This window comes from Flavobacterium cheongpyeongense (assembly GCF_003202435.1).
Taxonomy (GTDB): domain Bacteria; phylum Bacteroidota; class Bacteroidia; order Flavobacteriales; family Flavobacteriaceae; genus Flavobacterium; species Flavobacterium cheongpyeongense.
Genome location: NZ_QJHK01000009.1, coordinates 115,343 through 173,013 on the forward strand (window position 1 = coordinate 115,343; position 57,671 = coordinate 173,013).

Consider the following 57,671-nt stretch of genomic DNA (forward strand, 5'->3'; position numbering starts at 1 on the left):
GTATTTCATTGACCAGAACAGATCCATCAGGATTAAAAACTAGTATAGAACTTTCTTTTATCTGAAGGTAAGAAAATGTTTTTTGAACATTTAATTGGAAATTGCCTTCAAATTGAGAAATTACCGTTGGATTAAATGGTAGACATAATATTCGGATTAAATACCTTTTTTCTGTCTCTGAATCTTTATATTCTATTAAGCTAAATAAATTATTAGCATCAAATTCTTTAAATTCAATTACGATGTTATATCCGCTACTGGTTACATTAATGTTTTTTGATCCTTGCTTGATATTTAGATCTTCCTTTTTTATAAACTGATCATATCTTACATTTACTTTAAAAGGATACTCCAATGAAGCATTAAAAACAATTAGGTTTACATTTCGTTTTTTGGAAGCGGAATCACCATCTGTTTTATACCATAAGGTTTGTAGTAAGTTATCTCCCTTAATTGTTTGAAAGACTGGAGGAGCTTTTTCTTTCTCTTTATCCATCCACTTAACTATTTCAGAATAGTCAAATTCATGCCAATCATTTTTAATAAGCTTTGAAATAGCATCATTTGGTAAATCTTGTTCTAAATCAGAAGCCGGATTTCCATTTAAAAAAATATTTTCAAATTTTTCATAAAGGGCAAAATTACTATTCAAATCTTTAGAGAGGTCACCATTTTTACTGCTTAGTTCTTGCTGGGGAAAAAGACCTAAAAATCTAAAATCTTTTAAATCAACTGTACCTTTTTGCAAAGAATTTATAACTTGTTCATAATCAAAAATAGAGTTATTATCTTCTACTACGCTTTTTGTTTTTCTATCTAATACTGAATTTAAAATTTGTTTCTCATACTTTTTTAATGTAGCACTGTACTCTATATCCTGTTCGATATGATTTTTAAATCTAGAATAATGCAATGGCATTCCTTCTTTAATTAAGCTGCCGCTTCCGCCTAATAAACTATCTAACTTTCCACTAAACAAAATTAAAATGGCAGTTCCTTCAAAGACTTCCTTTTGGTCAGCTACTTTATTTCTTAGCATTGTAAAATAATCCTCAGAAGCAAATGCACTTGAAGCTATTATTACTCTAGTGCCCTCAATTAATAAACTGAAGGTGCTGTAAGCTTCCCCACCTTCCGGGTGAGTGTAGGAGAATTGCTCAATTGGAGTTTCTAAATCATTCTCTAATGATTCATAAAGAGATTGAATATTTTCCTTGTCTTCAAGGTAAAGATTAAATCGATCTCCAGGCTGAATTTTTTGAGATTTAAAATATCCTATTATTAAATTCGAAACATATTTATATAGTTGACTTGACGTATTGTGCATCTCCGCTATCACTTTTTTTCTCTATTAAATTAATTTTTTCAAACAATTTTGTAATTTCAAGCTTTGTTGTTTCATCAAAGACAATTCCCCTGTCTTTAAATTTTCCCCACAATGCTTTTAAACGTATTTTGTCTTCGTTCCCAATACAGATTCTTGTTAAGAATAATAAAAGCTCTTGTGACAAAATAGTCGTATTTCCTAATCGACCTCTATTTTTAGTGTAATTTATTTTGCCAAATTGAGAATACCATTTTGAATAATCGCTGTAAGGTTTCTTTCTGGAAGAATTTTCAAACTGATATTTAATTTTAAACCAAAGCGAATAGATATCTCTAAGAATTTCAAACTCAAAATTTTTATTAATTAAATCGAGTTCCAAAATACGATCACAATCATCCCAATTTTTTCCTGTATCAAAAACAGTAATATTCTCAGTATAGAAGTTTATTAATTCCTTCAGACAATCTTTAAGTTTTTCCTTTTCATCTGAATCTAATTCAATGTAAAGAAGCATGATCTTTTGATAGTCTCCAATTGGCACTCCGTTTACATAGATATAATTCAGTAATTCTAAAGTATTTACATGTGCAAAAATAGATTCTGAATACTTGTTTAATTGTTTCCATCCAATAACATGACCAGATAATCTCGTTTCTGATAGAGTCTCCCAATCCATTGTATAATAAACGGGCTTTAGAGATCTCGTTGTAGTCCCGAAATCATTAATTCGAAGTATCAGCTGGCTTAAATAATGAAAATAATAATATTTAAAAAAATCTTCAACATGTTTTAAAAAATAAGAGTTACTGGTTTTTAAAAAAGCAAAATCTTCTAAAAACTGTGTTTTGAGTTCAGGAAATAAATTATTATAAGTTAAATCCTTTTGCTTATAAGTTGAATCTGGCAGTTTTGGCAAGCATTGAAGTATCAATTGATGCAATAAATTTTCATTACTTAGATCTTCATTAAAATTATTCTGGTCAAAATCATCCGTTAAAAACAAATCGAAAATGAACTTTGAAATCTCTTTGATCGCATTATTAGTATTGATAAAATTCATATAAGATAGCGTCTGGATATTGAATTTTATCAATCCGTGCTCTTCATCAAAAAAAAGTTTTGAAAGCATATTTTTAAATTCTTCAACACTTTCAGTATCAACTTTATCAATAGCATTTGCTAATATAATATCTTTAAGTTCAATCTTAAATGAACCGTTTGTTTGGTTTAATTCAATTTGCGTTTTAGAATTGAAAATTCTAAATAATTCACCTATTATTCCCTGAAAAGATTTAAAGTCATCGCTAAAGGTATCACCACTTGGATTGGTTTTGAAAGGCAGCAACTTTATTTGATTTCCAGTAACATGGCTGAAACTTTTATTTTTAAAATATCTTTTTTCAAGGCTATTCGCTCCAGTTTTATTCAATTCTATTTTCATCATATAACTTGAAATTTATAACCACTGAATGTATCTTTAGAAAACTTATAATCGACAGCTTTTCCTATATTAACCTCATCAATATACAATGGAGCTTTATTATTATTTTGATTGATCAAAATATTAACCGAATTCACAAAATAGACATAGTTGTTATTGTCTTTTTTATTTGGCCTGTATCCTTTTGAAATCATTTTTAGTATCTTAAACAAACTAAAATCTACATGGATTTTTATTGTATCATTTTCATTATCAATTTTAAACGATAGTGAAAATTCTTGTGTGAATTTATCAATATGAGTATCTTTTTTCTCCTTAACGAAGTTCACATTAGGAATAACTTCAAAATCTTTGAATACTCTGTATTGAGTTTGTTTTTTCCCAACATTGATAATAACTTTCCCATTTGTTTTTGGATCTCCATTCCAATTTCTCGCTGCATGAGCTACAAGTTCATATATTTTTTTTATATAATCTTTATTATGGTTATTATAGTGGTAAAGCCAAACTAAATATTCATCAAAATCAATATCTTTTAAATAATCCTTTTTAAAGTAATTGTCAAAATAATTAAGTCTCATAAAAAACCGTGATAGATCAGACTTTGAAATGATACTTTTATTTAGTTTTGATTCTATTTTCTCCAGATAATTTTTTGTAATATGTTTTGAAAAAATATCTAATGGGTTTTCAGTATTAATTAATGTTAATAAAATATCATCCGTTACAGCGGCTCTGCTCATGCATGGATCTAAACTTTCAATTTTCTCAAATAGGCTGGAAAGTTCAGGGTGTTCAAATAAATAATTAGGAATTAGGTTCGAAATATACTTAGCCCCATGCATTTTCTCTATCGTTTTGAAATAATCAGCTTCTTTAATTGTAGAAAGGTCAATAGGAACAATTATGTCATGAACAAAATTTAGTAAAGTTCTAAGAGAGACAATTTCTTTATTTGTAATTATGGCCTTGACGATAAGTTGTGATATTATCGTTCTGTTATTTTCATTAAAAAGGAACTCATAATTGTATTGAATAGGACAATATACTTTATCTTGACAAATAGCTTTATAATCCAAATACGCCTTATAAATAGTATTAGCTTCATTATTAGCAACAATCTTTTCAAGTAGAGTAGAGATAATTTTTGAAATTGCCCCATGCTCAGTTAATGAATACATATGATAATCTGTAAAATTGACATGATGAAAATTACTTTTAGTTTCAAACTCATCATCGTGAATTAAATCAGTATCTAATATTTTTGTTGCTGAGATATAATCTTTTAAAGTTTTAAATTCATGTCCGTATTCCTCAATAAACTTACTTAAAGTACCTAAATTAATCGCTAGTATAATCTTGTCTTTTGAAGAACCTATATTTTCATCTTTAAATTCTTTAAGCAATTTATATAATGTAATATTTGAAGATTCATTAGGATTGTGAGATTCTGTTGCATCATTATGAATTGTAAACTGAGAAATTATACTTTCTAATTCGTCATGCAGATGCGAAAGAATATGGGATTTTCCATCACCAACATTCCCACAAACAAGTAGCAATTGTCCTTTGTCACTTTCACTTGCTTTAATAATAATATTTTTTAATTTTTTTTCAACATCACGCTCTAAATGTAAATACTTTTTAAATCCATTTAAATTTGAATAAGTACCCTGAGCAACAGCATACTTTGATGATTCTCTTAGTTTTTTTAACTCTTCAAGTAATGGGTTTAATGACATTGATTTTTAGTTAGGTTAAATGTTATCTAAGAGTTAGAAGACATTGTAAAATTTAAATGATGACAGATGAATTCTTATAAAGAATTCATTAAATCAGAGATGCTAATCTGAAATGCTTTCGCTATCTTTTCTATAACAATTATGGAGACATTTCTTTTTCCACTTTCAATACCAGGAATATAAGTTCTGTCTAAATCTGCAAGCTCAGCTAATTTCTCCTGAGAATAGCCTCTTGAGAGCCTTAATACCTTGACTTTTATACCAAATTTTATTCTAACATCTTCCATTTAGCCAAAGTCGGTTTTAGTCGACAATTGTACAATAGACGACTGTCGACTTTGTTTGATTTTTCTTAAATTCTTGACTTATTTTTTTTATGTTCTTTATCCATGTTTTCACCCGATGCAATTATAAAAAACAAGTTTCATACTACATGTAAAGAAATTTTTACTAAAAGCTTTCACTCGAAACGGACTAAAAGGGCAGCTAAGATAGTGGCCCAAGTATGCTGCGTGCGCATAATGGCGGCACTTCCCTTGCCACCCTTCGGGACTTATAGCACTTGCGCATCCTTAATCCACTGGCATCTTGCTTTCTTTTTTTCCGTTTTTTCTTTTGAAAACAATTTTTGTTAGGGCAGGATTAAAGAAAAAGTAAACAGTAGTAATCTTTAAAAATTAAAATTATGGAAATCACAGGACGAGTAACAGCAGATGCATCAGTTCAAAAAGTGAACAGTGACAAACAAGTGGTCAATTTCAGTATTGCCATCAATGACACCTACAAGCCTAAAGGCAGTACCGAAGTAAAAGAAGTAACAACCTATATCAATTGTTCGTATTGGCTGAATGCCAATACAGCACAGTGGCTTAAAAAAGGAACACTCGTACAGCTCTTTGGGCGCATTGGTTTGAATGTGTACAATAACAGCGAAGGTGTAGCAGTGGGCACTTTGACCTTTCATACCAATAACATTAAGATTTTGGTTTTTCCTAAAAAAGAAGAAACAGCTAAAGCCAGTTCAACAGTAAAGGAAAAGAAAGCAAAAAAAGCACAGGACGTACCTTTTTAACAAACATAACAATAACTTAAAATTTAACATCATGGCACATAATATCAATTACAACGAGCAGTCAGGAAAACACAGTTTTTTCAGCACTAAACAGACAGCATGGCACAATTTGGGGCAGATTATTGCAGATTATCCGACAAGCGCCGAAGCAATTAAACACGCAGGTTTGGATTATGAAGTAGAAAAACGAAAGCTGTTTACACCCAGTTCAGCCGAAGTTATTTTGGATAATGAAAGCATTCATAATAAAATAGAAGTCCCTAATTATTTCAGTACGGTGCGCACCGATAATGATGCCGTACTGGGCGTAGTGGGTAAAGATTACCAGATTGTACAAAACAGGGATGCCTTTTCTTTTTTTGACAGTATCGTAGGCGGTGACGGAATTTTATATGAAACCGCAGGAGCACTCGGAAAAGGAGAACGCATTTTTATAACAGCAAAACTGCCTGATTATATTAGGGTTGGTAACGATGATTTGATCGAAAAATACCTGTTCCTGACCACTTCCCATGATGGAAGCGGAAGCATAACGGCAGCATTCACACCCATACGAATCGTATGCAACAATACCCTGAATGCCGCTATGAATAATAAGACTAACACCGTTCGCATTCGTCATACTTCTAATGCTAAACAGCGTTTGGAACAGGCGCATAAAGTAATGGGCATATCCGATATGCTCTCAGCACAGATGGAATCCATTTTTAACCATTGGACAAAAATCCGAATCACGGACAATGAAGTTAAAAAACTAATACAGTCTGCCCTTGTTCCGAGTAAAGAAGTGCTGAAAACCATACAAGAGGGAAAGGAAGAGGAACTCTCCACTTGTTTTACAAATATGGTCGATAGCGCATTTGAATATGCCATGAGCAACCCCACACAACTGATGGACACCACCAAAGGGACTGTTTTTGGGGCTTACAATGCCGTAACGGGTTATTTCCAAAATATGAGAAATTACAAAGATGAGGAAGCAAAATTAACTTCCCTTTTGATGGGAGGAACAGCGCAGATTCGCACACAATCGGCTTTTAATCTTTGTGTGGATTTTGCAAGTAAAGGTTCAGATGCTTTGATTCTTAATTAACCAATCAGGAGAGGCAGTTTCTGCCTCTCCTTTTAAACCCTGACAGCATGATACAGATAGAAGATAAAAACGGAGAAAATGTAGAGGTTAACAATTTAAACCAAGCGATAAAGCAGGCAGATTATTTCAGAAATTTTTCCCATACCGATAAACTCTTTGAAAAGTTTGACCAGAAGCGACAAGCCTATTGGCAGGATATGTATGAAAAGCTCATGAAAATTAGCGATTTAGAGGTAAAAGAAAATAAACAGTAAAGCAATGGAAACCAATTTTTTTAAATCAATCCTTTCCCTGCAGGTCGCAGGGAATTGGAAAATAAACATAGCCAAAGAAGAAACGGACAAGCTCATCGTATCGGTATTGTTTTTTAACGATACCGTAGGCGATGATGCACGAAAAAAAGTACCGCCTATTCTGCTGAAAGGCACGGCGGAGGAACTCGACAATGGATTTTTTCAGGCGATTACGGAGCCTGTAAAAGATACCGCAATGCTTTTTGCCAATATGGAGCAGTTCCTTAAAGAAAAAGAGCAGGCAAAAGTACATTCTCAAATGGAAAAAGACAACATTCTGAAAAGAGATAAGGAGAAATCCGAATTGCAGAAACAATACGAATCAGCCATGAAAAAAGCAGACGAACTTGAAACCGCAGGTAAGTTTAAAGAAGCTTGGATGAAAGTGCCTCCCGCTGACCTGTATCCTGAATATAAAGACATTATTCACGCCCGCAAAGCTGAGCTTTCTGATAAGTTCCCGATAGACCTTTTCAATGACCCTAATACAGATGAACCATGTTAACAGCCAACACCTTAGAGCGCATATTTACTTTCAGGGATAAAGAAACAGATATTAAACTCGCTGACCCATCCCCGTCATTCAGTCCCGAAGCGGTATTGAACTTTTATGCACAGACCTATCCAATATTGACAACGGCATCCATAGAGGGACCTGTTATAAATGATGATGCCGTGCAGTACAAATTTGTATCACAGATCGGAACAAAAGGATAAACCATGAAAACGCAAACGATAACAGGCAGTATCAAACTGTCCAAAAATAAAAAGTTATGCAGACTATACAGACAGTTAGGGACATGGTCAGAAAACGCAGACAGGCTTCCCGATGCACCGGAAGTAAAAAACAGCCCAAACAAATCCGCTCCACTCGACCTTTTGCCGATGGTTTTTTAAGACATTCCTTTCTGCCGGTATTTGAAATGGGTAAAAAAGTACCAAGCCAAAATCAGGTGGAAAAAGATTTTTTCAGTTCGCTTGCTATTCTCTCCAGACTGTATGGTTTTGAAGTTTTCGATACCGCAGGCAAATCCTATCCCTATAATATACTCTTGGCACATTCAGATACGCAGAAACAGCTTAAGGGGTTCGGACAAGATATTGAATTATCCATTATGCAGGATGATGATGGAAGTGTAAAATTAGCGACCAAACATTTGTATAATACTTGCAATACGCTGTACTATATTCCTATACTGCCCCTGTACAGGCTGTTGCAAAACAGCAAAAAGAAACCAACCGCAGAATTACTGCTCTCTGTTTTTGCTTATCTCTACCATATTGCAGGGATTCCCTATTACAGGGAAGACAGCAGTTGTCTGTATTACCACTATGAATGTATAGAAGAATGGCTGATTGATGAATTGGAGAATGAAGATTATCAAGGCGGAAATAGTATGATTTCAGAATTAAACACGGCTTCTTATTATGGAGATGTGATGCACCGCAAAATGTACAATACCTATCATTTAAACGTCTTCGAAAAACGTATCGAATGTTACAAGTTCAATACTGATTTCGAAAAGGATTGTCTGAGCGTTGCCAAACAGGCATTGGCACTAATGCTCGAATATCCTTCGAGTACTATTTTTCAAAGTACATCAAATCGGGAATTTGACAGCGAGGAAGGAATTATAAGGGCAGAGCAGTACATTTCCTTTATCGCAGACACCGATGGAGCACTTTATGAGAATATTGCACGGGTAATTAATGATGAATTTAATGAATGCTCCGAAATAGAAGAACCGACACTCCTGCAGATTTATGATACCCAAAACAAGTTAACCGATAAAGCGCTCGATTTTGAATACAGATTGTTTCCGCTTATAAATGATCTATGCACCCTTTTAAACAATATGCCATGAAAGATATAACCCAAACATTTGGAACCTTATACAATCCTGTAAAAGCATTTGTGGTCTATCAAAAAAACTCCGCTGAAAAATCCATTTATGTGGAAGCCTATGATATGGATAAAAATGGCTGTCCCATAAACGCCCATCCCTTAAGCCTTAAAGAAAGCACACAGCTTGCCAGTGCCCTTGATACTTCAGAAGAACTCACACGTAAATTTCTAAAACCATCAGGACTGCTTCCTAAAAATGTACTGCATTTGAATCCCGAGCAGAATGGTTCTGCTATCTGGTTCACGCCTGCCCAAAAAGTCAGTTTGTTTTTTGTGGAAAGTTTAGGGATTCCAAGCGGTGAAGCATTTGTACCGCCTTTGCTTTGGAAAGCGTCTAAAAACACCCTTTACATTTATGCAATGGATACTAAAACGCAGATAAATGAACAGACTAATTTATATCATGCACCCTTTTTTAATGTATACACCGATGGCAGGGTCTGTATGGGAACGGTATCAGTTAACATAAAGCCCAACTGCCATTTGGAAGAGTTTATGTCACTTTGGGAGCAGTATTTTTTTAACAGCTATTTCAGTCACCTCATTGGAAGTACAAGTCCTGTAAAAGGAAACATTATTCAGTTTTGGCAAAAACTTGTGGGTAGCGCTAAACCGTTTCCTATAAAATCATTACTCAAAAATGGTTTAACCATTAAAAATATACTATCATGAACACACAAAACACCATGCATTATACGCACAATTACCTGATAAATCCAACCAATCCAATAACAGTAAACCTGATTGGCGCAGGAGGAACAGGAAGCAGGATGCTGACCGAACTCGCAAGATTGAATCACAGCCTAATCGCTTTGGGTCACGCAGGATTGCAGGTTCATTTATTTGATGATGATTTAGTAACTGTGGCAAATCAGGGACGCCAGCTTTTTGCAGATGCTGAGGTTGGACTTCCTAAAGCCGTAGCACTCATCAACCGCACCAACCGTTTTTTCGGAACGAATTGGAAAGCGGTAACCGAGCAGTTCTCAACGGCTAATCTGAAATGCCTGCCCAATCGTGGCAGGGCAAACCTCTATATAAGTTGTATGGATACCGTATCGGCACGTTTTGATATTGCAGATTTCCTGCTGAATTGCAATATAAATAGCGATTTTGAGCGTACCAAATCTCTCTATTGGCTTGACCTCGGGAATGCTCAAAATACGGGACAGGCGATACTCTCAACCATCAGCGAAATCCAACAGCCTGATTCCAAACTATACAGGACTGTACAGAATCTTCCAATGGTAACTGATGAATTTAAGGAATTACTTCAGGCGCAGAGCGATAATGATGAGCCAAGCTGTTCTCTTGCAGAGGCACTTGAAAAACAGGACTTGTTCATTAATGCCACACTTGCCAGTATGGGGGCATCACTTTTATGGAAGCTGTTCCGTGAAGGAATGATCTCCCAAAGAGGATTTTTTCTGAATCTGGGAAATTTTAAAACAGAACCCATAATGGTAGGCTGATGCCCGCCGCCCCGCAATTGAGCTTCCTACGGCCGGGCAATTGCGGGGCGCTTTAAAACGGAACAACATCGTTAGTCATATTGCTCATTACTTAATCGCAATATGACTAACGATGTTTGTGTTTTAATATTTTTTATTTTCAAATACTTAAATAATTCGATTAAACAGCCTTATAAGCTTTCAAATACTGATTAGTTTCTGCTCAGCCAATTAATTTACTTTTTATCGATTTTTTAAAGGTAATTTTTACAAATTAATACATATATTCGCAAAAAAAAATTCACTCAAAAGTATTATTAAACTTGTTAATATTTAAAAAGCACATTGTACGAAAAGTAAAACTAATATGATTTAAAGACTAAAGGCTTAATTTAATTTCGTAGTTTTTTACTTACATTTTAAAAATAAATAGATATTACTCTTTAAAAAAGTGTATTGAAACAAATATGGCCAGGAAGATTAATCAATAAAAAAATATAATAAAACTCGAAAATAAATTTAGCCTCATGTTATATATTCCTGATTTCGCTTATGAAAATCATTTAGTTTACAAAATAAAAGAAGGTGATACATTAAAAAAGGTAGCAGAACAATTAGAAGTTGATTCTTATTCTTTGAGATCTTATCATAATATGCGATGTCCCTTAGATGATTTAATCGAAGCTGACTTTAAACCACATTTGAAGTTTCTGATAATTGAATCAGAAGAATCTAAAATCGCCAGAGCGACGCATCGTGAAAATGTACATTTTGTAAACAACTTCAAATTACCATTTACACCTCAGGGACTTAACAATAATTACTTAGCAATGTACACCATAGAAAATGGTGAAGAGCAGCACACAGTAAAAGAAGAAATTAATGTGAAGTTTATAAATAAAGATAAAAATGATTTTTCACTAATAGAAATTAATAGAATATCCCAAGTATATATTGATGGAAAAGAGGCTGATACAATGGCCGATGAATTAGCGGAGAAAACGGCTAAAGTCTTTTATCCCCTGCAAGTAGTTATTGATACAAAAGGAGAATTAGTCGCCATATATAATTTTGAAGACATCCGTAAGCGCTGGCAGAAAGTAAAGCGCAAAGTACTTAAGGATTTTCAGGGAGAAGTATTACATGAAGCACTGCTTAAATTTGAAGATAGACTGCAAAATGATGAAATTATTTTTGATTCATTATCAAAAGATTGGTTCTTAAAGGTCTTTTTTAATAACCTAAATATTGAATATACTCAAAACCTTACCATTCAGAAGGTGATAGAATTTCCTATATCACAAAAAACAGGAAATGTGTCATTTACTGTTGAACAAACTATTTTGCCCACTCTTGATGCTTATAATTTGATTAATATAACGCAAACCGGTATACTTTCAGATCTAAGAAGCAAAAATGACTTTGAAAACGATTTATTATTTCCGGAAGATGATTCAGAAGAAAACAATGCCGAAAAAGCAGAGGGTAGCTATACAGCGTATTATTTTCTGGATCCGAACACCAACGTCCTGGAAAGCGTTTATTTGGAGTGTGAAATTAAATTAGATATTCCTCAAAAACTAACTATTGTTATTTCAAATATAGAAGGAAACGCCAAATTGAACTTAAGTTCAAATATTTCATTTTTAGATGAAGATATAAAAGAGAAAAAATCAAGCATTTTTAAGTTATTTCTCGAAGTTATAACAGGAAAATAAAGTAAATCATTATGAGCGAAAAACATATTGTCGTACAAGGTGCGACTTGTACATGCAAATACAGCAATGAATCACAGAATGATGTTTTAAAAGTAAAGACACAATCGAAACATTATACAAATGATAAAGATGGTTCTGAAAAGTTAACGGCCAGTACAAAAGAGATTGGACAAACTTTAGAAAAAAATACTTTTGGAACCTGTAAAATGCAGCCTAACCCAAGCGGATCTTACAATCCATGCAAAGTAGATATTTCTGAATGGAAAAATTTTTATGATAAAGTAACCCTAAGCAATGGAGGAAATATTTTACTTGAAGACAGTAAAGCTACTTGTAAAATGGGAACTCCTGATTGTATCGAAATAGTAGATCATGGACAAATAGCAGAACCCTCAGAACAAAATCTTAAAAATGCAAATCCAGACGTTCAAAATAAAATTAATCCGTTATTGGGTCTGAATGATTTAACGAAACCAAAATTTGATTTCACTGGTATAGAACAAGAATAATTATGGCAAAAGGAATTAAAAAAATTGAATGGGCTGGTAAGGGTGAAATAGCTGGTAACTTCTCAGTTAAAAACCCTAGAGTTAAAATTAAAGCAGACCAGTTTGTTTACTTTAAAATAGCAGAATGGCATGATGGCACCAGTGCAGAAGAGAAAAAAGGAAATGTTTTATGGCATTTTCAAACCTATTCTCCAAGAAAAAGTGTTTTGAAATTGACAAAAAAAGGCGATGAAATTTACGGAATTAAATTGGCTAAAAAATTTTGCGGCCCTTTTACTTATTATCTGCAGACAAGTCTGCTAAATTCGTCATACTCAAAATCTGCAGGTTTACTGATCAGCGGATGGTGTGAGCCTAAGATAATCTCAAGTGCATGGGCTACCGAAACCCAGGGAGAAGACGTAAGAAAAACATATCCGTTTGCTTATGGAGAACCGCTTTATCTTAATCTTACTACCGAAGGATTAAATGGAGTCAATAATCTTATTATCGAAATATACAGAAGAGTTCAGCGAGGAAAGGGTGTAAATGACGATCAGTTAATAAAAGTTTATAATAAAATCCCTGTAAATAATGGTGAAGTTAATATCATCATTAAAGATTCGCTTTCTTGGCAAGGCAAGATAACAAATAGAGCCAGTCCAGAACAATTTTATATAAAAGTAAAAGACCCTTCAACAAACAAATACATAAAAGACGATAATAATGATGTTTATCATGCTCGTTATTTAAATGTGATGGATGAAAATAAATTTGTTTTGCCCACAATAGACCTTGGTTTAAGCAAAGCAAAAGTTGGTAAGTTAAAAACATATGATAAAAATGCAGGCAACTGCAAGTTTACAAAAATTGAGGTTACTTATCAGGATGAAAATGACTTACTTTTTGATGAAGGAAAGTTTATTCGTAAAATGGATCCTAAAGATGATTTTAATATTGTAAAGCAAATACATTACGATTATGATAAATGGGATATCCGCAATGATGCAAAACCAATTTTAGATAAAATTGCAGATTATTTAAAAGACCCGCCTTTTCTGCCTGTTGAACTCGGTGCTCATACAGACAGTAGAGGAACAGCTGAATACAATCTGGATTTATCTGCTAAAAGAGCAGATGCTGCAGTTAAATATTTAATTTCAAAAGGAGTTCCTTCGCATTTAATTTCCGGAAAAGGATACGGAAAAACAAAACCGGTTCGCACAGGAGCTCATCTGTCTGAAGCGCAGCACCAGGAAAACAGAAGAACCACTTTACGCTTCAAAATTTTCGAAAACAATGCCCAAACACTTGTGTACGATGTTGTAGTACCAAGTTATAAAAAACCTGCTGAGTTAAAAATTAATATAGACGGATTTATTAGAAAAGGCTGTCATAAAAAGAAGGAACACCTCAATAGCATTAAATCGTATGACAGCTATAAGGAGTCGGCTGTTTATGATTTAATTGAACACAAACCTAATTCAATTGAGGTTAAACTGAATTCCAGATTGCCTACCGTACCGAAAATAACGGATTCTTTTAATTTTGGAAAAAATTACAGAAACATTTACAGCTATTATCTTCATTCCTGTACGTATTATTCAGGTACTCAATATCCTAGTTTCGCTATAAATGCGTATCCTGATATTGTATGGATTGGTCACTTTATGTACAATTATAAAACCAGAAATTGGGGGGATGATGATGATGAAACCTTCAAAGACCCCTATTTTTTTCATGATAAAACTTTAGAATTAAAGAACGGAATCGGTAAAGAAATAGATGAACTTAAAAATTCTATCGCAGGTTTTATTTTGAGCTTTTTCCATGAAAAATGGCTTAGTGCAAAGGTTTTATTGGCCTACCTGGAAACTCAATCTGAATTTTATGATGTGGGTCTACATGCTATATACGATCGAAAAATAGAAAAAACGGGAGAAGAATTAAGCTTAAAAGGCGGCACAGAATTAGACTTTATAAAAACAGATACGACTACCAGACGTATTGTTGCCTTTATCATTTATGAAATGGTAGCAATAGGGATATTGATAGACTTAATCATGCTCTATATAACCAGAGGAGGAAGTGCAGAAGCAAGAGTGGTTAAAATTGCAGCAAAAATAAAAAAAGCATCAGAATACCTTGATAAAATTGGAGCAGAGCTTGTACCTCCATCAATCGCTATAAATACTGGAATGTATTACAAAATGCAGGCAGACAGAAGAATGGCACTCATTTATGAAGCCAATATTAAGGCTGATCCACTCGTGGCAATAAACTTTACAAAAAAGTACACGATGAAAAGTCTTCTCCATAGTAAAGCTACAGAAAATGAAACCGATGAAGAGAAGAAAAAGGAGAATGATAAAATAAACGATATTTTGTCTGACATGGGAGACAATGATTTTAAGTTTACTTTATCTATGGTTGGAGAAGTAGCTTTTGAAAAAAACATACAATACAATAGTCTAACAGAACAGTATACTTTAAAGGATAAATTCAATAATTTACCTCAAAAAAACATCATCAGCTATAGCAATAAAATAACTGGTACTATTTCGTTTGAAGTAGATTATCATAAGAAGCTGTTTAAATTTTCTCCAATAGAAACCAAAATAGATGGCACTCTTGCTTTTTCAGTTGCTTGCGAAGCCATTGTAATAACAGAATATGGTTTTGATAAAGTAAATGGAAGAGGTCTTTTTATAACACAAAAATTAAAATTTTCAGGGTTAAAAGGAACTTTTAAAGGAAATATTAAGGTAAAAGTTAAAAAACGAAAACCAATAGGATATTCTCCAAATGATGGTAAACCAATCAATTTTACGGTTTTAGAAGACTTTACAAAAACTTTAAAAACTGTTTATCTTTTTAATACAACACCTCAAAAATAAAATGACATGAAAAATACGATTTTAATTTTAGCATCCCTTTTTATATTCCCCTCTTGCAAGCAAAACAATAACACTAAATCAGAAAAAATGAGCAATTTAACGAGCAAAAATTATATAGAAACCATGCTTAAAACTATTAAGCATTATGATTACGAGCCAGTATATTTTCTAACCTATGTCCAAAATGTCTGTTATTCTGAAATACTCGTGAATGATATACCTGTACATAAGAATTTTACAGAACTTGGAGATGGTGAAACAATGGAAATCAATAATTATATTTTTAAGAGTGGTTTGCAAAAAGTTACTTTTAGATTATACCCAGCAATTAACGGTAAAGACTTTGATTATAAAAAATTCACAGACGAGACTGATATGAAGATTAGTATAAGTGAATCAGATAATATTAATAGAGATAAGAAAGGAAAAGAAATAATATCTTATTTGACTCCTACTGTAGATGGAGTCAATGAGAATGGTCCAATAAAGAAATTTGCTGCTGCAGGAAAAACTTATTATGAAGCCAGTTTTACTTTTGAAGCAAAAATACCTTACGAATTTGATAGTTTAGATAAAGGACAGGATTTAAGAGAATGGAATAAAGAAAAACTAGAACAAAAAGTCGTTGATTTTTATAAAAACCAGTTGACACTGTTAAAAGAGAAAAAAAAGGAACAATACTTTTCGTATTTAGAATTAAAAGAGAAGGAAACTTGTCAGAGTTTATTTTATGATAAAAAAGAATTGCAACAAATTTTAGATGCTTATTTGGATGCTTTTACTATTCCTAATTACCAAATGCAGCCCCTAGAAAATTATAAACTTAAACTTTATGGAGATGGGAGAATTGTTTGTTTAGAAATAGAAAGTTCAGACAATCACTTAAGAGGAGAATCTGCTTTATGGGCAAAACTTGATGAAGGAGATGGTATAATGGCTGATTTTTTGCAATACTATTTATACATTCCTGAAGGTGAAGACGAATTAGAAATTTTAAGATAATGAAGAAGTATTTGTTGTATACTTTATTGATGGTTTGTTTTGGTGCTTGTTCGCAAAAAAATAACTCTAAAATTAGCAATTTAACTAGCGAAAATTATATAGAAACAATGCTAAAAACAATTAAGCATTGTGATTATGAACCCATGTATTATTTAAAATACTCTCAAAATATCTGTTATTCGGAAATTTTAGTAAATGATATACCCCTAAATAAAAACTATAAAGAACTTGGAAGTGGCCGAACAATTAGTATTAATAATTATATTTTCAAGAGTGGTATTCAAAAAATAACTTTTCGATTGTACCCCGCTGTTAAAGGGAAAGATTTTGATTATCATACATTAAATGAAGAAACGGATATGAAAATTGTTATTACAGAATCAGACAACGCTAAAAGAAATAATAAAGGAAAAGAGATGGCTTCTTATTTAACACCCACAATAACTAAAACAGACCAGTATGGTAATCCTGTAACTCAATTTATAGCAACAGGAAAAACCTATTACGAAGCCAGTTTTACTTTTGAAGCAAAAGTACCTTATGAATTTCCCAGTCTTGATAATGGTCAGGATTTGCGAGAATGGAATCAGAAAAGACTGCAAGAGAAAGTACTCGATTTTTATAAAAACCAATGGAATATACTAAATAATAAAAAAAGGGAAGAATATTTTTCTTATGTAGAAAAAAAAGAAAAAGAAATTTGTCAGAGTCTATTTTCGACTGAGAGAGATTTGGAAGAAACTTTAATAGAGTATCTTGAGCCATTTACAATTAAAAATTATCAAATTCAACCATTAGAAAATTATAAATTAAAATTTTATGGAGATGGAAAGATTGTTTGCTTAGAATTGACAAGTAATGATTCAAAAATGAGAGGTAAGTCAGCATTGTGGGCAAAATTTGATGAAGGAGATGGTATGATTGCTGATTTCTTTAAGATCTACCTGTACATTCCTGAAGGCAAAGACGAATTAGAAATTTTAAGGTAGGTTTATGACGAAATATTTGTTGTATACTTCATTGATGATTTATTTTGGTGCTTGTTCGCAAAAAAATACTTCTAGAACTAGCAATTTAACCAGTACAAATTATATAGAGACGATGCTTAAAACGATTAAGCATTCATTCTGTACCAACATAATACAGCGGTTACAAACCATATTTTTTATAATAAGCACCATCACTTTGCTTCACATCTAAAGAAAACATTAATTTGAAACTCTAAAATCAATTTATAACCGTTTATTCTTCAAATTTCCAATTGGTAAGTAATAAAGCAAACCGACACCTATCAAAAATAATATTAATGAAGCTATAAATGCAGGAATAAGGATTTCTTTATTATTATCCAAAGCATTGTTCAAGGCGGCATATAATAACCAAATTTGAATAGTCACATTTAGTATTAATATAAAAATAATGGTAGAAAGTATCGCATTTAATTTATTCGGATTGGCTTGATTCTGACTAGTTCTAAAAGTACTCATGGTTTTTTATTTTAGGGATTTATCCTAGTTTCTCTTCCAGATTTTCTGATGCTTTTACATAGATGCCATCCTCTTTAAAAAGCACTTCTAATTTAGGCAAAGCTCTGGGCGGGGGCCCCGCGATAACATCTCCGGTTTGAGCGTCAAAAGATCCTTCGTGACATGGACAATGAATAATGCCGGTGCCAGGCTTATAAAAAACAGAGCAGGAAAGATGGGTGCATTTTTGTTCATACGCTTTGAATTCTCCCGTCTCCAGATGAATCAATATATAAGGGATTGTACTTCCTTCGATAACAAAAGCACGTGTACCACCTACAGGCACCTCCTCTTTTTTACATACAAAGTGCTCTCCATCCAGCTCATCTTTTGGAAATAGGTGCGCTTTGGCTGCCACCAGACCACTTCCAACCATTAATCCGCCTGATACTAGTGTGAGGAATTTCGCAAAATCACGACGACTGACATTGGTTGCCTGTTGTTTTTCGATTGGAAAATCTTTTTTCCAATTTTTATTTAAATTATCTTCTTTAGACATGAATTCTAATAAATTATTAATTGATTACTGCCTTTTGGCATCATAATATTAACTTTTGTATTCACTACCTCTTCTCCGAAAAGGAAAGTATTTACTGGTGAACTATTTGGACGCATCTCTTGTATTTCCTCTCTGGTGCCGTAAAACAAAGCCCCACTTGGACAAACCGTAGCACACATAGGTTTTTTGCCCACGCTAGTTCTGTCATAGCACATCGTACATTTCATCATCAAATCGTAGGATTCTTCTTTTTTAGGCACGCCAAATGGACAGGCCATCACACAATTCGAACAACCAATACATCTTTCCGTATTGGCAGTATGAACAATTCCGAATTCGTCTTTTGAAATTGCATCAGCAGGACACACATTTGCACAAACAGGATCGTCACAATGCATACACACCTGTACAGTAGTTTGCACAGTTGATGCCCTATCGACATAATTTACGTGAATTAAAGATTCCTGACCATTGGTTTCGCATTCAGCACAAGCCATTTCACAGGCTTTACAGCCAATGCAACGTTGCATATCTACAAAAAACTCTTCATTTTTATTAAAATTGGTATAATTCATTTTTTGTTTTTTAGATGTTAAACACTAGCATAAGCCATAGATTCGCTAGAAGGTGGTGCTATTTCACGCAATGGTTCCAGATGACAAGCACAAACTTTAAATTCCGGAATTTTAGAAATAGGATCTAATGTTCCGGGAGTTAATTGGTTTGCTGATTTTTTTCCAGACCAGTGGTACGGTATAAAAACCGTATCTTCGCGAATCGTTTCTACAATATTTGCAGGAAAAATTCCTTCACCACGACGGGTTGTAACTTTTATCAATTCCCTCTGTTTGATTCCGTATTGGTACGCTAAATTTGGATGAATTTCCAATAAGGGTTCTGGATACTGATCAACCAATTTTCCAATTCTTCGTGTTTGTGTACCACTCAAATATTGAGAAACCACACGTCCCGTCGTCAAAATTATTGGATAATCGGCATCAGGCACCTCACCTGGAAGTTTGTAAGGCGCTGGATTAAAATGCGCTCTTTCGTCAGCTGTTCTAAATTTTTTATCTTCCCATAAACGCGGTGTTCCCGGATGTCCTATTTCTGGACAAGGCCAAAAAACACCCATTTCGTCTTCAATTCTCTGGTAGGTAATTCCGTAATAATCAGCAGTTCCTCCTTTTGAAGCTACCCGCAATTCGTTAAAAACGGCTTCGCTGCTATCATACGTAAATTTATCCTCCTCTCCTAAACGTTTGGCTAATTCCAAAACAATGGAAGTATCAGTTCTTGCATCTCCCGGAGGAGTAACTGCCTGACGGATTCGGATAACACGCCCTTCGGCTGAAGTGGTGGTCCCTTCTTCTTCCTCCTGTAATGATCCTGCCAAAACAATATCGGCATGACGAGCTGTTTCGTTTAAGAAAAAGTCAATACAAACATAAAATTCTAACTTTTCTAAAGCCTCCCGAACATAATTACTATTGGGCAGGGAAACCAACGGATTGAAACAAATAGACAATAATCCTTTGATTTCCCCACGATGAATGGCTTCAATTATTTCATAAGCCGACAACCCTTTTCCGGGCATATCTTTCTCATTAATACCCCAAACTTCTGAAATATATTTGCGATGTTCCGGATTTTCAATGTCTCTATTCCCTGGTAATTGATCGCATTTATGACCGTGCTCTCTACCTCCCTGTCCATTTCCCTGTCCAGTAATAGTAGCATAACCACAATACGGGCGTCCAATTCTCCCTGTTGCTAAAACTAAATTAATACAACCCAAAACATTATCTACTCCTTTAGAATGATGTTCGATTCCGCGAGCATGAAGTAAAAAACTCGTTTTGGCTTTGCCCCACAATTCGGCAGCTTGTTGAATTTTTTCTTTTTTAATACCTGTAACTTCCTCTGCCCATTCCAAGGTATAGTCTTTTACAGAATCTATCGTTTCCTGAAAACCAGACGTATGATTGTCAATAAAATCGTGATCCAGCATGTCGTGATCCACCAAATATTTTAACATAGCACCATACAAAGCTGAATCTGTCCCAGGACGAACATCCAAATGAAGATCCGCTGTTCTGGCCAACGGAATCATTCTCGGGTCAATCACTATCAGTTTTGCTCCACGGTCTCTGGCTTTCCAAATCCAATGGGTTAAAGTTGGAAAAGTTTCACTTACATTGGCTCCGGCCACAATAATTACTTCAGCATATTCTAAATCAGAATAGTTATTAGAACCCCGGTCGAGGCCAAATGCTTTTTTATTTCCTGCTCCTGCACTTACCATGCACAAACGTCCGTTGTAATCTAAATTTTTAGTTTTCAAAGCTACCCGGGCAAACTTACCCATCAAATAACTTTTTTCATTGGTCAGCGAAACTCCAGAAAGAACTGAGAACGCATCGTTTCCATATTTCTCTTGAATTCTTTTAATTTCAGAAACTGTTTTACCCATGGCATCATCCCAGGTTGTTGGTACAAATCCTTGTCCTTCAACTCTTTTTATCGGTGACAAAAGACGATCAGGATGGTTGTTTTGCAAATAGCGTTGCACCCCTTTAGGACACAATCGTCCTTCGTTGAACGGAAATTCCATCCAGGGTTCAAAGCCCACTACTTTGTTGTCTTTTACCGACAATTGAATACCACACTGCATTCCGCAAAAACAACAATGTGTTTTTACCAATTCATCTGGTTCATCTCTTCCTTCATAACCATCTTTAGGGGTGTAGTTTTTATGAGGACCAAATTGTGTTATAATGTTTTGTTCTGAAACAGGTAATTTTGCCATGTTTTTATATTTTTTCACCGCTAAGGCGCAAAGGCACTAGGGTTTATTTTTAAATTTTAATTAAACTTTAAATTAAAAAATCAACCAAATAAATTTCCGCCTTCTAGTCGTGCTTTCAAGTGGGCTTGTGCTAAACGGGATCTTTTTCCTTCAGGGCTTAAATCTAAATGTGATGTTCCATCCGGCCTGTCAAAATTGAAACCTAATTCTTTAGTTACCGTTTTAAGATCTTTTATATGCAAATTGGTAGCAAATTCTTCTCCTGTGTGCTCACAAACTGCCATTCCCATTTTCATTCCCTGTTTCTTATATATATGTGCCCCAATTTGTGCCGGACGCTGAATGATATGAAAAAACTTTCCGAATGGAATCCAGATTAAGAACATAATTACCGTTACAGCATGCAAAACCGCTAGAAAGTCAAAGGCAAAACCTTTCATAAATTGATAGGAATAGGTTAACCCTAATCCTGTAGCAGAAATGGCAATTAATAAAATAAGAGGTAATAAATCACCTTCAAAAGTTTGAGTAGCAATCAGGCCAGGATTTGTCAACCGTCTTCTTAAATAGTATAATGAACCAAAAATAACCAGGTAAGAAGACCAGTTCAGGGCATGAAAAGTCAGGAAGGCCATAATAGAACCCAATTTAAATTCCATGACCTTGAAACCGAAAAAATGTGCTTCGTAAACCGATATTGAATCGGGGGCCATAGTGAAATGAATCCAACCAAAAGTCAGTGGAATCGTAATTAAAAAAGCGGATGTACAGCCAATGGCGATCAAAAAATGCGCCATCCATCGGTATTTTCCCCGGGGATAAATAAATTTTTGAAATGCAATATTTTCGATGGTTTCTTTTGAAGCAAACCAAAAGTGAGAAAACACTTTTCCCGTAAACAAATAACTTACTCCTCTTTTGAAATAAATCCACGTTGGCGGCCTTTGCAGCCAAACAGAATAGCGGTACACAATACCAAAAAAAGCAAATACTGTCCCAAATAAATACGTAATTAATGCCGCATCAAAATTTTGCAGTTTTCTGGATCCATAAAATACTAATATGATCATTAGCACGGACATGGAAGCGGCAATTAGTAAAGCCTTTATATTGTAGTTTCTATTTTTCATTTTAAATTATCATTACTTCAAGTCACTTTTAAACACTAATTATTAAAGAATAACTGTTAATTTACAAATTACAATCCGAACCAAATACATGAAATAGGTTTCATTTTCTGACTATTTATAAAAACAGCTTTTAAAAATGTTGTACTACTAAAGAGGTTAATTTACAAAAAAAAAGCAAGAGGCTAATCGATTGCAAGATCAATTGATTAATTTCGTTCTAATTTATAATAAAAATTAATAATATTTTATATTCATTGGCTATTCTGAAACATCTTTTCTATCCATATCCTGAGCAAATTCAGGTAGTTTTTCTTTAGTCACTTTTACAATTACACGGTGCATCCAAATCAAACAAATAATAGATAAGACAAAGATAAAGAGCCATGAACTGGTCCAAAAACCAGTAAAAGCAAGCAGGTATCCAAAAACTATTGGACCAATAAATCCTCCCAAACCACCAATCATTCCAACCATTCCTCCTATAACCCCTACCTGATTTGGAAAATATTCAGGAATGTGTTTGTAAACTGCTGCCGAACCAATTCCCCAACAAGTCCCAATTAAAATAACCAAGACAAGATAAACCCACATATTCGCTTCAAAATGAATTTGCGTGATTCCGTCTGCAATTAATTCTTTTTTCTGAACTTTTTGATTTTCTGCTACAACAACTTCCTGCCATGTTTTTTTAGATGGAAAAAACGGATTGTGCTCTGCATTAACATCTTTTGAAGTAACTAAATATTCTTTTTCTCCAATAACTATTTTAGATGGTGAAACTTGTGTAACCGTTCCTGCTTTTGCTGCCATCAAGCCGCTACCGGAAGTAGTAATATTCATTTTTGGAAACAAAAGTAAAAAACTCAACACTACCGAAGTACTCAATACCCAATACATCACTTTTCTTGCTCCAAATTTATCGGATAAAAATCCTCCAAAAGCACGAATAATACCAGCTGGTAAACTAAAACAAGTAGTAAACAGCCCTCCTAAAATTAAAGTTGTATGATAAACATTCATAAAATTAGGCAACAACCATTGGGAAAATGACACAAACGAACCAAACAGCAAAAAGTAATAGGTTCCAAAGCGCCAAACACGCACCTCTTTAAGCGGTTGTAAAAGTTCTTTAACTGTTTTTGCTTTTGCTTCTATTTTTTTAGTTTTCGAAAAAAGAATAAAAACAATACCCATCGTCAACAATACTACACCGTAAATAACAGGCAAATATTTCCACCCATTTACTGGATCTGACTCTGAAAAGTATTTTAGCATACTGGGTGCTATAAAGGGAGTAATAGAAGCTCCTGCAGTACCCATTCCGAAAATTCCTAAGGCACGTCCTTGCCATTCTTTAGGATACCATAGTGAAGTATAGGCCACACCAACAGCAAAACTTGTTCCTACCATTCCGAACATAAAACTCAATAGTGCGAACATCCAAAAATTGGCAGCAAAAGGAAGCAAAAACAATGGAATAGATGCCAAAATCAGCAAAGCAGAATACACCACTCGACCTCCATATTTATCTGTTAAAATACCCATTGGTAACCGCATGAGCGAGCCTGTAAGTATTGGAATTCCCAATAACCATCCGATTTGAACTACATTCCAATCAAATATTTCCTGGTCAACTAAAAAAGTGACTAAAACACCATTTAAAGTCCAACAAGCAAAACAGACTGCAAAAGCAAGTGTGTTTAAAAATAATATTCTGTGTGATTGTGATAAATTGCTCATACTTACTTTAATTAATTCTTAAACAAAGATAAAATAGTCCGTAATCCTAAAACATGATATAAATCATTTATTGTTTTCAAGTCAAAATAACCAGAAAATAAAGATGAAATTAATAAAAATAAGCTATAAAACCCAGTATTTCACAAAATGAAAAAAAACAAATACTAATCCAATCAGCCCATTGGGGTTATGCAAAACTTTCTAGAATATAGCATTTTAGACAGCTTTCAAGTGAATTAAAAATTATTTTTTATGCGAAAAAATCTGAGGATTTACATTAATCATTACCCACGCCCAATTGTTAACGTGATCAACGTGGCCATCTTTCAATCTTTGCATGGTATCGGTAGCAAACATTTGGGAATAACCTCCCGTTACATTCACAAATTTATGCGCTGAATAGCCAAATGTAAAATCGATTTCCGTACCAAGATAGTTCTTCATTTCATTTCCATTAGCATCCAAAACGGTATTCGCAGTATTAAAAGCATGGGGAAATAACGCAAATTGCCATTTGTTGACATTGTATGCAAATTTCAAAAAAGCATCCTTTAAACCAACCGAATTTTTATGATTTCCCACATAGAAATAATCCATATATCCATTAAAGGCATGATTGGTTCCAAAAACAGGATGAAAGGATTTTATTGCTGAACTAGTATTTTCCTGGCTCTTTCCGGAAAGATATTCGTATCCAAAACCAGCTTTAAACTTATCGGTCAGGTCATAATTAAAATTAAGAGCTACGTCAAAAGCATTTACTGTATTAGTTGCATTTTTTCCTGTTTGCCCATAAAACCATAAGTCTACATCCCAGGATTTCCCTTTGGTTTTCCAATACGTTCCAAAAGTCTGCATGTAATCTACTTTCAATTCGGGTGTTGGTGTTGGAACTGGATCTGTTAATTTATTTTCATAACCTGTATTTAAAAACAAGAAACTCATATTTATTTTCAATAACTCAGTATGGTACCAAGCATATTGCATCGATTTGTAATTTAGCACGTTATAAGGTGTTGCAAGTTCGGTTTCAGCATTTGCATTATATGCAATCGCTACATCCAGATGGTTTTTGTTACTTTTAAAAGTTGTTATCGCAGCATCGTGACTTTGCGCTTGTTGTGCCCAATCGACTTCACCAAAAATGCGTTGATTGTCATACGAAATCACCTGACGGCCTAAACGCGCACTCCATTTTTCACTAAAGTTATATTGCACCCAGGCTTCATATAACTGAATCCCGTTTACATCTGATTTGGTATTTGTGGGTACATCTCCCCAAACACGAACATTTTGCATACTAAGTCTGGTAATAAATTGATCTTGCCTGAAGTTCAGATTCAAACGAGTTCTGGATGAAACAAATTGAGCTGCCGTTTCTCCATAAGGAATTGGGGCTTTATAGCCATTTCTAAACTCATAACGAGGTCTGATCTGTAAATTTGCATCCAGTTCCTGAGCAAAAGCAATACTGCTGAACACTGGTAAAAGTGTTATAACAATAATTTTCAAGATTTTCATTTTGTAAGTTTTAAGGAATAAGTTTACTCTATCTTTTCAGCTTCTTCAGTAATTTTTTTAATCGTTGCCTCAGAATTTACACCCAAACCTTCTTGCTGAAATGTTAATTCCCCTTCGGCATTAAAAACACTTATTATGTTTGAATGCGAAAAATCTAAAGGAGCAATTTTCTTGTAGTTGACTGCCAAAACCGCTGCAAACTCTCGGGTATTTTCTTCTGTGGATCTCAAAAAATCCCATTGTCCTCCATCCATTTTATTAGCAATAGCAAATTCTTTTAATCGTGCCGGAGTATCAACTTCCGGATCTATGCTTACCAATAGGAACTTTACATCGGGTTTGATGTTCTCAGACAAACGAGATTCTATATTTCGCATATCGGCCACTAATCTGGGACAAGCTGCCTTGCAGGAAGTATAAATCATTACCATAACGAGCACTTTGCCTTTTAAATCCTTCATTTCAAGATTTTGCCCATTTTGATTGGTCCATTTTGAAGGCAGATTGTATATGGATAAATCTGAAATCGGTTTATCTTCGGATTTTTTATTAGTATTACATCCCTGTAAAACTAAAAGGACTAATGTTAATCCCAGGAACAGTTTTTTCATTTTTTTATATAAATAGTTTAGAACCTATTTTAAATCTTTGGCACAGCGAAAACCTAAGTTTTTGGTGGTATAATTTGCTTTCAGGCTGCTTCTGAAAGCATAGCGCATAAAAGCCGCATAATCCATTAAATCGGTGGCATTTACGGATCCGCTGCCGCAAAAAAGATTCTTATCTGTAGCTTTATCTTTTCGGGACTCCCCTGACAGAAAGATACTATTGAAATCGCCTGTCCATTCCCACACCAAACCGTGCATGTCATAAACCCCCCAGTAATTCCTGAAGGTTTGACCTACAGGGTTTAAATAGGTTTTTGGCTTCTCATACCACGACAAAATGTATTTATTGAATTCTTTTTTAGAACGGGCATCAATACGTTTTTCATCGGCCATGGCTACATATTCCCATTCGTCCATTGTTGGCAGTCTTTTGCCTTGACATTCGCAATATTTTTTGGCAGCAAACCAGGAAACATTGGTAACCGGGGCATTGTTTAAATTCTTTAAACCATAATCGAAATCACTTGTCCATTGTGCCAGATAACTTTTATCTGCAAAAATACCTTTGATTTTAGAACGACTATACTCTGGGTATTTTTTGATAAAAGCAAGAAATTGTATATTGGTAACTGGATACACATCAATAGTAAAAGAAGGTATTTTGACCGGTTTTTCAGAAGTAGCACCATAAAGGGGAACAAAACTGCCGCCTTTTATGGATGCCATTTTTTCTTCTTGAGCAAAAAGAGAACTTACACAGAATATAAATAGGATTGATATTGTTTTAAATACTGCCATCTGTTACTTTTTTTGATTTATTCTAATGTTCCTGGGCTACTTTTGGAGCAGGTTTGGCTCTAACAGCTTTTACTTTTGCCGGAGTTATTACTGTTTTATTATTGCCCCAACTGTTGTATATGTATGTCAGAACATCAGCAGCTTGCTCGTCAGTTAGGTTCTGACTGGTCATCACGTTATTGAATTTCTTGCCATTAACGGTGATCTCTCCACTTAATCCGTGCAATACCGCGCCAATAGCTCTATCTGGATTCGCATTCAGGTAATCTGATTTTGCCAATGGAGGAAAAGCATTCGGAATACCTTGCCCTTCAGATTGGTGACAGGCATAACAGGTACGGTCAAATAATTCTTTACCGGCTTTAATTTGTTCAGGAACAGTTTTTGCAACAGTAGTTTTAGGAACTGCTTTGCCTTTTGGCATACCTTGAATTGTCCCACCTTCTGGTAAATATATTCCATCTTGTATGGTTCCAGAATACAATTTTTTATTTTCCTCGCCTTCAACTTTCAGCATTCCAAGTGCTCCTTTATTAAAGGCTCTAAAAATCGAGTGGTCTACCAGTATAAAAGTTCCCGGAACATCTACTTTAAACTCCACAATGGCCGAACCACCTGCAGGTATTAAGGTAGTTTGTACGTTTTCGTTGATCATATCCCCTCCTTCAATATGCACTTTGTCGAAAATTTCTCCAATAACATGGAAAGATGACACCAAATTAGGACCTCCATTCCCCATATAAATACGGACAGTTTCACCAACTTTGGCCGTTAAAGACTTATCTCCGGCGAGAGCTCCAACTTTCCCATTGAAGACCACATAATCAGCTTGTTCCTTAATGGCTTTATCCATATCAAAAGGTTGAGAACCTTGTTCCCCATAACTGCCCTTGGTGTAAAAATCACCTTGCATGATGTAATATTCTTTATCAACTGGTGGCAAGCCTCCTTCTGGTTCAACCAAAATCAACCCATACATTCCGTTAGCAATATGCATTCCAACTGGTGCTGTAGCACAATGATACACGTATAAACCGGGATTTAAGGTTTTGAAACTAAACACTTTTTCGTGACCTGGGGCAACCAACGATGAGGTTGCTCCTCCTCCTGGTCCGGTTACCGCGTGTAAATCAATATTGTGAGGCATTTTGTTATCCGGATGGTTTTTTAGGTGAAATTCTACTTCATCACCCACTCTGGTTCTGATAAAACTTCCGGGAACAGAACCCCCAAAAGTCCAATAAGTATATTTTACACCATCTACCATTTCTCCTTCAATTTCCTTAATTTCCATATTGACCACTAATTTTGTAGCTTCACGGTCTCCTACTGCTTTCGGAACAAACGGAGGCGCCGTGAGTTCGGCAGTTTGCTGCCCTTTGGCCTCAATATTTTGATAATTTTTTGCTTCATCGCTTCCTCTTTTGCAAGAAAAAAATCCGACTAAAACAAGCAACATTATAAAAAACCCCCTTATTTGTCTGTTTAATTTAACACTGGTTTTCATATTATTTTGGTTTGAAATTTATAGTGTAAAAATAAAGGATAAAAATATCCTTTATTATGATATTTGTCATATTCACTATTTTTAAAAAACTCCAAAAGAAAAGATATTTACAGCTGACTATTTTCCTTTAAAAATAAAAATGGTTAAGGTCACTTTAAAAAAATATTTAAAAAAATGCAGTCTTATGATTTAAATCATATTCTGCATTTTATAATTATACGAATTTTACAATATCAAATAATACATTAAATAATAATAAGACAACTGGATAACAAAATAAATGATGAAGTGTGTTTAATTAAAAGACAAAATACTCTTTTATTAAGATCATCATCGTTTAATCATTTACAAATTATAATCTAAATAAAAATTATGGAAACTTTAGAACAAATTACAATCGGAGAATACGTGGCAAAAGATTTTAGAACAGCAGCCTTGTTCTCAAAATACGGAATAGATTTTTGCTGTAACGGAAACAGAAGCATTGAAGAAGCCTGCCAGAAAAAAGCAGTGACTGCAGATGTTTTATTACAGGAAATTGAAACAGTTCTATCATCAAAAAGCGATTCAGGAATTGATTACAATGCCTGGCCGATTGATTTATTGGCTGATTATATTGAAAAAACGCATCACAGATATGTATCAGTAAAAACACCAATACTGCTGCAGTTTTTAGATAAGCTCAGCAGAGTGCATGGCGCAAAACATCCTGAACTATTATTAATAAATGAGCTTTTTAAAGGCTGCGCAGGAGAATTGGCACAACATATGAAAAAAGAAGAGCTGATTTTGTTCCCATTTATAAAAAAAATGGTTCATGCTACTCTATCTGATGAATTAATTGAGCTGCCTCATTTTGAAACAATTCAAAATCCAATTGCTATGATGATGCACGAGCACGACGCCGAAGGTGTCCGTTTTAGAAAAATAGCAGAATTAACTAACAATTATACACCGCCAGCCGATGGCTGTAATACTTATAAAGTTACGTTTGCAATGCTAGAAGAATTTGAGCAGGATTTGCATAAACACATTCATTTGGAGAATAATATTTTATTTCCAAAAGCTGCCAAACTTGAAAAAGACTTTACAGCTCAATAATAAGTAGCTTTCAATCACTAAGAACCAACAACTATGGAAAATTATGTCATCAAAAGAAATGGAAAGTATCAGCCATTTGAAAGTTATAAGATCAAAGATGCAATTGAAAAAACTTTTCAGAGTGTCTCTATAGCTGTTGATGAAAGTGTTTTTGAAAGTGTGGCTATACAACTCGAAAACAAAGAAGTATGGTCTGTTGAAGAAATTCAGGATGTAATCGAAAAAAAATTATTCGATAAAAACCATTTTGATGCCATGCGCTCCTTTATGCTATACCGACACACCAGAAAGCTGCAACGCGAACATCTTGAAGGATTGAATGATGATACAACTTATGTCGACAGCACCCAAACGATTGAAGAATACATACAACAAACAGATTGGCGGATCAACGCCAACGCCAACACCTCTTATTCGAACGCAGGATTGGTTAGCAATGTAGCAGGAAAAGTTATCGCAAATTATTGGCTGGATAAAGTGTATTCTAAAGAAGAAGGCTATGCACACCGCAATGGTGATATTCACATTCACGATTTGGATTGCCTCACGGGCTATTGTGCGGGTTGGAGTTTGCGTGTATTGTTAAATGAAGGTTTCAATGGAGTCAGAGGCCGGGTGGAAAGCAAACCGCCATCTCATTTTAGGGAAGCTTTAGGACAGATGGCAAATTTTCTGGGGATTTTGCAAAGCGAATGGGCAGGTGCACAAGCCTTTAGTTCTTTTGACACCTATTTGGCTCCTTATGTATTCAAAGACGATCTCCTTTATGATGACGTTTTAAAAGCGGTACGAAGTTTTGTGTACAACCTGAATGTTCCCGCACGCTGGGGACAATCTCCCTTTACTAATATCACTTTAGACTGGGTTGTTCCTGAGGATTTAAAAGCACAAATTCCGACTAAAAATGATTGTCATATTTTTGAAAAGAACAATAGTACAGACCTATTGACAAGGGCTAAAAGCAGAGGAGTTTCTGAAGTTACTAATTTACGATACGAGCATTTTCAAAAAGAAATGAATCTAATCAATAAAGCGTATTATACCGTAATGACAGAAGGTGATGCCAATGGGCAGCCCTTTACCTTCCCTATTCCAACGGTTAATATTACCGAAGAATTTGACTGGGATGGAGAGAACACAAACCTGCTTTTTGAAAACACAGCGAAAATTGGTTCTTCTTATTTTCAAAATTTCATTGGAAGCCAATATGTTTTGGACGAAAATGGCAATCAAATAGAAAATGAAAATGCCTACAAGCCCAATGCTGTTCGCAGTATGTGCTGCCGTTTGCAACTCGATTTGCGCGAACTACTAAAACGTGGAAACGGACTTTTTGGAAGCGCTGAAATGACAGGAAGTATTGGCGTGGTAACTATTAATATGGCTCGTTTAGGTTATTTATTCAAAGGAAACAAAGCAGCTTTATTTCAACAATTGGACAAGCTTTTATTGATTTCCAAATCAACTTTAGAGAAAAAAAGAACTTTTATTCAGGGAATGTACGATCGTGGATTGTATCCCTACACCAAACGGTATTTACAACATTTCAGAAATCACTTTTCAACTATTGGTGTAAACGGAATGAACGAAATGATACAGAATTTTACCCATAATGAAGACGACATAACTTCTGAAACTGGTATTGAACTTGCTTCTGAAATTCTGGAACACATCCGGGACAGAATGAAGCAGTATCAGGAAGAAACTGGAAATCTTTATAATTTAGAAGCCACTCCGGCAGAAGGAACCACATACCGATTTGCCAAAGAGGATAAAAAACGTTTTGACGATATTATTCAGGCGGGAGCAGAAAAAAATATTTACTACACAAATAGTTCCCAAATCCCTGTCGATTTTACCCAGGACCCATTTGAAGCGTTGATGCTACAAGATCAATTGCAATGCAAATATACCGGTGGAACCGTTTTGCATTTATATATGAGCGAGAGAATCAGCTCACCTGAAGCTTGCAAAAATTTTGTAAAAAAAGTGATTACTAATTTTAAATTGCCTTACATCACAGTCACACCTGTATTTAGTGTTTGCCCTGTTCATGGTTATCTGAACGGAGAGCATGAATATTGCCCAAAATGTGATGAAATTATTATTGAAGAAAAAACAAAGCTTATAGAGATTTGAAAAAAACCACACCGCAATTTTTACACAATTCATAACTAAAAAACAACAAATATGAAACTAACAACCAACGCGATTTTAGTACAAAATCAAGAATTACGTACCAAATGCTTGGTGTACACAAGAGTAATGGGCTACCATAGACCCGTAGAAAGTTTTAATATCGGAAAAAAAGGCGAACACAAACAGCGAACCCATTTCAATGAAGCAAAATGTTAGTGCCCCTATTTACAGTATTACACCGTTTACTTTATTAGATTATCCGCACCAATCAGCTTGCATTTTTTGGTTTGCAGGCTGTAATATGCGGTGTTTGTATTGCTATAATCCAGAAATTGTATACGGAAAAGGACATATTACTTTTGATAAAGCACTTCAATTCCTCAAAAGCAGGGTTAATCTATTGGATGCCGTAGTTTTTAGCGGTGGCGAATGTCTGTTACATAAAAAGGCTGTTTTGTTTATTACAGAAGTCAAAAAAATGGGTTTTTTGATCAAAATTGACACCAATGGCTCACAGCCGGATATACTGGAAGAACTGATTCAAAAAGAACTCATTAATTATGTAGCACTTGATTTTAAAGCAATGCCTGCGAAATTTGCAAAGATAACCCAATCAAAACTTTTCATTCCCTTTGCAAAATCATTACTTTTATTGCTTCATCATACAGTACCTTTTGAAGTTCGTACAACAGTGCACTCTGGTTTATTAAACAAAGGAGATATCCAGGAAATGGTGTTTTTTCTGGAAAATTTGGGATATTCAGGAAATTATTACATTCAGCATTTTGTTAATGGATCCTCGACAATAGAAAAACTTGGTCATTCTTTTAAAGAATTGGATAACCAAAATCTTGGTACAGAAAAAATTAAAATTCATTTTAGAGGATAGTAATCTATTTTTTTAAATCAATCAATAAATTTTAATCAAATGAAATCAACTACGGCCATCAAAAGAGCTCCGGAACTAAGACCTTTAAGCCACGACCACCATCATGGTCTGCTACTTTGCTGGAAAATTAAAACTGGAATGGCGAAAAATATTGACCTGCAGCGCATCAAAAAATACGTCGATTGGTTTTATGAGATTTACTTAAAGACGCATTTTGAACTGGAGGAAAAATACGTTTTCACGATCTTAGAAGCAGATAACACCCTCATTGAGCAGGCTTTGAAAGAACACAAAACGTTAAACGAATTATTTGAAAGTACTTCGGATCTGGAAATAAATTTAAAAAGAATCGAAAAAGAGTTAGACTCTCATATCCGTTTTGAAGAGCGTGTTTTATTTGCTGAAATTCAAAAAGCAGCCACAAAAGAACAATTAAAAAAAATAGAAGAAATACATTCAAAGGAAGCTTTTATAGAAAATGAAGATGCTGATTTTTGGAGCTAAAATTTAACAAAATGAAAAAAATAAAACTAGTATTATTTTTATTGGTCATTGTATCTATCGGATCATGCCAAAAAAACAAAGAAGATCAAACATCTAAAGAAACAAATGAAATAAATTCAGTTTCGGAAAAAAATACCGAAACAGCCGCGGAAGTGAGTCTGAACAAAGGACAATTATGGGAAGCCAACCCAGAAACTACTGAAGGGATTACTACTTTACAAAAAATAATTCTGGAATCAGGCGAAGAAGAAAGCGCATTGATTTTGAAAGAGAAACTGAAATCTGAGTTTGCCATGATTTTTAAAAAATGTACAATGAAAGGTGAAGCCCACAATCAGTTACACAACTATTTGATTCCGTTAAAATTAAAAATTGATAATCTTGAGGATTCCAATAAAGCTCTAATTAAGAAAGAAATTATTGCTTATTTAGAAGAATATAAGCTATTTTTTATTTAATGCACAAAACACTTTTAAGCATCAAGAATTAAATCCTTTATAAAATCATGAAGAAGAGTTGGTTACTCTGTATTTTTTCTAATTTTTTCATCGCTTCATTGATGGGACTGTTGCTTCGATGGATGTATGTTGCACCGATCACCGGAGTCAATTTTCAGTTTTTAATGCACGGCCATTCACACGTGGCGATATTAGGCTGGGTCTATATGATGTTGTACTGTTTGATTTTTCATTTTTTTGTTCCAAAAGAAAAACAGCAAAAACCCATCTACAACCAATTATTTTGGATAACAGAACTGGCTGTAGTCGGAATGATGGTTGATTTTCCGGCGCAAGGATATGCTTTTGCTTCTATTCTTTTTTCGACTTTGCATATTTTTTGCAGCTACTATTTTTGTTATTTAATTATAAAGGATGCCAATCCAACAACTCTGGCTGAAAAAAAGCTGCTTCGTACGTCGTTGTTTTTCATGATTTTTTCTACTTTGGGTGTCTGGTGCCTTGGTCCTGCAGTTTCATTGTTAGGTAAAGCAAGCGCTTTTTATCAAATAGCGATTCAGTTTTTTCTTCATTTTCAATTTAATGGCTGGTTTCTGTTTGCCATTTTGGCTTTGTTTTTCAAACAGGCAATACTTATGATTGAAGCTAAAAAATTCAGGATATTTTATAATTTATTTGTTGCTTCTACTTTTTTAACATTGGCTTTGCCGGTAAGTTGGTATTTGCCTAACCCGGTTTTTTATTGGTTAAATGCTCTTGGAGTAATGCTTCAGCTATATGCTGCGGTACTTTTTATACAATTTATCCGCCCGCAGTTTCAATCCTTTTTTGCTGCTTTACCAACGATCACAAAAATAGTTTATGGTTTTGCTTTGTTTTCATTGGCTTTAAAAGTCGTTATTCAACTGGTGGTTTTGCTTCCGGAATTTGCACAGGTATCCCATCAGATTCGTAATTTTGTCATTGGATACATTCACTTGACTATGTTGGGAATTATTACAGGTTTCCTGTTTGGATTTGCATTACAAAATGATTTTTTAAATTCGAGAAACCGTATTCAAACATGGGGAATCGCAATTTTTTTATTCGGATTTTTTACAACTGAAATTCTTTTGTTTCTTCAGGGCATTTGGTTTTTCTTGGGTAAAGGAAGTTTACCGAATTATTATCAAAATCTAACCTTATACAGTATTTTTATGCCAGCAGGCCTTATAATGCTATCTGTTGAAATTTTGAAACTAAAACCTAAAACCATATGAGCCACCATTTATTGTTAATCATCCATCTTTTGAGTGCCGCCATTTGGGTTGGTGGTCATTTGTTGCTTGTCTTTGGTTTTTTGCCACAAGCATTAAAAGAAAAAAATCAGATTATAATTCTCGATTATGAAAGAAAGTATGAACCTGTTGGCATGACTGCTCTGGTTTTGCTGGTCATTACCGGAATTTTAATGGCCTATAAATATGGTGTTAGCATCGAATATTGGTTTCAGTTCGAGACACCTATAGAAAAAGTTGTTTCAACAAAATTAGCTCTGTTATTATTGACGGTTCTTTTTGCTTTGAGTGCTCAATTTAGAGTGCTGCCAAAACTTGAAAAAAATGCTGAGAAGTTGCCTGAAATGACCTTTCATATTCTATCAGTTACCATAATTGGGGTTTTGATGGTTGTTTTTGGATCTTTTGTGCGTTATGGCGGGCTTTGATTTATATGATTTATACATTACAAAAAAAAGATTATGTTCTCTAAAACATGTGAATATGGCATTCGTGCAGCTATTTTTATTGCTTTTCAATCCTATCAGGACAATCGCATCGGCTTGAAAGAAATTGCCAAAAAAATCGATTCTCCGGAGGCTTTTACAGCCAAAATTCTTCAAATCCTATCGAGAGACAATATTATTAAATCTATAAAAGGAGTGGGCGGTGGTTTTGAAATTTCCAAAGAGAATATGAAAGAAATTACATTAGCGCAAATAGTTAATTCTTTGGATGGCGATCGCATTTTGACCGGTTGCGCATTAGGATTAAGTAATTGTTCTGAAGACCATCCTTGTCCGATGCACGATAAATTTATATCTATTCGGAAAGAATTGGTTTTCACGCTTGAAAATACAAATCTGGAAGAATTGGCTTTGGGTATTAAATCGGGAGACACCTTCCTTAGGTATTAATTTTAGTGTCATAATGAAAGTTTTGTTTGATTGGATTTTCCGAAAACGAACAAAACTTAATTTTCAAAAAACTTACCGATTTTAAAAACCCAACATACGTATCAGCATCAACTCATTTGTTTTAAAACAAATGAGAATAATTAAAAATAATTTAATAATGAAAAACCTTAAAGAGCGAATACTGAAACTAAAAAAAGAGAAGAATGCAGTTATTCTGGCACATTACTATCAGGAATCGGATATTCAGGATGTTTCAGATTATGTGGGTGACAGCCTGGGATTGTCACAAGAAGCAATGCAGGTGCATGCTGATATAATTGTTTTTGCAGGGGTGCATTTTATGGCTGAGACTGCAAAAATTTTGAATCCGTCCAAAAAAGTAATTCTTCCCGATTTGAATGCAGGCTGCTCATTGGCTGAATCTTGTCCTGCCAATTTATTTCAACAATTTACCCAAGCCCATCCAGACCACATTGTTATTACATATGTGAATTGTTCTGCAGAGGTTAAAGCTTTAACTGACATTGTGGTAACTTCTTCTAATGCAGTTAAAATCGTAAATTCTATACCAAAAGACAAACCCATTATTTTTGCTCCCGATAAAAATTTGGGAAAATATGTAATGGAACAAACAGGCAGGGAAATGTTGCTTTGGGACGGTGCATGTGTGGTTCATGAAGCATTTTCATTTGATAAATTAATTGAATTGTACAAACGAAATCCAGATGCGCAAATTATTGCCCATCCTGAATCTGAAACCCATATTTTAAAAACAGCCAGCTATATTGGTTCGACAGCAGGAATGATTGAATATGTTAAAACCAATCCGGGCAACAAATTTATTGTGGCTACAGAAGTGGGAATCCTTCATAAGATGAAACTGGAAGTTCCTGATAAGATATTGATACCGGCACCTTCAAACGAAGACAACACTTGTGCCTGCAGCCAATGTGGGTACATGAAAGTAAATACGTTACAAAAATTATACGACTGTTTGCTTAATGAAACGCCTGAAATTAAAGTTCCTGCTGATATAATGAAAAAAGCGTTTGTCCCTATTGAAAGAATGCTGGAATTATCCAGATGATGATGTTAGCTGGCTTCTTTTTTTAATCCCTTAATATCCTTTAAAAAAATCAGCTTTCCTTTTAATTCGATCAGCCCTGATTTTTTAAACTCAGAAAGCATTCGGATGCAACTCTCGGTGGCTGTACCGATCATTCCGGCTAATTCCTCTCTTGATAATTGCACTTTTAAGGATTGATCAGCATTTACACCAAAAGTGTCACTAAGATATAATAACTTTTCAGCCAATCTTTCCTTAACAGTTTTCTGTACCATATCCACAGTATGCTCATCCGCATGTTTCAAATCATCACAAACAGACTGCATTAAGTTCATTGAAAACTGATTGTTATTATTAAAAAATTGAATGATTTCAGATTTTGGAATAAAACAGACTTCCATATCAGCAATTGCTGTAGCCGACAAGTTTGCAGGTTCATTGCTGATCATTGAACGTTGCCCCAGAAGTTCACCTGACTTTACAAGTTTAACAATCTGGTCCCTTCCATTGGCACTTAATTTAGAAAGTTTTCCAATACCATCTTTTATACAGAAAACCCCATTAATTACTTCTCCTTCCTCTATTATAGCCTCCCCTTTTTTAATTACCTGAGTGCTTTTACTATTTGCCAATTGTATGATTTGCTCTTTGTTTAGTGCTTTCAATGCACTAAGCTGTCTTACAATACATTGATCGCATTTATTCATAGTAATTTTTTGCTGCAAAAGTAGAATAATTAGAGTTATTACACTACATTACTTGAAAAATTTGAATAATTTTCTTTTCCAGCGAAATTATTATTTAAGATTGATAAAGTGGCTACTGGCATATCGATGTCATCTTAAATCCAGAAAGTAGTTAAACGAATCGACCCTGCCAGGATATCATGTTTGATAATTAGCGTAACTAGAAAATTTCAGAATATGAGTCAATTTGTGCAAGGAATTCAATTAATCGTTTAGACTGTCATTGAAAAAAGATTAGTTTCGGGAGATTTTCTTTTCAAATGCAAATCGAAAGCCATACAAATATTACGGACGAAAGGTCTGCCTGCATCTGTGATCTTGATTCTATTTTCTTCGATAATTACCAGATTATCATTTTCCAATTCCTTTAAATCGGATAAAACACTTTGTAATTCGTCAAAATAAAAAGCCTTATCATTCCACGAAGTTTCAAATTGACAAGTTAAATTGAGAATATGTTTGCGAATAATTAAATCCTCCTTGTCAAGTATATGCCCTTTGACAACAGGTAGTTGGTCGCACTCCAATAGTTGATAATATTCTTCCAATCTCTTTGTATTTTGCGCAAAACTGTACCAGCTGTCACTGATAGCTGAAACTCCCAATCCAATCATTAACTGGGTTTTTGAAGAGCTATATCCCATAAAATTTCGATGCAATTCCCCATTATGACCAGCCTTATACAAACTATCAGAAGCTAAAGCAAAGTGATCCATCCCAATTTCATGATAGCCGTTTTGAGAAAGCAGGTTTTTTCCTGTTTCATATAATGTTCGTTTTTCGATGTCTTTTGGAAGGTCGGCTTCATTGAATCCACGTTGTCCATTTCCTTTGATCCAGGGCGTATGCGCATAGCTGTAAAAAGCCAATCGATCTGGTTTTAAAGAATTTGTCTTTTCGATGGTGTCCACAATGTTTTCAATTGTTTGAAAAGGCAATCCAAAAATAATATCGTGTCCAATTGAGGTATAACCAATTTCTTTTGCCCAAAAGGTGACTTTTGCCACATTGTGAAATGGCTGAATTCTGTGAATGGCTTTCTGGACTTTTTCAGCGTAGTCCTGAACGCCAAAACTTACTCTGCGAAATCCTAAATTATATAATTTTTTAAGCTGCTCATAAGTAGTATTGTTGGGATGGCCTTCAAAACTGAACTCATGACTTTCAGCTTTATCGGCTAGACTAAAAATACCGTTTATAAGTTTTTCTAAATTATCTGATGAGAAAAAAGTAGGAGTTCCGCCTCCCAGATGAATTTCTTTTATGATTGGTCTTTCAGAAGCCAGTCCACAGTAAATACTCCATTCTTTTAAAACAGCGATGATGTATTTTTCTTCTACTGAATGATTTTTAGTAATTCGTTTGTTGCATCCGCAAAAAGTGCACAAACTTTCACAAAAAGGCAAATGAATATATAGGCTGATCCCATTTTGTGAATTGCTCTCCAAAAATGATTTTTGAAAAGAAATCTTCCATTCCTCTATTGAAAAAAGTATTTCATTCCAGTACGGAACAGTTGGATAACTGGTATATCTGGGACCTGGAACATTATATTTTTGAATTAAAGACTTTGACATAATTTTAATTTTAGAAATTAGGAAGAAAATGAAATAGAACTTTTTTTAATTGAAATGAATCTTTTTAGCTATTACCATTCTAATGCATTACAAATATCCGAAGTATACTGCTTTTGTAATATGATAAATATCATAACACTGCAGATTACACAATGACTTCCAAAAGATTAGCTACCAGTTTAAATTAAAAATATCTTTTTATAAATCTTTAATTTAACACCTATTCTAGCTACAACAAAACTTTCAAAACCTAATATTTATCATGTTTTTTTTATACCTGATTTCTTTTCTTTGCTTAAAACAAATAACACCGCATTTATGAAAATCAATAATAACCGCAGCCACTTTCTTCAAGCGATGAAATATTTAGCATCATTTATAAATGCATATAACTTTAGAAAAAATGCATATTGATACAGATTTGCTATTCACTTGGGGGGCTGTTGCAAAAAAAACACCCAAAAACTGTATCATATTTTATGAAAACGATCCTCCCCTATACTTCTATCAGATTCTTGAGGGGACTGTAAAAATGACCTATACCAATGAAGACGGAAAAGACCTGACAGTAGGAATTTTTGAAAATGGAAGCAGTTTTGGCGAACCGCCCCTCTTTATTGATCAGCCTTATCCAGCCTCAGCAGTAGCACAGACCGATTGTGTGCTCTTAAAACTTTCAAAAGCCAACTTCTTTTTGCTTCTTGAAGAAAATCCAAAAATCCAATCGAAAATATTAAAAGTCTTTGCCTGGAGAATTTACAATAAAATAGTATTTTCAAAAAATATAATTAATCATAAACCTGAGTATCGGGTACAGTATTTTCTCGATAATTTAAAAAAACAGCAGAATATTCCCCCAAATCAAAGACTGAAAATTCAGTATACCCGTCAGGAAATTGCAGATTTTACCGGTTTGCGTGTTGAGACGGTCATTCGGACAATTTCTACTATGAATAAGAAAAAAAAAATAGAAATTATAGATCATAAAATATTTTATTGAAATTTCGTAAATACTTTAATATATGATTCAGATCATATATCTTTTTTAAATATTTTCCTTTCTTTGTGGAGGTTAAATGAAAATTATTAATTCAGCTCTAATAGCATTTTAATTTTAAAAACGGGCGCTCTTCGAGCGCCCGTTCTTTACTTTATCACTTTATTTTACTACTTTATTCATCATCATTTTTGAAATACTCTGAGCCCTAATCTTTACTTCTGATGCTTTTGGTCCTTCAAATAAATCATCAACAGTTTTTTTCCACAACTTATTCCAATGTTTAAAATGAGTTTCAGTTAAGGGGCTTTTCTGATTTAAAAACCGATGCTTCATCATAGGATTTCCTTCAAAATTTCCGGAATGAAAAAGGATATTATCCCAAAAATCATACATAATTGGAAGATGTTTTTCCCAATTAACATTGGCGACTTTGGTAAATAAATATCCGATAGTAGGATCTGTCTGAACCTTACCATAAAAAGCATCAACCAATATTTTGATATCCTGTCTGCTTTTAATATCTGTTTTTATCTTCTCCTTCATAATCTGGTATTAAATAGTAATCGTTAAAGATCTTTTTTATTGAATTTTCTGACTGAAATAAAAAAAGGTATCGCAATCCATAAAATCAATAGAAAAAAAGAGATAATCAATCCAATAGTTGTCCCAAAAAAATCTTTAAAAATTGCGCCTGTGTAACCCATCATAGCTGACTGATCAAGATGTAAAAGAATCTGAATACGTGCAAGATCTATTGGGCTCAGGGCTGTTACCCCCACCATTGCCTCTTCAATAGGATACTCGGCAAACTGAAACAACAGAAATAAAACCAAAGCGTCAAATAGTATTGCAAAATACATCCAAAACATAATCGCTACACCAATTCCTTTTGCTTTATCACGAGTCAAAATACAGCTCAAAAAAGCTAAAGACACAAAAACAGCCGAGATTAAACATCCTGACAAAAGCATCATAACACCTGAAGCATCAGGCGCATTAATTACAAGGGGAATTCCCGCACCCAGCAAAAAAGCCAAAACCATTGCAATGGAAAGCCCGGCAAATAAACTGATCCATATTTTTTTTCGCCTTATTGGCTGGCTGAGCAACAGTTCAATAAATTCAGAACTGTTATAAAGATATATTGTCGAAAAAAGTATCGAAACTAATGGAACTGTAAATAAAATTACATTCAGAATTGTCAGCAGCCCTTTAGCAGAATTATCTTCCAGACCAAAAGATCCCCAGGAGAGCAAGGCCAAAACAAAAGTGTAACTCAGAACGATCTTATTTTTAAGAATATCCAACAATACAATTTTAATGATCCTGTTCATGACTCTTTTGCTTTAAAATTTTAGATATGGCTTTTGAAATTTTGATTTCACCCGTTGATTCAAGCAGTTCGTTTATATTTCTATGAAAATGCACTTTACCTTCCTGCATAAAAATAATCTGGGTAATCATATCGTCAAGTTCGCTTAACAAATGAGAGGTAATCAAAATTAATTTTCCTTTTTCCTTTTCTTTAATAATTTTCTCCTTCAGGATTTCTGATGCCAGGGGATCCAATCCTGCAGTTGGCTCATCAAGTATAAGGACGTCAGGGTTAAAAAGAAAGGCTAATGTTGCACTTACTTTTTGGGTTGTTCCGCCGGAAAGCGTGCGCATTTGTTTATCATCCATCTTATCAAGTTTAAAAGCTTTAATTAAATCTTCATCCAGAATGTCTTTCGAATTCCTGATTTGCTTGATCATGGCAATGATTTGGCCAATAGTCATATGATCTGGATAGCGGCCTATCTGAGGCATATAGCCAATATTATTTCTATATTCAAACTTTCTAAGAATAGATTCTTTATTGAATAAAATATCACCGCTGTCTGGTAAAACCATTCCCAGGATGGATTTTATCAAGGTCGTTTTTCCACAACCATTTGGACCAATAAGTGCAATGCACTCGCCTGCATTAAATTTCAGGTTTACATTTTGCAATACCTGAAGCTTGCCAAATTTTTTGTTTATATTTTGTAAAGTAATCATAACACAAGAGATTTCATTTCGGGGGTTTGGTCAACAAAATTATCCGGGGTAATACTTGGCAGAATCTTTTCTGACTTATCAAGAAGCGTAATCATAAAGCTCCTGAATAATAACATTGCAGAGGGATTGTTTTCTGTAAGCACTGCAAAAAGGCTCAAAGGGTGAAAAGGTACATCTCCAATTCCGTCCTTATTAAGGTCATAACCTTCATATTTATCCCAATAATTATTATTGAAATGGTTAAGAACTAAACTACCATTGGTGCTTATATCAAATGTATTGGCGATAAAATTATTAAAGGAAATTTCGTTTTCCATACAGCTTGCCTGAATTTTCATACCCCACCCGTTATCTCTAAAAATATTTTTTGAGAGGGCTACCCGGCTGGTTCCTTCCATATAAATTCCCGAAGTATTTCTGATGAATTTGTTTCCTATGATGTAACTGTCAGAAATTTCTTTTAGCAATAAACCATACGCGGCATCTCCCCAGTTTTCTGCAAAATAATTATGGAACATTTTTACATTTTTGGTAAACATGACTGCCACTCCTGCCCCATTATTTTTAAACACATTGGAGATGTACGAATCATCATTAGAAAACATAAAATGAAGTCCGTATCGAATATTACTCTTTGATATGTTCCTCCAAATAATAGAATTAGACACAAATTCAAAGTAAATCCCGTCCCGATGTCCTGAGACTTGGTTTCCGACAATTTGCAGGTTTTCACTTTTCCAGCAATGAATGCCATTCCCAATACGCTGCTCTTGTTTTTGATGGGCTTTTATTGTGTTATTTTTTATAATACAGCCAATTCCTTTTTGAACATAAATACCAAAAAAATTATTCTCCAGAATATTTTCTTTTATGGTAACCCCTGTTTTGTTATATATTTTAATACCGCAGGGATCATTCAGGGAGGCATACCCTGAATTTATGACTTTAAAACCTGCAATGGTTACACTATCAGCTTTGATAGAAACCACTTCATATTTTTTTTGGCCATCGAGGATAGGAAAGCCAATTCCCTGCAGTATTATTTTTTTATCTATCACTATGTTTCCTTCTCTATAAACACCTTTGTAAACCAACACCGTATCGCCGGGATTGGCCAGTTGTATAGCTTTTTTTATGGTTTTTATGGCTCTATTTTTTCCTACTTCAATCTTTTGAGAATGAAGACAGGTAAAAAAAAATGAGAAGCAAAGACAGAGAAGTATTTTCATGTTTAATTGATTGTAATTAGCATTTTCGTCCCAAAATTATTTTTCTAAAATTGACGCCCATTGTATCTCTGTTCCCTTTGATTCTGCTCCAAATGCTTGTGATTGGCTTTCAGTGGAGAACGCCGCAATGTTACCATGCATCGGACTTTTTATTGTGCCGCCTGAAATAAAAAAAGCTTTTTCTGCCTGAATTAGTTCATTTTCCTTTGTATAATCATGTACATAATAACTCTTAACCTTCATATCTGAATGTTCTTTACAATAGTTGACCATACAGGCAATATCATCAAACTTATATGCCCGGCCTTTTTGGGTAATAATTTCTGAGCCATATTTACCGTCACTTATTCCCATTTTACAATAATCACAATTGTCTGTATTTATTTTGATGGAAATTGGTCTATCTCCTGAACATGAAAAAAGAAAAGAAGCAATAATTAAAACGCTAAAAAATTTATTAAATCCTAAAGCTGATTTCCTCTCTTTAATTATAGCCAGAAAAAGCAAGACACCAACTGTAATGAGCATCCATCCACCTATATCAGGTATAGAATAAGCGCCAAAATTCAGCAACTGTTTATAGCCCAGCAATGGAGGCTGGTATGCCATACCTGGAACCCGTATGGCAGCATTCGGGTCTAAATTATGGCCATAGTCGTAATTCCATCTGTAAAAATCAATAGCAGCTAAAACTCCGAAAAGCACAAAAGAACAAAACAATATATACAAGGAATTTCGCTTAGCATAAAAAGAGCAGCTTAAAGCAATGATGCCAAACAATCCTAAAATGTAAGGCAGGATTTTAAACTCGATAAAATCTTCGGTATGAAGTGTTTTCATACCTATATAATGATTCAATCCGTTGATAATATCTACATCTCCTGCAATTTTTGTGGCATGAAGTTTTAAAACCAAACCTTCAGGATATTGTGGAGCTGTCAGTTCAATTTTCCACATGGGAACAAAAATGGACCCTATTAACAGAAAGCCACACACAAAAAGTACTGCTCTTGAAAAAATTGAAAGTATTTTATTTTTCATGATGATTCAAATAAAAAGGGAACAAAGAAAACTTTGTCCCCTTCACTGGTTATTAGTTATTCCTTTGGTAAATTCGTACCCAAACTATACGTAATTGGCACATTACTTCCTGCAGGTGAAACTCTAACATAACCCTGCATTTCCTGATGAAGTGCACTGCAGAAATCCGTGCAATAAAATGGGAAAATTCCTTTTTTCTGAGGAACCCATTTTAGTGTAATCGTTTCTCCGGGCATGATCAGCAACTCAGCGGTATTTGCTCCTTTAATAGCAAATCCGTGAGGAACGTCCCAATCCTGTTCCAAATTGGTAACGTGGAAATAAACTTCATCCCCTACTCGTATACCTTCAATATTATCCGGAGCAAAATGCGAACGGATACAAGTCATATAAACATGTACTTTTTTCCCCTCTCGGATCACTTTGGTTTCTTTTTCACCTCTTGCAACGTAAGGATGCAGATTATCTGCCATTTTGTAATATTTCAATTGACCGTTATTGCGTATTTTATCAGCTGGAATACCTTGCGCATAATGAGGTTCTCCAATGGTTGGATAATCCAATAAAAGCTTCATTTTATCCCCGCTAATGTCAAATAATTGTGCACTTTGCGCTAATTCCGGGCCAGTTGGTAAAAAGCGGTCTTTAGTGATTTTATTATAAACCACCATATATTTTCCAAATGGTTTCTCTGTATTGCCTCCCGGAATCATTAAATGCCCTGGAGAATAATAGGTGGCTTTTCTATCTAAAACTTTTAAATCTTTGATGCTCCATTTTACTACTTCAGAAGAAACAAACATTGTAGTATAGGCATTCCCTTTTCCGTCAAATTCGGTATGTAGCGGTCCTAAACCCGGTTTTTGAACTTCGCCATGAAGAGCGGCCTCATACTTAACCACAGGAATTCCTGCATAATTACCATCAAATTGTTTTTTGGCAATAGCATTTTTCAGTTTCGTAAAACTAAATACAGGAATAAGGGCTGCTAGTTTTCCACTTCCAACAATATATTCACCAGTTGGATCAATATCACACCCGTGTGGAGATTTAGGACAGGGAATCATATAACAGATATCTTTCAGTTCAGCAGCATCCAGAATCAATACTTCTTTCTTGATTTCAGATTTAGCCGTTTGGGTTTTCTCATCCCAGGTATTATGAACATAATTTGCCGGTACACGTTTTCCTTTTCCAGCTTTAATATACTCTTCAGCTTTTTTCCAATTGACGGCCATGATAAAATCCTTATCATTTTTAGAAGCGTTTACCTCAAGCAGGGTATTGGCCTGCTCAGTGTTGTAACAGGAGAAAAAGAACCAACCGTGAGATTCTTTTTTCCCCGGATGACTAAGATCAAAATTAACACCCGGAGTTACGATCTGAAAAGCAAGATCCAACTCTCCTTCTTTACCCACTTTTACAAAACTAAGGTGTCCTTTAAAGTTTTTCTTATATGTATTAATGGGTACATCTCCATCGTCATTATCTGCAGGAACGCTAAAACGGCTTGCCCCCACAATATACTCTGTGTTTTGCGTGATAAAAGGAGAAGAATGGTTTCCTCCACAATTTGGAAGCTCGATTATCTCAGCTGTTTTAAAAGTTTTCAGGTCAATACGTGCAATCCTTGGCGTATTATTGGCATTGGCAAAAAGCCAGCGCCCGTCAACTTCTCCATTGGTTTGAGATAAATCTAAATGATGCTGATCATCCCACGGGACATAACCATGCGAAGTATTCAACATGGCTTTAGTTTCTTCACTGTAACCATAGCCACTTTGTGGATCTTCGGAGAACACCGGCATAACCCTTAACAGTCTACCGCTAGGAAGTCCATAAACACTTACCTGACCGCTGAAACCACCAGATACAAAATTGTAGAACTCATCATACTTACCTGGAGCAACGTAAACTTTTTGCGCAGCATCTCCATCGACAGTATCGCTGGAATCCTTGGGCTTGCAGGAAACAAAGAAGGCACAGCCAAACGCAATGGCAAAAATTGATTTTAATAATTTATTTTTCATAAGATTCTCATTTAGAATTTTAATTTTTTTATTCTGGTTATTTCACACCGTCGTTCTGGCGCATGTATTCGAGTACACTTCTGGCTTCGTCATCGGTCAGACCTTGATTAGGCATACGAATCATACAGAGTTCTAATTGAGCCTGCAATTCGGGATCTTTGTCAATCATAGGATCAGGATTGGTAATAAAATTCATAATCCATTGAGGAGTTCTGCGTCCTGTAACGCCTTTCCATCCAGGCCCTACCAATTTTTCATCTGTAGTTTTGTGACAGGATGTACATTTTACTTCGGCTACTTTTAATCCTTTTTCAGCCATTGGCTTATCCAAGGAAGCGCCTAATTCAACTGTAGAAAATTTTCCAAGGCCTCTTTTAGGATCGTATGATTCGGCTTCGGCTGTATTTTCTGTAGCTGTAGGAGTTGAAAAATCCTGATCAGTATTCGATTTTTCTTTCCCACACGATACGAGCAAGAAAGAACCAAACATCGCTAATAAAAATAATCTGTTCATTACTAAGGTTTTTAATTTGTTAAACTTTGGATCAAAATTCCAAAACTTGTATTACATAAAGTATGACCATAATCATAACATGAAAAAAAAGATCATGATACCTTCGTACTTTCAAAATACAGGTAATGAAATTTTGTATTTACATATTCCTTTTTGCAGTATTGTTCAGACCGGTATTTCCAATCTTGGATTACGCACTGAATTACAATTATATTTCTGCAGAATTATGCGAAAACAGGAACACTCCTAAATTAGAGTGTAATGGCAAATGCCATTTGAAGAAAGAGTTGGCAAAAGCCTTAAAAAATGAAACACCTTCCTCGAACGAGAAAAAAGGTGAAATCACGGAAACTATTTTGCTATACTTTGAAAACATTCCCGTTTTTAATTTTCAAAATAACCAAAAAGTCATCTTAGAAATAAACTCAGGATATAAAAATCTTTACGTTTATCTGAACACTTATTTTGTATTCCATCCCCCCATTTTCAAGTATTAATTTTTCGATTATCTAATTACTTCTCCTTCGAATTTACATTCGACAGAAGCCTTATATTCATAATTTAAATTAAAATTCAAATGAAAATTTTAAAACACATAGCCATTTTAGTTCTGTCCATTTCTCTGTTCTCATGCTCCTCAGATGATAATTCCTCCACTCAGATTCCAATTGATGAAACCGCTGGCCTTCAAAAAATTCAGGAAATATCAAATGAAACTCATACTTTCGAACTCTATTCCCAAAGCGGCTCTTTAATTCAGGGTTACAATCATATTACACTTAGCATTAAAGACAAAAAAACGAATGCCTATATTAAAGATGCCAAAATAAGCTGGTTGCCAATTATGCATATGGCTATGATGGAGCATTCATGTCCAAAATCTGCTGTGACCAAAACCTCAGACAAACAAACTCTGTACGAAGGCGATATCATCTTTCAAATGGCTGAAAATGATACTGAATATTGGGATCTGACTCTTACTTATACTGTTAAAACTATTTCGTATACTGTTACTGATATTATCAAAGTTCAGGCTTCGGCAAAACGAACTGTTAGCTCCTTTAACGGATCTGATGGCGTTCGTTACCTCATTGCCTCCATCGCACCTCAAAACCCAAAAGTAGCCACGAACGATATTAGCGTTGGGGTTTATAAAATGCAGGATATGATGACGTTTCCTGTCGTGAATAATCTCAAAATAAAAATGGATCCAAGAATGCCCAGCATGGGTAATCACGGTTCGCCTAATAATACCGATTTAACACAATCTACAACCGATGGATTTTACAACGGAAAACTTTCTTTGACTATGACTGGCTATTGGAAAATTAATCTTCAACTTTTAAATGCTTCGAATGATGTACTTAAAGGAGAGCCTGTAACGACAGAAAATCCTGCAAGCAGTCTTTTCTTAGAAATCGAATTCTAAATATTGAATACTAACAAGAAAGAGATAGTGAGCATTTATCTCTTTCTTATAATTACTTTATAATGAAAAATATAACAGCGATCCTTTTAGTTATCTTTTCGACAGTGTGCTGGGCACAGGAAAAAAAGAATGATACTCTTGCAGCTGTAAATCTCAATGAAATTATAGTTATAGGAAAAAAAACACCTTTGAATCTTAAACAGCCCAAATCGTTAACCTCTGTAGAAGATTATCTAATGGGTTCTTCAAAAATGAATATGATTAAAAGAGGTGCATATGCATGGGAACCTACGATTAACAATATGTCGACCGAGCGTACTGTAATTACCATTGATGGTATGCGGATTTTTGGTGCCTGTACCGATAAAATGGATCCTGTGACTTCTTATGTCGAGATTTCAAATTTATCTGAGGCAACAGTTGCCTCAGGTCAGCAGGCCAGCTGTCATGGCGCTACGATTGGAGGTTCGATAGATCTAAAACGAAATCAATATAAACACAGAAAAAACGGCTGGAATGGCAGTTTATCTTCTGGTTATGAAAGCAATAACCAGCAAAAGATTATTGGTGCCGCTTTAGGTTATACTGACAGTACCTTTTTTGCGCATGTTGATTTTATGCATCGTGATGCCGAAAACTACAAAGCGGGAAACGAAAAAGAAATTAATTTTTCTCAATTTACCAAGTACAATATTTCGGCAAATGCTGGCTATTTTATCGATAAGAAGAATGTACTGGAAACTTCGATTATTTATGATAAAGCTGTGAATGTTGGCTATCCGGCGCTTCCAATGGATGTTTTATTGGCAGAAGCTAAAATCATTTCATTGAGTTACAAGTACATTCCAGATTCTGGTGTTATTTCTGATTGGGAAACAAAAGGATATTTTAATACCATTACCCATAAAATGGATGATACTAAAAGACCAGCAGTTCCTATTCATATGGATATGCCGGGCTGGTCTGACACCTATGGTTTTTATTCTAAAATAAAAGGAAAACACGAAAATCATGAATTTCTAGCCGATTTGAATTCTTTTTATAATAAGGCGGTAGCCGAGATGACAATGTATCCTGCTGATCTAACTGAAAATCTGATGTTTATGTACACCTGGCCTGATATTCGAACGCTATATAACGGATTATCATTAGAAGATAATATTACAATCTCTCCCGAAACCATTCTTAGAATCAGCACTAATCTAGGTTTTCATTCTAATACAGTAGCCAATGATTTTGGACTACAAAGCCTTCGTATTTTTTATCCTGAAATGAATGCCACACAAAACCGATTCTTAAAAAGTCTCTCTGGAAATTATACCAAAAATGCTGGTAAACTTGAACTCGGATTTGGTTTGGCTTACGCCGAAAGAGCACCTTCTGTTTCTGAGGGCTATGGCTTTTATCTGTATAACAGTAATGATTTTTATGATTATATAGGAAATCCAAATTTGAAAAATGAAAAGGCTGTTGAAGGAAACTTGTCTTTTGGATTTAAAAACAGCCGACTAACTTCGAAAGTTACGGCTTCATATTTCCATATCTCAAATTATATCATCGGAAAAATTGATCCAAAAATACTGCCCATGACTATTGGAGCATCGGGTGTAAAAATCTACGACGCTATTAATTATGCTTCGATTTTTAATACTGATTTTAATCTGGAATACTTCTTTTTGCAAAACTGGAATATAAAAACACAGATCGCCTACAGTCTGGGTAAAGATGATCAGGAAAACGACCTTCCTTTTATAAGTCCGCTCCGATATTATGCCGGAATAGAGTTTAAAAAAGAAAAAATCAATGCGGGAATATTTGCCTCTGGAAATCTTGCACAAAATAACTTCGCAAAAGTATACGGACAAATTAAAGCACCCGATTACCTGATATTTAATATCAATGCAGGTTATAGCTTTAATTGGAATCAAAACAAAATAAAAGCGCAAACAGGTATTGAAAATATTTTTGATAAATATTACGCTACTTTTTCAGACTGGAACAAAATACCACGAATGGGACGCAATGCCTTTATAAATCTTACTTATAGTTTTCACTAAGATTGGAAGCAAAAATTAATCCGCCTTTATGATTAGAATCATAAACCAAAAAAAACGATAGCCATACATTTACAGTAATAAAATTTAATAACATTTAAATACCAAAAACAATGAAAAAGTCTTTCAAGATTACCCTCGTAGCAGCCTTTGCAATTTTCAGTTTATTCTCATGCGGAAAAAAAGATTCAAAAGACATAGAACCAGTTGCAACACCCACAACTGAGGAACCTTACGAAGAAAGTCCGATCGAAACCCCAGTCGCTACAAATGATCTTCAGATTGAGAGCAATGATCAAATGCAATATTCTGTAACTGAATTAAGAGCTCCCGCAGGAAAAATTACCCTTACACTAAAACATGTCGGCAAGATGGAAAAAATCGCAATGGGACATAATTTAGTAATTCTAAAACCTGGAACTGATATTTCTGATTTTACACTTAAAGCTGTAGATGCAAAAGATACAGATTACATACCTGCATCTGAAAAAGCAAAAGTAATTGCCCATACAAAAATAATTGGCGGCGGCGAAAGCGATGTTATCGAGTTTACAATAGACGAACCAGGAACTTACGATTTTATCTGCTCATTCCCTGGACATGTATCGATGATGAAAGGAAAATTAATTGTAGAATAAAGCAATTTTTTTAATATAAAAAGCTAAAATCATTATAATGAACAAGGAAAAAAAACTGTGGATAGGTTTTGCACTTGTAATGAGTATCTCTTTTTCTGTCTTAGGATATTACGGATATGAGATCTATCAGGAAGCACCTCCTATTCCAACCGAAATAGTTGGGCCAAACAACACCGTAATCTTTACCGCTGAGGAAATTAAGGATGGGCAGAATGTATGGCAAAGTATGGGTGGACAGGAAGTTGGTACTATTTGGGGACATGGTGCCTATGTAGCCCCAGACTGGACTGCAGACTGGCTGCATAGAGAAGCCGTGTTTATTTTGGATAAATTGTCCGAAAAGGAATATTCAAAAACTTTTGCAGAACTGACAAAAGAGCAACAGGCCACAATGAAAATCAGGCTTCAAAATGATGTTCGTAAAAATACCTACGACAGTAGTACTGGCATCATAACCATTTCTCAAAACAGGATTGAAGCCATAGCCTATTTGAGTAAGTATTATGAAGGATTGTTTATGGATGATCCCAAATTTGAGACATTACGCCATAATTATGCAATTCCCAAAATGTCTATAAAAGATCCGGAAAGAATGCATAAAATGAACGCTTTTTTCTTTTGGGCAACCTGGGCAACTGTAACAGAAAGGCCAAATCAGAAAATTTCATACACACACAACTGGCCATCTGATGAATTAGTTGGAAATGTGGCTACCAAAGATCTTCTGGTATGGTCAGGAGTTAGTATCATACTGCTGCTATTTTGCATCGGAGTTCTAATTTTTTATCATGTGCGATCAGGTGAAGATGAGCATTTCGAAATACCAGTTCAGGATCCACTATTAAAACAAGGAATGACACCTTCGATGTTTCGCATAAAAAAATATCTTTGGGTCGTAAGTCTATTAATTGTATTGCAAGTTGTAATGGGGGTCATTACCGCACATTACGGTGTAGAAGGAAACGGATTCTTTGGTATTCCGATAGATCAGATTCTGCCTTACGCAGTAACAAGAACCTGGCATACTCAACTCGCTATATTCTGGATAGCAACCGCTTGGCTGGCAACAGGTTTGTACATTGCACCGGCTGTTGCAGGGAAAGACCCAAAATTTCAAACATTTGGTGTTGATTTTTTATTCTATGCTTTAATTCTAATTGTACTAGGCTCAATGGCTGGACAATGGTTTGGGGTAATGCAGAAACTTAATTTGGTAGAAAACTTCTGGTTTGGTCATCAAGGCTACGAATATGTAGATTTAGGTCGATTCTGGCAAATATTCCTTCTTGTAGGATTGTTTCTGTGGCTGGCATTAATGGTTCGTCCTTTACTTCCGGTACTGAAGAAAAAAACAGGCGAAAGAAATCTTATCATAATGTTCCTAATCTCGTGTACGGCTATTGCTACTTTCTATGCTGCTGGCCTAATGTGGGGAAGACAGACCAATCTGGCAATTGCTGAATATTGGAGATGGTGGGTTGTGCATCTATGGGTAGAAGGATTTTTTGAAGTGTTTGCTACTGTAGTAATTGCTTTCTTATTTGTTCGTTTAGGTCTGTTAAAAACAAAAACAGCAACGCTGAATGTTATTTTCTCTACTATCATTTTTATGTCTGGAGGAATTTTAGGAACATTTCATCATCTTTATTTCTCAGGAACGCCAACTGCTGTGATGGCTCTTGGGGCAACCTTTAGCGCTTTGGAGATTGTGCCTTTGGTTTTAATTGGGTATGAAGCCTACCATAACTACAAACTTTCAAAATCAACACAATGGATCAAGGATTATAAATGGCCTATCTATTTTATGATTGCTGTTGCTTTCTGGAATTTCTTAGGAGCCGGAGTATTTGGTTTTATCATTAATCCGCCTATAGCTTTATATTACGTTCAGGGCTTAAACACAACCCCTTTGCATGGACATACTGCCTTATTTGGAGTCTATGGAATGCTCGGAATTGGTTTGATGCTATTTGTGCTCCGCAGTTTGTACAGACATGAGATATGGAATGAAAAAGCAATGAAATTCATATTCTGGTCTACCAATATTGGATTGCTGGCTATGGCGTTACTGAGTCTTCTTCCTGTTGGAATTTGGCAAGCTATAGAAAGTATCGAGCACGGAATGTGGTATGCACGTTCGGCCGAACTAATGCAGCAGCCAGCGATGATAACCTTGAAATGGCTTAGGGCTATCGGTGATACTATTTTCGGATTTGGAGTATTGGCATTGTGCTGGTTTGTCTTTGACCTTACCCTTAGAAAAAAAAGTAAGTAAACTAAAATAGAAACATCTGGGAGAATATACTCCCAGATGTTCTTTCAATCAAAGCCTTGAGCACTTGTTTTGTACTTCAAATAAAAAATAATCTTTAGCGAACATTTAAGGAGTGATGTTCAAAAAAAACTCAGTATTATTAGTGCTTTAGATGTTTGAAATTTCAAAAAATACCGAACCTCTAAAAATGTTGCAAATCAAGAATATGAATTCATATTTATCAGGCAGTTTGATTATTGATTGACATATATCATTATTTAATATATAAAAACGGCCTCCTACTACCGTTTTCATTGTGGCCACAGAAGTCGGAATCTTGCTCGAACTTTTAAAGCAGTGTTTTATAAAAAGTTGATTCCGGCTCCTTCCCACAAAGACTGATACGTAGTAAATACATCTTTATTAAAACATACAGGGAAAACTTATTTACATCTTAAAATATAAATGAATAAGTGAAGCTTAAAACGCTCAAATCCATAAAAAAATGCATAAACTTTCTTAAACCAAATAACATGCCTAAAACTGATATTCTAATAGTAGGTTCTGGTATTTCAGGACTATTTTTTGCCATTAAAACGGCAAGAAAGCGCCCCGATTTATCTATTTGTATCATGACAAAAGAAATGGCCAGCAACACCAATACGCAACTTGCGCAAGGAGGAATAGCTGTGGTCACCAATCATTTGAAAGATAGTTTTGAACAGCATATAAAAGATACGTTGAAATCTGGCGCCGGACTTTGTGATGAAGAAATTGTTAAAATGGTTATTCAACAAGCTCCCGAAAGATTAGAAGAACTAATAGAACTTGGTGCCTCATTTGATAAAAATCAGGAAGGCCAATGGGATTTAGGTCTCGAAGGTGGCCACTCCCAACATCGAATTCTACATCATAAAGACAGTTCAGGATTAGAAATCGAAAAAAAGCTTCTTTCAATTATCACTCAAACAGCAAATATTGAACTTTTAGAAAATCATCAGGTCATAGAATTAAATACTGAAACAACAAAGCGCAACGAAGTGAATTGCACCGGTGCTTTTTTTTATGATAAGAACAATAACGCAATAAAATATATACTTACCAGAGCCATTGTACTTAGCACAGGCGGCTGCGGACAACTCTTTGAAAACACAACCAATCCTGCGATTGCTACTGGTGACGGAATTGCAATGGCGGCTCGTGCAGGTGTCGAAATCGAAGATATGCAATACATGCAATTTCACCCTACAGCATTATCTTCCGGGAATAAAAATCCGCTATTCTTAATTTCAGAAGCTGTAAGAGGTTTTGGAGCCTATATTGTAAACTACGAACACAAAAGATTTCTTTTTAAATACGATTTAAGAGGTGAACTAGCTACCCGAGATATTGTTTCCCGTGCTATTAGTATCGAAATGCTCGAAACTCAAAAAAAACATGTATATCTGGATTGTAGACATTTAGATCAAGCTGATTTTTTTAAACATTTTCCTTCTATTTCCGCCCATTGCAATGCAATAGGTTTATATCCGGAAAAAGATCTGGTTCCAATTGTTCCTGCGGCTCATTACCAATGTGGTGGTATTAAAGTAGACCGCAACGGTGTCACTACAATCAAAAATTTATATGCCATTGGTGAATGTGCCAGAACAGGATTACATGGAAAAAATAGATTGGCGTCTAATTCCCTTCTTGAAGCATTGGTTTTTGCTCATCAGGCATCCAAAAACATTGATAAAACTATTGCCGCATTTATTTTTTCTTCAAAAATCCTTCTTCCAAAATTTTCAACCGTAAATATTAAAAATAACTACGAACCGTACCTAATTTTAAAAAAAGAACTACAGAAACTTATAACTTCTTTTTATGCCAGCAATGACCGCGACTCGCATTTGGCAATGCTAAAAATAAAAATGCTAAAAAACGAAGCAGAAAATCTTATAGATAGAAATGAAATTACAATTCCATTTATTGAGTTTTCAAATATGCTGACAACGGCCTTAATTATTATTAAACAATGCCAACCTGAAAAAACTCATTCATGCTAATTAATAACCTTAAGTCTTAATAACTTCCTATGAAAACAACAAACAAAAACACAATTGGCGAAATCGTAGCTGATGATTTTAGAGTGGCAGCAATTTTTTCAAAATATAGCATTGATTTTTGTTGCAAAGGGCATCGTACCTTAAAAGAAGTGTGCAAAAAACGAGGCATTGAGGAGTCTCTTCTAATTGACGAGCTTGATCGTGCAAAAAATAATTCGGCTAATCAATCTTTTGATTATAAATCGTGGTCAGTGGATCTTTTGGCAGACTATATAGAAAAAACACATCATAGATATGTGTCTGAAAAAACACCCGCCTTGCGTAAATCATTAAATGAATTATGTACTCTTCATGGTGAAGCACATCCTGAACTCTTTGAAATTAATACTCTATTTACTGAATCTGTTTTAGATCTCTCTGCTAATATGAGAAAAGAAGAGCAGATTCTTTTTCCTTTTATAAAAAAAATAAAAGAGGTGCAAACAAAAGGATTATTTTTAGAGATAGCACACTTTGGGACTCTTGAAAATCAAATAATTTTAAACAAAGAAGAACATGATACAGTAGGACACCGTTTTAAAAAAATTGCTGCATTAACCAAAAAATATACCGCTCCAGCAGAAACCTGCAATACTTATAAAGTAACTTTTGCAATGCTTAAAGAATTTGAGCGTGACCTGCAGAAGCATATTCATCTAGAGAATAATATTTTATTTCCAAAAGCCGTATCACTTGAGAAAAGCTTAGATAAAGTTCTTTAAATTATTAATTTTATCACAATTGTTGGATGTTATTCTGAAAAATAGTATGCCCTATAAATCAATTAATGAAGCAGAAGGTTAGAATTCGCAGCTCTCCTATTAAAGATTAGATACGAATTTCTCCAATCTTCAAGAGGACATCCAAACCATATATATAGAAATAAAATGCAATATTGAAAAGGTCAAATTTAGTATTATTTTTAGATTTTGACCTTTTTCATTTTAAAAGCTTACCTATTTACTCTTGATGTTTTTATAATAACGCCAAATTAGTTTTAAATAGATCTGTATAATATGCTTAAAATTTCTTATGCTTTTATATTAAACAACTCGCATGAATTTTGTTAACTCGATAAGGATACTTCTAGATACTTTGCTTTAAATTGTACCACTGAAGTTGATCCCCCTTTTTAAAATAAGGAAAGCTATTTCTGCATCGATAATTGAAAAAACAAATTGTTTATTTCTTATCTTTGATATTGTAATTATTTAATACGTTGTAAGTTAAGTGACCCTATAGGTGACCCTTTTTTAATTATTATAATTTAGCCCTTGTATTTACTAGGATTGATATAAAATCAGCGGAACCTCTTTCTCCGCCAGTAGAAGTTTCAAAAGAAACTTTAAAAGTCAAAAGCCTTTAAACACTAGTGTTTAAAGGCTTTTTCGTTTTTACACACTTTTCAAAAAGCACATGTTTTATCAAAGAATGGTTACCCTATTAGTTACCCAGTCTTTTTTTGAATCTTTTTTCTCAAAAATGGGTAACTAAAGTAAAAGAATTCCCCGGGAATTCCCTGCTATCAATGGGCTCTCTTAAAATTTTTAATTCAATTTGATTATTAATTTTAAAACTAGATAACATGTTAAAAGTAATTTTTTACCAGAAATCCGACAGAGTAAACAAGAACGGCGAATCTCCAATTTATGCCCGTTTGAGCTACAATGACAAACAAATTTCAATGTCAACCGGGCAAGCCATTTCAAAAGAAAGATGGGCCAGCACAAATAACCTTAGAAATCCGCTTAAAATTGAAAAGGAAATAGTAATCAAAAATCTACTTGATCTTTTCCAACTTAATGCAGCCAAAAAATTTACTGAACTCTTCAGAATTGATCCTGAGGTTAATCTTCAATTATTAAAAGCTGAACTCACAGGAAAAGTCAAAATCGACCAGCCTGAAGGCCCAACCATAATTGAGATTATGGACACTTACACCTTATTTTTCACCAAAAGAGTCAACTCAGGAGAGCGCGCACCAGCTTCTTTGCAGAAGTATAAAAGAGCAAAAGACTTGCTTTTGAGTTTCATCAATAGCAACTATAAAAAGGAAGACTTGCCAGCATCTGAAATATCAAGCTCATTTGTCTTTAAACTGGAGCAGTTCCTTAAATACGAAAGCAGTTTTAAA

At 34.5% G+C, this 57,671-nt stretch carries 53 protein-coding genes and 1 pseudogene (2 of these 54 running past the window's edge); 31 read left to right on the top strand and 23 right to left on the bottom strand.

Annotated features, from left to right (window positions below):
* The 4 genes from dptH to DMB65_RS11900 form a co-directional block, all read right to left on the bottom strand.
* Positions 1–1,327 carry the beginning of a DNA phosphorothioation-dependent restriction protein DptH gene (dptH, locus tag DMB65_RS11885; RefSeq protein ID WP_110306863.1) on the bottom strand. 3,848 nt of this gene lie to the left of the window's left edge, so the window shows 1,327 of its 5,175 coding nt (coding positions 1–1,327); its start codon is at positions 1,325–1,327; its stop codon lies off the left edge, out of view.
* The gene (gene dptG / locus DMB65_RS11890) at positions 1,299–2,771 is read right to left on the bottom strand and encodes a DNA phosphorothioation-dependent restriction protein DptG (protein WP_110306864.1); all 1,473 of its coding nucleotides are present in this window, start codon (positions 2,769–2,771) and stop codon (positions 1,299–1,301) included. Before dptG ends, dptH begins: the two co-directional genes overlap by 29 nt.
* Positions 2,768–4,510 carry a DNA phosphorothioation-dependent restriction protein DptF gene (dptF, locus tag DMB65_RS11895; RefSeq protein ID WP_110306865.1) on the bottom strand — a complete coding sequence of 581 codons (1,743 nt, stop codon included), beginning with the start codon at positions 4,508–4,510 and terminating at the stop codon, positions 2,768–2,770. The genes dptG and dptF overlap by 4 nt, the downstream gene beginning before the upstream one ends.
* A gap of 74 nt (positions 4,511–4,584) precedes the next feature.
* The gene (locus DMB65_RS11900; RefSeq protein ID WP_110306866.1) at positions 4,585–4,797 is read right to left on the bottom strand and encodes a helix-turn-helix domain-containing protein; all 213 of its coding nucleotides are present in this window, start codon (positions 4,795–4,797) and stop codon (positions 4,585–4,587) included.
* Positions 4,798–5,195: 398 nt separating this feature from the next.
* Here DMB65_RS11900 and DMB65_RS11905 point away from each other — a divergent pair, with 398 nt between their 5' ends.
* From DMB65_RS11905 to DMB65_RS11965, 13 genes are all read left to right on the top strand, one after another.
* Positions 5,196–5,582 carry a single-stranded DNA-binding protein gene (locus tag DMB65_RS11905; RefSeq protein ID WP_110306867.1) on the top strand — a complete coding sequence of 129 codons (387 nt, stop codon included), beginning with the start codon at positions 5,196–5,198 and terminating at the stop codon, positions 5,580–5,582.
* A gap of 31 nt (positions 5,583–5,613) precedes the next feature.
* Positions 5,614–6,675: a DUF932 domain-containing protein gene (locus DMB65_RS11910; protein WP_110306868.1), complete on the top strand. Its 1,062-nt coding sequence runs from the start codon at positions 5,614–5,616 to the stop codon at positions 6,673–6,675.
* A 47-nt stretch (positions 6,676–6,722) separates the two neighbouring features.
* Entirely contained in the window at positions 6,723–6,929 is a 207-nt protein-coding gene (locus tag DMB65_RS11915; protein WP_110306869.1) for a hypothetical protein, read from the top strand.
* A 4-nt stretch (positions 6,930–6,933) separates the two neighbouring features.
* Positions 6,934–7,473: a prtrc system protein e gene (locus DMB65_RS11920; RefSeq protein WP_110306870.1), complete on the top strand. Its 540-nt coding sequence runs from the start codon at positions 6,934–6,936 to the stop codon at positions 7,471–7,473.
* Complete coding sequence (locus tag DMB65_RS11925) at positions 7,467–7,685, top strand: PRTRC system protein C (protein ID WP_110306871.1); 219 nt, start codon at positions 7,467–7,469, stop codon at positions 7,683–7,685. Before DMB65_RS11920 ends, DMB65_RS11925 begins: the two co-directional genes overlap by 7 nt.
* A 56-nt stretch (positions 7,686–7,741) precedes the next feature.
* Positions 7,742–8,833 carry a hypothetical protein gene (locus DMB65_RS11930; protein WP_123955337.1) on the top strand — a complete coding sequence of 364 codons (1,092 nt, stop codon included), beginning with the start codon at positions 7,742–7,744 and terminating at the stop codon, positions 8,831–8,833.
* Complete coding sequence (locus DMB65_RS11935) at positions 8,830–9,546, top strand: PRTRC system protein B (protein WP_110306922.1); 717 nt, start codon at positions 8,830–8,832, stop codon at positions 9,544–9,546. The genes DMB65_RS11930 and DMB65_RS11935 overlap by 4 nt, the downstream gene beginning before the upstream one ends.
* Complete coding sequence (locus tag DMB65_RS11940) at positions 9,543–10,346, top strand: PRTRC system ThiF family protein (protein ID WP_110306873.1); 804 nt, start codon at positions 9,543–9,545, stop codon at positions 10,344–10,346. The genes DMB65_RS11935 and DMB65_RS11940 overlap by 4 nt, the downstream gene beginning before the upstream one ends.
* A gap of 506 nt (positions 10,347–10,852) precedes the next feature.
* Entirely contained in the window at positions 10,853–12,043 is a 1,191-nt protein-coding gene (locus DMB65_RS11945) for a hypothetical protein (protein ID WP_110306874.1), read from the top strand.
* 11 nt (positions 12,044–12,054) lie between these two features.
* Positions 12,055–12,552 (top strand): DUF4280 domain-containing protein, encoded by a 498-nt coding sequence (locus DMB65_RS11950; RefSeq protein ID WP_110306875.1) that lies wholly within the window; start codon positions 12,055–12,057, stop codon positions 12,550–12,552.
* Between the two features lie 2 nt (positions 12,553–12,554).
* On the top strand, positions 12,555–15,428 hold the full coding sequence (locus DMB65_RS11955; RefSeq protein WP_110306876.1) for an OmpA family protein: 2,874 nt from the start codon (positions 12,555–12,557) through the stop codon (positions 15,426–15,428).
* Between the two features lie 6 nt (positions 15,429–15,434).
* The gene (locus tag DMB65_RS11960) at positions 15,435–16,430 is read left to right on the top strand and encodes a hypothetical protein (RefSeq protein WP_110306877.1); all 996 of its coding nucleotides are present in this window, start codon (positions 15,435–15,437) and stop codon (positions 16,428–16,430) included.
* 14 nt (positions 16,431–16,444) lie between these two features.
* Entirely contained in the window at positions 16,445–17,419 is a 975-nt protein-coding gene (locus DMB65_RS11965; RefSeq protein WP_123955338.1) for a hypothetical protein, read from the top strand.
* Between the two features lie 243 nt (positions 17,420–17,662).
* Here DMB65_RS11965 and DMB65_RS11970 read toward each other — a convergent pair whose 3' ends face one another.
* The 10 genes from DMB65_RS11970 to nirK form a co-directional block, all read right to left on the bottom strand.
* Complete coding sequence (locus DMB65_RS11970; protein ID WP_110306879.1) at positions 17,663–17,917, bottom strand: DUF6755 family protein; 255 nt, start codon at positions 17,915–17,917, stop codon at positions 17,663–17,665.
* 19 nt (positions 17,918–17,936) lie between these two features.
* Positions 17,937–18,455, bottom strand: a complete 519-nt coding sequence (locus DMB65_RS11975) for a Rieske (2Fe-2S) protein (RefSeq protein WP_110306880.1) — start codon at positions 18,453–18,455, stop codon at positions 17,937–17,939.
* A gap of 5 nt (positions 18,456–18,460) precedes the next feature.
* Positions 18,461–19,030, bottom strand: a complete 570-nt coding sequence (locus DMB65_RS11980) for a 4Fe-4S dicluster domain-containing protein (protein WP_056205550.1) — start codon at positions 19,028–19,030, stop codon at positions 18,461–18,463.
* A gap of 17 nt (positions 19,031–19,047) precedes the next feature.
* Entirely contained in the window at positions 19,048–21,264 is a 2,217-nt protein-coding gene (locus DMB65_RS11985) for a molybdopterin oxidoreductase family protein (RefSeq protein ID WP_110306881.1), read from the bottom strand.
* A gap of 80 nt (positions 21,265–21,344) precedes the next feature.
* Entirely contained in the window at positions 21,345–22,394 is a 1,050-nt protein-coding gene (locus tag DMB65_RS11990; protein WP_110306882.1) for an MFS transporter, read from the bottom strand.
* A 258-nt stretch (positions 22,395–22,652) separates the two neighbouring features.
* A complete protein-coding gene (locus tag DMB65_RS11995; RefSeq protein ID WP_110306883.1) occupies positions 22,653–24,134 on the bottom strand; it encodes an MFS transporter in 1,482 nt (493 codons plus the stop codon).
* 243 nt (positions 24,135–24,377) lie between these two features.
* Complete coding sequence (locus tag DMB65_RS12000) at positions 24,378–25,655, bottom strand: alginate export family protein (RefSeq protein WP_110306884.1); 1,278 nt, start codon at positions 25,653–25,655, stop codon at positions 24,378–24,380.
* Positions 25,656–25,678: 23 nt separating this feature from the next.
* Positions 25,679–26,266, bottom strand: a complete 588-nt coding sequence (locus DMB65_RS12005; RefSeq protein WP_110306885.1) for an SCO family protein — start codon at positions 26,264–26,266, stop codon at positions 25,679–25,681.
* A gap of 24 nt (positions 26,267–26,290) precedes the next feature.
* Positions 26,291–26,989, bottom strand: coding sequence for a formylglycine-generating enzyme family protein (locus DMB65_RS12010; RefSeq protein ID WP_394336109.1), 699 nt, complete (start codon positions 26,987–26,989; stop codon positions 26,291–26,293).
* 94 nt (positions 26,990–27,083) lie between these two features.
* A complete protein-coding gene (nirK, locus tag DMB65_RS12015) occupies positions 27,084–28,568 on the bottom strand; it encodes a copper-containing nitrite reductase (protein ID WP_110306887.1) in 1,485 nt (494 codons plus the stop codon).
* A 372-nt stretch (positions 28,569–28,940) separates the two neighbouring features.
* Between nirK and ric (DMB65_RS12020) the strand changes: the two genes are divergently transcribed.
* The 9 genes and pseudogenes from ric (DMB65_RS12020) (at position 28,941) to nadA (ending at position 36,919) form a co-directional block, all read left to right on the top strand.
* On the top strand, positions 28,941–29,669 hold the full coding sequence (gene ric / locus DMB65_RS12020; protein ID WP_110306888.1) for an iron-sulfur cluster repair di-iron protein: 729 nt from the start codon (positions 28,941–28,943) through the stop codon (positions 29,667–29,669).
* Positions 29,670–29,702: 33 nt separating this feature from the next.
* Positions 29,703–32,024, top strand: a pseudogene (locus tag DMB65_RS12025) (ribonucleoside triphosphate reductase).
* Positions 32,008–32,697, top strand: coding sequence for an anaerobic ribonucleoside-triphosphate reductase activating protein (locus DMB65_RS12035; RefSeq protein ID WP_110306891.1), 690 nt, complete (start codon positions 32,008–32,010; stop codon positions 32,695–32,697). The pseudogene DMB65_RS12025 and the gene DMB65_RS12035 overlap by 17 nt, the downstream one beginning before the upstream one ends.
* A gap of 39 nt (positions 32,698–32,736) precedes the next feature.
* Positions 32,737–33,201 carry a hemerythrin domain-containing protein gene (locus DMB65_RS12040; protein ID WP_110306892.1) on the top strand — a complete coding sequence of 155 codons (465 nt, stop codon included), beginning with the start codon at positions 32,737–32,739 and terminating at the stop codon, positions 33,199–33,201.
* An 11-nt stretch (positions 33,202–33,212) separates the two neighbouring features.
* Positions 33,213–33,659, top strand: a complete 447-nt coding sequence (locus DMB65_RS12045; protein WP_110306893.1) for a hypothetical protein — start codon at positions 33,213–33,215, stop codon at positions 33,657–33,659.
* 47 nt (positions 33,660–33,706) lie between these two features.
* Entirely contained in the window at positions 33,707–34,918 is a 1,212-nt protein-coding gene (locus DMB65_RS12050) for a hypothetical protein (protein ID WP_110306894.1), read from the top strand.
* Entirely contained in the window at positions 34,915–35,364 is a 450-nt protein-coding gene (locus DMB65_RS12055) for a CopD family protein (protein WP_110306895.1), read from the top strand. Before DMB65_RS12050 ends, DMB65_RS12055 begins: the two co-directional genes overlap by 4 nt.
* A gap of 33 nt (positions 35,365–35,397) precedes the next feature.
* Complete coding sequence (locus DMB65_RS12060; RefSeq protein WP_110306896.1) at positions 35,398–35,832, top strand: RrF2 family transcriptional regulator; 435 nt, start codon at positions 35,398–35,400, stop codon at positions 35,830–35,832.
* A 157-nt stretch (positions 35,833–35,989) separates the two neighbouring features.
* Positions 35,990–36,919 carry a quinolinate synthase NadA gene (gene nadA / locus DMB65_RS12065; protein ID WP_110306897.1) on the top strand — a complete coding sequence of 310 codons (930 nt, stop codon included), beginning with the start codon at positions 35,990–35,992 and terminating at the stop codon, positions 36,917–36,919.
* Positions 36,920–36,924: 5 nt separating this feature from the next.
* Here nadA and DMB65_RS12070 read toward each other — a convergent pair whose 3' ends face one another.
* Both DMB65_RS12070 and hemN read right to left on the bottom strand, forming a co-directional pair.
* Positions 36,925–37,605, bottom strand: a complete 681-nt coding sequence (locus tag DMB65_RS12070; protein ID WP_110306898.1) for a Crp/Fnr family transcriptional regulator — start codon at positions 37,603–37,605, stop codon at positions 36,925–36,927.
* Between the two features lie 251 nt (positions 37,606–37,856).
* Positions 37,857–39,221 (bottom strand): oxygen-independent coproporphyrinogen III oxidase, encoded by a 1,365-nt coding sequence (gene hemN, locus DMB65_RS12075; RefSeq protein WP_110306899.1) that lies wholly within the window; start codon positions 39,219–39,221, stop codon positions 37,857–37,859.
* Between the two features lie 382 nt (positions 39,222–39,603).
* On the opposite strand from hemN, the gene DMB65_RS12080 reads away from it, so the two are divergent.
* Entirely contained in the window at positions 39,604–40,221 is a 618-nt protein-coding gene (locus tag DMB65_RS12080; protein ID WP_230470655.1) for a Crp/Fnr family transcriptional regulator, read from the top strand.
* A 159-nt stretch (positions 40,222–40,380) separates the two neighbouring features.
* On the opposite strand, the gene DMB65_RS12085 is transcribed toward DMB65_RS12080, so the two are convergent.
* The 7 genes from DMB65_RS12085 to DMB65_RS12115 are packed head-to-tail and all read right to left on the bottom strand — an operon-like array spanning position 40,381 to position 47,075.
* Positions 40,381–40,764: a group III truncated hemoglobin gene (locus DMB65_RS12085; protein ID WP_230470656.1), complete on the bottom strand. Its 384-nt coding sequence runs from the start codon at positions 40,762–40,764 to the stop codon at positions 40,381–40,383.
* A gap of 23 nt (positions 40,765–40,787) precedes the next feature.
* Positions 40,788–41,555, bottom strand: coding sequence for an ABC transporter permease subunit (locus tag DMB65_RS12090; RefSeq protein WP_110306900.1), 768 nt, complete (start codon positions 41,553–41,555; stop codon positions 40,788–40,790).
* Positions 41,539–42,261, bottom strand: coding sequence for an ABC transporter ATP-binding protein (locus DMB65_RS12095; protein ID WP_110306901.1), 723 nt, complete (start codon positions 42,259–42,261; stop codon positions 41,539–41,541). Before DMB65_RS12095 ends, DMB65_RS12090 begins: the two co-directional genes overlap by 17 nt.
* Positions 42,258–43,490 (bottom strand): nitrous oxide reductase family maturation protein NosD, encoded by a 1,233-nt coding sequence (locus DMB65_RS12100; protein WP_056205590.1) that lies wholly within the window; start codon positions 43,488–43,490, stop codon positions 42,258–42,260. The genes DMB65_RS12095 and DMB65_RS12100 overlap by 4 nt, the downstream gene beginning before the upstream one ends.
* A gap of 36 nt (positions 43,491–43,526) precedes the next feature.
* Entirely contained in the window at positions 43,527–44,531 is a 1,005-nt protein-coding gene (locus tag DMB65_RS12105) for a nitrous oxide reductase accessory protein NosL (protein ID WP_056205592.1), read from the bottom strand.
* A gap of 56 nt (positions 44,532–44,587) precedes the next feature.
* Positions 44,588–46,561 carry a Sec-dependent nitrous-oxide reductase gene (gene nosZ / locus DMB65_RS12110; RefSeq protein ID WP_110306902.1) on the bottom strand — a complete coding sequence of 658 codons (1,974 nt, stop codon included), beginning with the start codon at positions 46,559–46,561 and terminating at the stop codon, positions 44,588–44,590.
* 37 nt (positions 46,562–46,598) lie between these two features.
* A complete protein-coding gene (locus DMB65_RS12115; protein WP_110306903.1) occupies positions 46,599–47,075 on the bottom strand; it encodes a c-type cytochrome in 477 nt (158 codons plus the stop codon).
* 125 nt (positions 47,076–47,200) lie between these two features.
* On the opposite strand from DMB65_RS12115, the gene DMB65_RS12120 reads away from it, so the two are divergent.
* The 8 genes from DMB65_RS12120 to DMB65_RS12155 all read left to right on the top strand — a co-directional run.
* On the top strand, positions 47,201–47,572 hold the full coding sequence (locus DMB65_RS12120; RefSeq protein WP_123955339.1) for a hypothetical protein: 372 nt from the start codon (positions 47,201–47,203) through the stop codon (positions 47,570–47,572).
* An 80-nt stretch (positions 47,573–47,652) separates the two neighbouring features.
* Positions 47,653–48,504, top strand: a complete 852-nt coding sequence (locus DMB65_RS12125; RefSeq protein WP_110306905.1) for a hypothetical protein — start codon at positions 47,653–47,655, stop codon at positions 48,502–48,504.
* A 62-nt stretch (positions 48,505–48,566) separates the two neighbouring features.
* Positions 48,567–50,561: a TonB-dependent receptor domain-containing protein gene (locus tag DMB65_RS12130; protein WP_110306906.1), complete on the top strand. Its 1,995-nt coding sequence runs from the start codon at positions 48,567–48,569 to the stop codon at positions 50,559–50,561.
* Positions 50,562–50,671: 110 nt separating this feature from the next.
* A complete protein-coding gene (gene azu, locus DMB65_RS12135; RefSeq protein ID WP_056205600.1) occupies positions 50,672–51,196 on the top strand; it encodes an azurin in 525 nt (174 codons plus the stop codon).
* A gap of 37 nt (positions 51,197–51,233) precedes the next feature.
* Positions 51,234–53,471 carry a nitric-oxide reductase large subunit gene (locus DMB65_RS12140; RefSeq protein WP_110306907.1) on the top strand — a complete coding sequence of 746 codons (2,238 nt, stop codon included), beginning with the start codon at positions 51,234–51,236 and terminating at the stop codon, positions 53,469–53,471.
* Positions 53,472–53,983: 512 nt separating this feature from the next.
* Positions 53,984–55,498 carry an L-aspartate oxidase gene (gene nadB / locus DMB65_RS12145; RefSeq protein WP_110306908.1) on the top strand — a complete coding sequence of 505 codons (1,515 nt, stop codon included), beginning with the start codon at positions 53,984–53,986 and terminating at the stop codon, positions 55,496–55,498.
* Between the two features lie 29 nt (positions 55,499–55,527).
* On the top strand, positions 55,528–56,259 hold the full coding sequence (gene ric / locus DMB65_RS12150; protein WP_110306909.1) for an iron-sulfur cluster repair di-iron protein: 732 nt from the start codon (positions 55,528–55,530) through the stop codon (positions 56,257–56,259).
* Positions 56,260–57,122: 863 nt separating this feature from the next.
* Positions 57,123–57,671, top strand: the 5' end (the start) of a protein-coding gene (locus DMB65_RS12155; RefSeq protein ID WP_110306910.1) for a site-specific integrase. It continues 675 nt past the right edge of the window; the window shows 549 of its 1,224 coding nt (coding positions 1–549); the start codon lies at positions 57,123–57,125; the stop codon falls past the right edge of the window.

Coding starts and splice junctions, on each gene's coding strand:
- DMB65_RS11960 (WP_110306877.1), top strand. CDS start 15,435: ATGAAAAATACGATTTTAATTTTAGCATCCCTTTTTATATTCCCCTCT.
- DMB65_RS12070 (WP_110306898.1), bottom strand. CDS start 37,605: ATGAATAAATGCGATCAATGTATTGTAAGACAGCTTAGTGCATTGAAA.
- DMB65_RS11955 (WP_110306876.1), top strand. CDS start 12,555: ATGGCAAAAGGAATTAAAAAAATTGAATGGGCTGGTAAGGGTGAAATA.
- DMB65_RS12045 (WP_110306893.1), top strand. CDS start 33,213: ATGAAAAAAATAAAACTAGTATTATTTTTATTGGTCATTGTATCTATC.
- ric (WP_110306888.1), top strand. CDS start 28,941: ATGGAAACTTTAGAACAAATTACAATCGGAGAATACGTGGCAAAAGAT.
- dptF (WP_110306865.1), bottom strand. CDS start 4,510: ATGTCATTAAACCCATTACTTGAAGAGTTAAAAAAACTAAGAGAATCA.
- DMB65_RS11930 (WP_123955337.1), top strand. CDS start 7,742: ATGCAGACTATACAGACAGTTAGGGACATGGTCAGAAAACGCAGACAG.
- DMB65_RS12095 (WP_110306901.1), bottom strand. CDS start 42,261: ATGATTACTTTACAAAATATAAACAAAAAATTTGGCAAGCTTCAGGTA.
- DMB65_RS11940 (WP_110306873.1), top strand. CDS start 9,543: ATGAACACACAAAACACCATGCATTATACGCACAATTACCTGATAAAT.
- DMB65_RS12120 (WP_123955339.1), top strand. CDS start 47,201: ATGAAATTTTGTATTTACATATTCCTTTTTGCAGTATTGTTCAGACCG.
- dptG (WP_110306864.1), bottom strand. CDS start 2,771: ATGATGAAAATAGAATTGAATAAAACTGGAGCGAATAGCCTTGAAAAA.
- DMB65_RS12090 (WP_110306900.1), bottom strand. CDS start 41,555: ATGAACAGGATCATTAAAATTGTATTGTTGGATATTCTTAAAAATAAG.
- DMB65_RS12125 (WP_110306905.1), top strand. CDS start 47,653: ATGAAAATTTTAAAACACATAGCCATTTTAGTTCTGTCCATTTCTCTG.
- DMB65_RS11910 (WP_110306868.1), top strand. CDS start 5,614: ATGGCACATAATATCAATTACAACGAGCAGTCAGGAAAACACAGTTTT.
- DMB65_RS11920 (WP_110306870.1), top strand. CDS start 6,934: ATGGAAACCAATTTTTTTAAATCAATCCTTTCCCTGCAGGTCGCAGGG.
- DMB65_RS12055 (WP_110306895.1), top strand. CDS start 34,915: ATGAGCCACCATTTATTGTTAATCATCCATCTTTTGAGTGCCGCCATT.
- DMB65_RS12000 (WP_110306884.1), bottom strand. CDS start 25,655: ATGAAAATCTTGAAAATTATTGTTATAACACTTTTACCAGTGTTCAGC.
- DMB65_RS11975 (WP_110306880.1), bottom strand. CDS start 18,455: ATGTCTAAAGAAGATAATTTAAATAAAAATTGGAAAAAAGATTTTCCA.
- DMB65_RS12050 (WP_110306894.1), top strand. CDS start 33,707: ATGAAGAAGAGTTGGTTACTCTGTATTTTTTCTAATTTTTTCATCGCT.
- DMB65_RS11925 (WP_110306871.1), top strand. CDS start 7,467: ATGTTAACAGCCAACACCTTAGAGCGCATATTTACTTTCAGGGATAAA.
- DMB65_RS12005 (WP_110306885.1), bottom strand. CDS start 26,266: ATGAAAAAACTGTTCCTGGGATTAACATTAGTCCTTTTAGTTTTACAG.
- DMB65_RS11950 (WP_110306875.1), top strand. CDS start 12,055: ATGAGCGAAAAACATATTGTCGTACAAGGTGCGACTTGTACATGCAAA.
- DMB65_RS12035 (WP_110306891.1), top strand. CDS start 32,008: ATGAAGCAAAATGTTAGTGCCCCTATTTACAGTATTACACCGTTTACT.
- DMB65_RS12105 (WP_056205592.1), bottom strand. CDS start 44,531: ATGAAAAATAAAATACTTTCAATTTTTTCAAGAGCAGTACTTTTTGTG.
- nosZ (WP_110306902.1), bottom strand. CDS start 46,561: ATGAAAAATAAATTATTAAAATCAATTTTTGCCATTGCGTTTGGCTGT.
- DMB65_RS12115 (WP_110306903.1), bottom strand. CDS start 47,075: ATGAACAGATTATTTTTATTAGCGATGTTTGGTTCTTTCTTGCTCGTA.
- DMB65_RS11945 (WP_110306874.1), top strand. CDS start 10,853: ATGTTATATATTCCTGATTTCGCTTATGAAAATCATTTAGTTTACAAA.
- DMB65_RS11990 (WP_110306882.1), bottom strand. CDS start 22,394: ATGAAAAATAGAAACTACAATATAAAGGCTTTACTAATTGCCGCTTCC.
- DMB65_RS11985 (WP_110306881.1), bottom strand. CDS start 21,264: ATGGCAAAATTACCTGTTTCAGAACAAAACATTATAACACAATTTGGT.
- DMB65_RS11905 (WP_110306867.1), top strand. CDS start 5,196: ATGGAAATCACAGGACGAGTAACAGCAGATGCATCAGTTCAAAAAGTG.
- hemN (WP_110306899.1), bottom strand. CDS start 39,221: ATGTCAAAGTCTTTAATTCAAAAATATAATGTTCCAGGTCCCAGATAT.
- nadA (WP_110306897.1), top strand. CDS start 35,990: ATGAAAAACCTTAAAGAGCGAATACTGAAACTAAAAAAAGAGAAGAAT.
- DMB65_RS11970 (WP_110306879.1), bottom strand. CDS start 17,917: ATGAGTACTTTTAGAACTAGTCAGAATCAAGCCAATCCGAATAAATTA.
- DMB65_RS11915 (WP_110306869.1), top strand. CDS start 6,723: ATGATACAGATAGAAGATAAAAACGGAGAAAATGTAGAGGTTAACAAT.
- DMB65_RS12130 (WP_110306906.1), top strand. CDS start 48,567: ATGAAAAATATAACAGCGATCCTTTTAGTTATCTTTTCGACAGTGTGC.
- DMB65_RS12060 (WP_110306896.1), top strand. CDS start 35,398: ATGTTCTCTAAAACATGTGAATATGGCATTCGTGCAGCTATTTTTATT.
- azu (WP_056205600.1), top strand. CDS start 50,672: ATGAAAAAGTCTTTCAAGATTACCCTCGTAGCAGCCTTTGCAATTTTC.
- DMB65_RS12140 (WP_110306907.1), top strand. CDS start 51,234: ATGAACAAGGAAAAAAAACTGTGGATAGGTTTTGCACTTGTAATGAGT.
- DMB65_RS11980 (WP_056205550.1), bottom strand. CDS start 19,030: ATGAATTATACCAATTTTAATAAAAATGAAGAGTTTTTTGTAGATATG.
- DMB65_RS12040 (WP_110306892.1), top strand. CDS start 32,737: ATGAAATCAACTACGGCCATCAAAAGAGCTCCGGAACTAAGACCTTTA.
- DMB65_RS12100 (WP_056205590.1), bottom strand. CDS start 43,490: ATGAAAATACTTCTCTGTCTTTGCTTCTCATTTTTTTTTACCTGTCTT.
- DMB65_RS11935 (WP_110306922.1), top strand. CDS start 8,830: ATGAAAGATATAACCCAAACATTTGGAACCTTATACAATCCTGTAAAA.
- DMB65_RS11995 (WP_110306883.1), bottom strand. CDS start 24,134: ATGAGCAATTTATCACAATCACACAGAATATTATTTTTAAACACACTT.
- nirK (WP_110306887.1), bottom strand. CDS start 28,568: ATGAAAACCAGTGTTAAATTAAACAGACAAATAAGGGGGTTTTTTATA.
- DMB65_RS12085 (WP_230470656.1), bottom strand. CDS start 40,764: ATGAAGGAGAAGATAAAAACAGATATTAAAAGCAGACAGGATATCAAA.
- DMB65_RS12080 (WP_230470655.1), top strand. CDS start 39,604: ATGCATATAACTTTAGAAAAAATGCATATTGATACAGATTTGCTATTC.
- DMB65_RS12010 (WP_394336109.1), bottom strand. CDS start 26,989: ATGGCATCCATAAAAGGCGGCAGTTTTGTTCCCCTTTATGGTGCTACT.
- nadB (WP_110306908.1), top strand. CDS start 53,984: ATGCCTAAAACTGATATTCTAATAGTAGGTTCTGGTATTTCAGGACTA.
- DMB65_RS11900 (WP_110306866.1), bottom strand. CDS start 4,797: ATGGAAGATGTTAGAATAAAATTTGGTATAAAAGTCAAGGTATTAAGG.
- ric (WP_110306909.1), top strand. CDS start 55,528: ATGAAAACAACAAACAAAAACACAATTGGCGAAATCGTAGCTGATGAT.